Below are 57,671 nucleotides of genomic sequence, written 5' to 3'. Positions count from 1 at the left end.
GCAGTACGTCAAGCCCAAGCTGGTCGTCGACGAGCTGGCCGAGCTGCGGTGGCGCAACCGGCTGGACTTCGACAGCCAGGATCTGCCGTACGACGCGAAGGCGCAGGAGTGCTACCTCGGCGTGCTCACCGACGAGAGCTGCTACCCGGACTCGGGCTATCCCGCGTTCGCCAACCTCTACCTCTACAACTGGGCGAACCTGGACCGGACCAGGGACGACCAGGGCCGGGTCGACTATGAGCTACCGGTGTTCAACTACGCCGTCGGCGCCGGGGTCGGCGTGCCGGCGCTGGGCTTCGCCGACGACAACTACGTCGACGGCACCCAGACGGGCGTCTTCTGCTTCATCTCGCCCGAGGTCGTCCAGTCCGGGTACGGCCTGACCACCACCCAGATCCACGAGGTCGGTCACCACCTGGGCATGAGCCATCCGCACGACGGCTACGACAGCGAGACCGGCGTCGACTACGGGCCTGAGGGTGAGTTCCTCTTCGCCAACGCCGGCGACGAGAGCAACTCGATGATGAGCTACATCGACGTCAACTGGGACTTCAGCCAGTTCGACCGGGACAACAGCGACCGGTTCCTGACCGCGGCGTACTACGAGGCCGCGAACCGGCTGGCCGCCGACGTGGTCGGCTCGTCCGGTGCGTCGCGGGCCCGCAGCGGGCTCCGGGCGGCCGACGTGCTGCTCGGGCTGGCCGTGAAGGCCTTCGCGAAGCACGACTACCGCGCCGCGTACGCGTTCGCCGAGGGTGCGTACCGGCAGGTCGTGGCCGCGGCGTCGCGGGCCGGCGTGGATGCCGCCGGCCCGGCCAGGACGATGGCGGCCGAGGCCGACGCCGCCCGCCGGACCGGCGCGGCGGTGCACGACCCGCACGAGTTCATCGACACTCTGGCGCCGGACAGCCCGCGCAGCCAGCCGTAACCGCGCGCGGCAAATTGCTCACCTGACCCATGTCGTGGCCGATCGGGTCACGACATGAGCAGGATCGGCATCTGGATCTTCGTGGCGGTGGCCTTCGTGGCCGCCGCCACGGAGGCGTATGTCTACGCCCTGCCGGTCGGCGAGGTCATGCACGTCGCCACGTACACCGTGCTGTGCGGGCTGGCCTGGTGGTCGGCCCTACGGCTGCGCCGGGGCCGGTTGCCGTGGTTGCTGATCGCCGCCTGCCAGACCCTGTGGTTCGCCGGTGACGCCTACGAGCTGCTCGAGCTGCACCTGGTCGGCGCGACGTCTGCGGTCGGACCGGCCGACGTGTTCTGGCTGGGTGGGTACCCGCTGCTCGCGGTAGCCCTGGCCCTGCTGGCGCGCCGCAGGGCGGCCGGAGGGCTGCGCGGCTCGGTCGTCGACGCGCTCATCCTCACCGTCGCCGCGGCGGCGGTGAGCTGGCAGTTCATCATGAAACCGCTGACCGACGGCTACACCCTGGCCGAGTCGACCGTGCCCTTGCTCTACCCGCTCGCCGACGTGGTGCTGCTGACCGCCGCGCTGGTGATCGCCCTGTCTCCCGGCACCCGGACCGCGCCTACCCGGCTGCTGCTGGCCGGAGTGGTCTGTTACCTCGTCATGGACCTCTGCTGGAACGTGCTGCCCTACCTGCTGAGCCCCGAGGTGTTCGAGCCGCTCGGCGTGCTGGTCCTGGCCGGCAATGCCCTGATCGTCGCGGCCGGCCTGCACCCGGACCGGGCCGAGTTGACCACCCCCGGCCCGGCCGGCGGCACCCTGCATCCCGCCCGGATCTTCTTCCTGGGTCTGGCCCTGCTCACGGCGCCGGTGCTGGCCATCTTCACGCCGCAGGACATGGTCGGCGCGGTCGCCTCGGCGGCCTGCGCACTGCTGGTCGTGGTGCGGTTCGTCAACGTGTCCCGCGCACAGGAACGGGCGCAGGCGCAGCTCGCCTTCCAGGCGTCCTGTGATCCGCTGACCGGGCTGGCGAACCGGACCGCGCTCGGTGCCCAGCTGGCCCGGACCGAACCCGCGCCGGACGCGCCGGTCGCCGTGCTCTACGTGGACCTGGACGGGTTCAAGCAGATCAACGACGAGTACGGCCACGAGGCCGGCGACGCCGTCCTGCGCGCCGTCTCGGGCCGGCTCTCCTCGGCCGTCCGCGAGGGCGACCTGGTGGCCCGGCTCGGCGGCGACGAATTCGTGCTGCTCTGCCCCGGGGTGCCCGCCGACGAGGCGGTCCGGCTTGCCGAGCGGATCATCACCGACGTGGCCTGGCCGGTCGCCTACGAGGGCCACGACCTCGTCGTGGGCGCGAGCATCGGCATCGCGGGTAGCACCGACGACGCCGCGGAGGGCCTGCTGCGCTCGGCGGACGCGGCGATGTACGAGGCGAAGCGGCTGGGCCGCGGCCGCTGGGTGCTCTCAGCCTAGGCCCCGACCCGGTCGAGCTAGGTTGCATCCTGAAAGAACAGAACAGGAATGCGAAAATAGTCGACAGGCTCTTGTGGAGTTCGTCACAGGCGACCTAAGGTCACCTCACTCCGCGCTCCCAAGGAAAAGAGCTGCTCGATGTCTGTGAATGCGAGATGGCCGGCCCTGGCCACCGCCTGCGCTGTCGGGATCGGCCTGGCGGCCGGTGCGGGCGTCCCCGCGGGCGCCGCGCCGGCGGCACCCGTGGTGACCCGCGCCGGGCTCGACCCGGCCCTGGTCGCCGGGCGGGGCGCCACAGTGGACTTCGCCGAGCAGGAGGCGGAGAACGCCCGGCACAACGGCGCCGTCATCGGCCCGGACCGGGCCGCCTACTCGCTGGCGGGCGAGGCCTCCGGGCGTACGGCGGTCAGGCTGAGCCCCGGCCAGTACGTCGAGTTCACGCTCCCGGGGCCTGCCAACGCCGTCAACGTGCGCTACAGCATCCCGGACGCGCCCACCGGCGGCGGCATCACCGCGCCCCTCGCCGTCGCCGTCGGCGGCTCGACGCGGACCATGACGCTGACGTCGCAGTACGCGTACCTCTACAACCAGTACCCGTTCACCAACGACCCGAACGCGGGGCTGCTGCACCCGGACTGGTGGATCACCGAGTGCGCCTGCGTGCCGTCGGCGACCACGCCGGCGCCGGAGATCGCCAAGCCGTTCCGGCCGATGCACTTCTACGACGAGCAGCGCCTGCTGCTCGGCAGGACCTATCGGGCCGGCGAGAAGATCCGGCTGACCGCCTCGTCCGGCGCCGCCTGGACGGTCATCGACCTGCTCGACACCCAGCTGGTCGGCCTGCCGCACGTCAACCTCCGCGCGTCGAACGTGCGGCTCTTCGGCGCCGACCCGACCGGGCGCCGCGACTCCGCGGCCGCGTTCGACAAGGCGATCGCGTTCGCCCGCAAGGCCCGGCTCAAGGTGTACGTCCCGCCGGGCACCTACCAGGTGAACAGGCACATCGTCGTCGACGACGTGACGATCGAGGGCGCCGGAAGCTGGTACACGATCATCAAGGGCCGCCAGGTCGCGCTCGACGAGCCGGCGCCGGACGGCTCGGTGCACACCGGCGTCGGCTTCTACGGCCGGGACGCGGCCGACGGCGGCAGCCGCAACGTGCACCTGAGCGGCTTCGCGATCGAGGGCGACGTCCGGGAGCGCATCGACACCGACCAGGTGAACGGCGTCGGCGGCGCGCTCAGCGACTCCACCCTGGACGGCCTATACATCCGGCACACCAAGGTCGGCATGTGGTTCGACGGCCCGATGAGCAACCTGACCGTCACGAACAACGTGATCGTCGACCAGATCGCCGACGCCCTGAACTTCCACACCGGCGTCACGAACTCCGTGGTGCGCAACAACTTCATCCGCAACACCGGCGACGACGGCCTGGCCATGTGGTCGGAGAAGACGGCCAACGCGGGCAACACGTTCGACCACAACACCGTGCAGACGCCGACCCTGGCCAACGGCATCGCGATCTACGGCGGCACGGACAACACCGTGTCGGGCAACCTGGTTGCCGACCCGATCCGTGAGGGCAGCGGCATCCACGTGGGCTCGCGCTTCGGCGCCGAGCCGTTCGCCGGCGGCCTGACAATCAAGAACAACACAGTGGTACGCGCGGGAACGTTCGAACTGAACTGGAAGATCGGCCTCGGCGCGATCTGGTTCTACGCGCTCGACCGCAGCATCTCCGCGAACATCCGGGTGACCGGCGACCACTACCTGGACAACACCTACAACGCGATCATGCTGGTCAGCGACTGGGGCGTCAAAGACCTCTACTCGATCGACGGCGTGCGGTTCAGCGACATCCGCGTCGACGGCACCGGAACCTCGGTGGTGTCCGCCCGGGTGGCCGGCTCCGCCTCGTTCGAGAACGTGGACGCCCGCAACGTCGGCGCGGTGGGCGTGAACAACTGCGGCTCGTTCAACTTCAGGCCGACCGGTTCGGAGTTCGCCCTGACGGACCTCGGCGGCAACGACGGCGGTGGCACGACCGGGCCGTGGCTGGCGTCCTGGGAACTCCCGAACACGATCACCTGCGACGACCGCCCGCCGGTCGTCGCGCCCCCGGCGCCGACCACCTGGTAACCGCCGGAGGCCGGGGCGGGCGGTCAAGGGGGCCGCCCGCCCCGCTCCTGCGGCAGACTGGCCGGATGAAGCGAGACGCGCTCGGGATCGCCGTCGCCGGCTTCGGTTGGATGGGACGCGTGCACACCCATTCCTACCTGCGGGTGCTGCACCACTTCCCGCAGCTCGGCGTACGGCCGGAGCTGGTCGCCGTCGCCGACGAGGTGCCGGGCCGTGCCGCCGAGGCCGCCGACCGGTACGGCTTCGGCACCGCGACCCTCGACTGGCGTGACCTCGCCGCGGACCCGCGGGTCCGGGCGGTGAGCATCGCGGCGCCGAACTTCCTGCACCGCGAGATCGGTGCCGGCCTGGCCCGGGCCGGCAAGCACATCTGGATCGAGAAGCCGGTCGGCCTCGACGCCGCCGACGCCCGCGCGGTCGCCGACGCGGTACGCGCGGGCGGCGTGCAGTGCACGGTCGGTTTCAACTACCGCAACGCCCCGGCGGTGGCCGCCGCCCGCGACCTGATCGCGAGCGGTGGGATCGGCACCGTCACGCACGCCCGGTTCCGGCTCTTCAGCGACTACGCCGCCCATCCGGAGGGGGCGCTGACCTGGCGCTTCGAGCGGGCCCGCGGCGGCAGCGGCGTGCTCGCGGACCTGGCCTCGCACGGGGTGGACCTGGTACGCCACCTGCTCGGCGAGATCGAGGCGGTGGTCGCGGACACGGCCATTTTCGTGCCGCGGCGGGCCCGGCCGAGCGGCGCCACCGCCGGGCACACCCGCGCGACCGGCGGCGAACCCGGGCCGGTGGAGAACGAGGACTACGCCTCGGGCCTGCTGCGGCTCGCGTCCGGTGCCCGGGTGGTGCTCGAGGCCAGCCGGGTCGCGGTGGGTGACCAGAACAACTATGGCTTCGAGGTGCACGGCACCCGGGGAGCGGTGTCCTGGGACTTCCGGCGGATGGGCGAGCTGGTGGCCAGCACGGGCGACGCCTACCAGGACCAGCCGGGCCGGACCGTCTACGTGGGACCCGAGGACGGCGGGTACGCCGCGTTCCAGCCGGGCGCGGGCATCGCCATGGGCTACGACGACCTCAAGGTGATCGAGGCTTACCACTTCCTGCGCTCGATCGCCGAGGGCAGGCCGTACGGTGCCACCGTCGACGACGCGGTGCGCAGCGCGGTGGTGCTGGAGGCGATGGCCCGCTCGGCGGAGACCGGCGCCTGGGTACGCCTGGACTGACCCCCGGTCAGGCGGTCACCGGGGCGGGGCGACCGGAACGGGCGGGCCGGGCCTGCTGCGGCAGGGCGGAGCGGGCCGCCTCCGCCAGCGCCTCGGCGGCCAGGACCTCGTGCCGCAGGGTGCGGACCGCGGCGGTGGCGACGCCGGCGGCCTGCCAGGCGGCGTCCTCCGCGTTCAGGCAGTCCTGGTAGGCCGCGAACCGGTGCGCGACGGCGGCGCGGGCGAGGGCGAGCTCCTGCATGACGGGGTGCAGCGTCGGATCCCAGCCGTTGCGATGGGTCAGCGCGTCGAGCAGCTGCGCGTCCGACAGGTCGCCCCTGCGGTACGCGGCCTGCGCTGACCGGCGCAGCGCCCGGGCCCGCTCGGCGTGCTCGTCCCGGTCCGCCTCGCCGGCCGGTATCGGGTAGGCGGCCGCGCCGCGGGCCCGGCTCAGCGCGGCGTCCGCGTCCTGGTAGGCCTGCCAGGCCTGCTGCGTGCGGGCCTGCGCCTCCTGGCACTCCTCGCGCCGGCGCTCGGCCGTGTTCGCCGCGCCCCGCGCCGCCACGGCGATCTCCTCGGCGTACCGGATCGATTCGGTGGCCGCCGCGGCCCGGCGCTGCGCCTCGGCGCGCTTGCTCGCCGACTCGGCGGCGAGCCAGGCGGCGATCTGGCGCGGGCGGAAGACGCCGTTCGGCAGGGCCAGCCCGGCGAGGGCGAGCAGGGCGAGCAGGATCAGGGTCGCCCAGATGGCGGCGGCCGCCTGGCCGCCGTCTCCGGCGAGGAGCGCGAGAGCGAATTCCATGACTTCTTCCTTGTCCACCGGTCGTGCCACTCAGTGATGTCGGACGCGACGACACGACCCGCCGGGCACCGGGCCGAGTGGGCCGGGCGTGGCGGGACGGTCAGGCGGAGAGTGGCGGTGCGCGCGGCCCGGTGGCCGCGGTGCCGGACTGGTCGGCGAGGGTACGGACGCCCGGCGCGGCGGCGGCCGGGGTGACGTCGGCCGGCGCGGGCGGCGCCGGGGGAGCGGAGGGTTCGGCCGCGACCGGCTCGGTGGCCCTGGTGACCGCGACGGATGCCGCGGAGGCGGCGGCGACGGGTGCCGGGCGCGGGTCGACGGCCGGACCTGCCGCTGTCGGCGCGCCGAGCAGCGCCGCGAGCAGAAGGGACGCGACGACCGGCACGATGGACAACCTATCGGGCCGGGCGGGGACAACGCATCTCCACGGCTCGATACGTGATCCAGCCAACGATCGCTAGAGCTGCTCCATCCGGCGGATCTCGCTGCCCTGCTCCACCGCCATCTCGTTGGCCACCTCGTAGAGGGTCTGGTCGCTGCCGCCAGCCAGGACGTCGCCGGCCATCTGGATCGCGCCCTTGTGGTGTGCGGTCATCATCGCGATGAACCGGCGGTCGAACTCGGCGCCGCGGGCGCCGGCCAGCGCCGCGAGATCGGCGGGCGACTGCATGCCGGGCATCGTGCTGTGGTCGTGCGACGCGCCGGCCTCGGCCAGCTTGCGGTCCGACAGCCAGCGCCTCAGCCAGACGATCTCCGGACCCTGCGCGGCGCTGATCCGCGCGGCCAGGTTGCGCAGCCCGGTGTCGCCGGCGCGGTCCGGGGCCAGCGCCGCCATCTCGAGCGCCTGCTCGTGGTGCACGATCATCATCTGCACGAACGTGACGTCGATGGTGTTGTAGGTCGAGCCGCCCAGCGTGCCCACCTGATCCGCGTCGGTCACCCGCGCGGACTCGCCGGGCTTGCCGGGCAGGATCACCCGGGCCGGCGGCGTGCTCGCGCTCGCGCTCGGCCGCGGCGCCGCCGCCGGAGGGTCGTCGCCCGAGCGGGCGACGACCACCGCCACGCCGGTCGCCAGGACCACCGCTGCGGCCGCGATCAGCGTAAATGTCCTATGCCGACTCATCGAATCCCTTCGTGCCATGCAAATGCCCCCCGCGCCCCGCCCCGGGCAACTACTGTAACGACCATGATGAATGCGCACCGTGAGTGACACCATCCTGCCCTCGGTGCGCGCCACCAGTCGGAAGGAGCTTCATGAAGCACTCTGCCCCACGAGGGCGGCAGCTCAAGCGCCTGGCCTGTCTCAGCGTTGCGACAGTTCTGCTCGGACTGTTGACGGCGCCCTCGAGCGGTATGGCGCAGGCACCTGCCGACCCCGGCACCCCGCCAGGCGTCGACGAGATAGCTAGCACGCCCAACCTCAAACAGGTCGCTTATCTGCCGAAGACGGGCCCGTTCGCCAGCTCCTTCAACACGGACTGGGCCTTCAAGGGCAAGTACGCATACGGCGGCAACTACAACGGCTTCACGGTCTACGACATCCGTAACCCGAAGGCGCCGACCGTCGCGGCCCAGGTGGTCTGCCCCGGCTCGCAGAACGACGTCTCGATCTACGGCAACCTGCTGTTCCTGGGCACCGACTCGCAGCGGACGAACGACTCCTGCGACAACGCCGGCTCGACGGCCGCCGTACCCGGCGACCGCTGGGAGGGCATCAAGATCTTCGACATCAGCGACCCGCTGACGCCGGCGTACGTCAAGTCGGTGAAGACCATCTGCGGCTCGCACACCCAGACGCTGGTGCCGGGCAAGCGCCGCGACAGGTCGGTCTACCTGTACGTGTCGTCGTACAACCTGGCGGCGGCGGACCAGCCGAACTGCGCACTGCCGCACGACAAGATCTCGATCGTCCGGGTGCCGCTGCGCACCCCCGCGGATGCGGCCGTGGTGGCGACGCCCGTGCTGTTCCCGGACGGCGGCTACGGCGGTGGCACGGGACAGTCCCCGACGACGGGCTGCCACGACATCACCGCGTACCCGGAGAAGGACATCGCCGCCGGCGCCTGCATGGGTGACGGTGTGCTCTTCGACATCTCCGACCGGACCGCCCCGAAGGTGATCACCACGGTGCGCGACACCGTGAACTTCGCCTTCTGGCACTCGGCGACGTTCAACAACAAGGCCACCAAGGTCGTCTTCACGGACGAGCTCGGCGGCGGCGCCGGTGCCACCTGCAACACGACGGTCGGCCCGAACCGCGGCGCCGACGCGATCTACGACATCGTCGGCCGGGGCGCCAAGCGCAAGCTGGAGTTCCGCAGCTACTTCAAGATCCCGCGGGCCAACACGGACACCGAGAACTGCGTGGCGCACAACGGCTCGCTGATCCCGGTGCCGGGCCGCGACATCATGGTGCAGGCGTGGTACCAGGGCGGCGTCTCGGTCTGGGACTTCACCAACTCGCGCAAGCCCAAGGAGATCGCGTACTGGGAGCGTGGCCCCATCTCGGCCACCACCCTGGTGCTGGGCGGATCGTGGTCGGCGTACTGGTACAACGGCTACATCTACTCCAACGACATCGTCAAGGGCCTGGATGTGCTTCAGCTGAACGACCGGCGTACCAATTCGGCACGCTGGGCGCGCACTGATCTGTTCAACGCGCAGACCCAGGACAACTACCGGCACTGGTGACACCCGCGCGAGTGTGGGTCCGGTCTCTTCGTGAGACCGGACCCTCCGCGTCTGGCAGTGTGATCGGACGTGGAAAACCTCTGGTTACAGAAGATCTCCGAGAACCCCGGCCACTCGCGCTGGTACATCGAGCGGTTCCGGACCATGGCCAAGGAGGGTGTCGACCTGGCCGGCGAGGCCCGCCTGATCGACGCGATGGTCCCCCGCGGTTCCCGGATCCTCGACGCGGGCTGCGGTGCCGGCCGGGTGGGCGGCGCCCTGGCGGTACGCGGCCACGACGTCACCGGCGTCGACCTCGACCCCGAGCTGATCGCGGCCGCCGAGGAGGACCACCCGGGACCCGCCTGGCGCACCGGCGACCTGGCCGAGCTTGACCTGCCGGACCGCTTCGACGTGATCGTCTGCGCCGGCAACGTGATGACCTTCGCCGCCCCGGGCACCCGCACCGAGATCCTCCGCCGCATGCGCGGCCACCTCGCCGACGGCGGCCGGGCGGTCATCGGCTTCGGCGCCGGCCGCGGCTACCCGTTCGACGAGTTCCTGGCCGACGCGGCGGCCGCCGGCCTCGCGCCGGACGTGCTGCTCTCCACCTGGGATCTGCGCCCGTTCTCCAGCTCGTCGGACTTCATCGTCGCCCTGCTCCGCCCCGCCTGACCCGTCGATTACCCTGCCGCTCATGGTGCGGCGGCCGACGGCGGGATGGCGGGAACATGTGGCGGCGGAGCTGTTTCCCGAGGAGATGCTGGACCGGACCGACGAGGTCCTGACGGCGTTCGAGGCGGATGTGGCGGCCCTGGTCGAGCAGCGCTGGGAGCCGGCGACCGACACGGAGATCTTCGAGGTCATCGAGCGCACGGTGAGGGCGCTCAACGCGGTCAACGACCGGCATGACGGTGCGGCCTATGAGACCGACGAGCGGGAGCGGCTCTGCGCCTACATCGAGGGCACGCTCGACGAGGCCGGCATCGACGTGGACGCGTTCGCCGGCCGCCACCGGATGACCCGGCACGAGATCACCGACGAGTGGCGTGACTGGTGACTCTCGGCGGAGACGAGAGGGGCGGAATCGACATGTTCGACCAGCTCAGTGGTGCTGCGCGGCTGTTCCCGATCATCGGTGATCCCATCAGGTACGTCGAGTCTCCGGTGCGGCTCACCCGTACCTTCGGGGAGCGCGGCTACCCCGGCATCTGCGTGCCGTTGCAGGTGCCGGCCGGTGACCTCGGCACCGTCATGGCGGGCCTCACGGCCTCGCGCAACGTGGACGGCATCCTCGTCACCATGCCGCACAAGTTCGCCGCCTTCGCACACTGCGCCACGAGCTCCGAGCGCGCCAGGATGCTCGGGGTCGTGAGCGTCATCCGCCGCAATCAGGACGGGACCTGGCACGGCGACATGCTCGATGGGCTCGCCTTCTTGAAGGCGCAGAAGGACCGGGGAGCACGGCCGGCCGGGGCGCGGGCACTCCTCGTCGGGGCCGGGGGCGCGGGCAGCGCGATCGCCATCGCCCTGCTGGAGGCGGGTGTCAGCGAACTCGTCATCCATGACGCCGACGAGTCGCGGGTCGCCACCCTGCTGCACCTGCTCAAGGATCTCGGCCAGGGCCGGGTGAGCGCCGGGCCGCCGGATCCCACCGGCTGCGATCTGGTGTGCAACGCGACCCCGATGGGCATGGAGGACGGCGACCCGCTTCCCGTCGATCCGGCGCTGTTCGTCTCATCCATGTTCGTGGGCGATGTGATCGCCGGGCACGGCGTCACCCCGTTCCTCGCCGCCGCGCAGGCCGCCGGCTGCCGGACGGCCAACGGCGGGCACATGGTCGAGGCCGCGCAGGACGTCATGGCCGATTTCATGCTGCCGAATTCAGGTGGGCTGCCCGTCAGCGGTCGGTGAGCGCCGGGCGGTCGGGCGGCAGGGGTGGCACACCCCCACACCTGCCGCCGTGCCGCCGACCCGCACGTACCACCAGGTGTTGGGCGCATGTCGACTCTCACCCCGTAGTCCGAACTTGCCCAATCCAATTCCACATAGGAGAGATGGCGCGCACCAAATAGCCGACGAGCGGCGTGACCGATGACCCCGCATTACGGCTGACGCTTGACATGATCACCATTCGGCCGCCTGGCGGGCCGTGCGCCCGTAATGTGCCAGTTGTGCTCTCCAGGTTCTTGGTAGCCGTCGGTCGCTACGGGCGCCGCATCGTGGCGGTCGGCCTGGTCGTGGCCGTCGTCCTGGTGATGGCCTTCCTCTGGAGGCCGTCGCTGGCTGATCCTGCGTTCGGCCCGTTGATGGTGCTCTCCTTGTGCTCATACGGGCTGATGTTCGTTGCGTTTGTGCGCCCCGTGCCCCGGGCTTTCGAGGTACGGCCGCAGGTGCCGGCCTTCAGGCCACGGCTCAATCCGGCGCTTGTGCTGGCCACGCTCGGGGTGCTGTTCTACGCCGTGGTGCTGACCGGGGAACTGATCCAGGAGTCCGAGACGGCCGGATTCCTCGGCTGGTTGGCCCCGATGGGGATGGCGATCGCGGCCGTCGGCCTGGCCGCCACCATGTTGCGGGGCCTGGGCCTCGAGCTGCGGCCCGAAGGTCTACGGCATCGGGAACTGGCGGGCACGCTGACCGTGCCGTGGGACGCCGAGCCGGTGGTGCCGGTGGCCATGGAGAAGCGAACCGTCATGTACGTCCGCTACGGCCGTCCGGAGCTCGTACACCGACACGGGCTCATCACCAGCCGTCGACGGCTGTACACCGACAACATCGATCAACCTCTGGCGGCCCGGGTCATCTGGTACTACGTCAACTATCCCGAGTACCGCTCGGCCATCGGCACCCACGCGGAGTACGACCGACTGCTGTCCGAGATCTCCAACAAGGATCTCTAGGCCGGCGGTCAGCGGTCGTTCGTGCTGAAGTGCATGTAGTCCTTGAGGGTGTTCCATCGGCCGCCCCAGTGGAAGCCCTGGTCGGTGAAGGCCCGGACCGCGCCGGCCGCGTGCATCATGCCGCGGCGGTGCAGGTCGCGCTGCTCGAAGCCGGCGCCGGCCGAGGTGCCGCGGACCATCGGGTTCTGCACCGGGTTGACGTCGATGGCCAGGCCGTACGCGTGCTGCGACCAGGCGGTGCTCCCGCTGACCCGGCGGCAGCTGTACGCGGCGGTGACCGTGCCCATGTCCGAGAGGTAGGGCGCGTTCAGCGACATCGGGCTCATGCCCTGCACCCGGAACCGCATCCGGTAGAGCGCCTGGAACGCCCGCTGGGTCCGGGTGGCGATGCTCCGGTGCACGACGATGCTGCCCTGGTGCGAGGCGCCGTAGAAGTCGATGTAGGTCACCCAGACCTTGCGCAGATCCGCGGGATCGACCGGGCACTTGTCCGCGGCGTCCCAGTTGACGGCGGCGGGCGTCACCGTCTCGACCCACGAGCGCCAGCCGGTGAGGCGGCCGGCGGGCGGCTTGGCCAGGTGCAGCACGCCGTCGACGCTGGGCTGGTTGGGCTTGACGATGCCGTTCCAGGCGCGCAGGTCGCGGCGGCGGATCCCGTGTGCCCGGGCGATGCTCTTGATCGTCTCGCCGGGCCGCACCACGTGAAAGGGCGGCGCCACGACGGCGGGCGGCGGCCCGGCGGGCGCCGGCGTTTCCGCGACGGCGGCGGTCGGTGTGACAAAGAGCTGGGTGAGGAGCAGGGCGCTGAGGAATGTGGCGAGCCGTTTCACACGCCCTATTACGCTATGGATCAACACTCAAGGTAGGCAAAATCCGAAAAGTCCTCACGCGGCGGCCGCTCCACCCGGAGACTCCGGCCGCCGGCGCGCTACCGTTCCTGAAGCAGGTCGCCGAGGAAGGGGTGTGTCGCGATGAGCGCTGAGAAGGCCGTACTCGCCGGGGGCTGTTTCTGGGGGATGCAGGACCTGATCCGTCGGCGGCCCGGGGTGATCTCCACCAGGGTGGGCTACACGGGCGGCGACGTGCCCAACGCCACCTACCGCAACCACGGCACCCACGCCGAGGCGATCGAGATCACCTTCGACCCGGCCGTGACCTCGTACCGGGATCTGCTCGAGTTCTTCTTCCAGATCCACGACCCGTCGACAGTCAACCGGCAGGGCAACGACATCGGGATGAGCTACCGCTCGGCGATCTTCTACACCGGCGACGAGCAGAAGCGCGTCGCCGAGGACACCATCGCCGACGTGGACGCCTCGGGGCTGTGGCCGGGCAAGGTCGTCACCGAGGTGACCGCTGCGGGCCCGTTCTGGGAGGCCGAGCCGGAGCACCAGGATTACCTGGAGCGCATCCCGGACGGCTACACCTGCCACTTCGCGCGCCCGGGCTGGAAGCTCCCCCGCCGAGCGAGTTGACCGGGGGCGCCACCGATACTCTGCACGCGGATTGGTTGGGGCCGCAGAGTGGAGACCGTTGAAGGTGAGTGTCAACAAGCGCCAGATCTTGCTGGTGGGCGGCGTTGCCGTGCTGATCCTCATTGGACTGGCGGTCGGCCGGGCCGCCCGCGACGAGGGGCCGGGCACACTGGACGCTCCCGCGACCCAGGCATGCGACGACTTCGCCGCCGGCGTCGACGACGCCGAGACCAAGACCGAGCGGCTCGCCCTGGCGGACAAGGTGAACAAGTCGTCGGCGCAGAGCGACAACGAGGCCATCTCGGAAAAGGCGGCGGCGATGGGCCGCAGCGCCAACGGCAGCACCAAAGAGTGGCAGGCCGGCGCCGACGACTTCGCCCAGGCCTGCCGGGACGCCGGCTGGACCTGACGCCTGACCCTGTTCGAAAGCCGCTACCAGGCGCAGCCCGGTAGCGGCTTTTCGATGCTCACAATCTATCTCCATCGATTGACATAGTTTGGAATCCAGAATTAGTCTCCGCAGGTAGTTCACCTTCGGAGGGAGCATCATGCGCGGATTCCGGTGGCGGGTCGGCCTGGTCATGGGCGGCGCGGTCGCGCTCCTGGGTGGGCTGTTCGTCGGCGCGGCCACCGGCGCCGCCGCGGCGGCGGGCTGTCGCGTCGCGTACGCCGTGCAGAGTCAGTGGTCGGGCGGCTTCACCGCCAACGTCACGGTGACCAACCTCGGCGATCCGATAAACGGCTGGCGGCTCGGCTGGACGTTCCCGTCCGGGCAGACGGTCACCCAGGCCTGGAGCGCGACGGTCACCGCGTCCGGCAGCCAGGTGACCGCCGTCAACGTCGGCTACAACGCCGCCATCGCCACGAACGCGTCCGTCTCCTTCGGATTCAACGGCGCCTGGACCGGCAGCAACGCCGCGCCGACGTCGTTCACGCTCAACGGCACGGCCTGCACCGGCAACGTGCCTTCACCGACGCCCACCACCAGCCCGCCCTCCACGCCGCCACCGGCCGGCAACGCGATGGCGGCGGTCGCGGCGATGCAGCCCGGCTGGAACCTGGGCAACTCGCTCGACGCCACCGGCGCGGACGAGACCTCGTGGGGCAACCCCCGGGTCACCGAGGCGCTGCTCGAGGGCATCAAGGCGCAGGGCTTCAAGAGCATCCGCATCCCGGTCACCTGGGGCCAGCACCAGGGCGCGGCCCCGAACTACGCGATCGAGGCGGCCTACCTCAACCGGGTCAAGGAGGTCGTCGACTGGGCTCTCGCCGACGGCTTCTACGTGATGATCAACGTCCACCACGACTCCTGGCAGTGGATGGCGGCCATGCCGGGCGACCGCGCGACGGTGCTGGCCCGGTACAACGCGATCTGGACGCAGGTGGCCGGCGCCTTCCGCGGCTCGTCGGCGAAGCTCGTCTTCGAGAGCGTCAACGAGCCGCAGTTCACCGGCAGCTCGGGCGACGCGCAGAACGCGACGCTGCTCGGCGAGCTCAACACGTCGTTCCGCACCATCGTGCGCAACTCCGGCGGCGGCAACGCCACCCGGCTGCTGGTCCTGCCGACCCTGCACACCTCGGCCGACCAGGCCCGGCTCGACGAGCTGGCGGCGACGTTCACCGCGATGAACGACCCCAGCCTCATCGCGACCGTCCACTACTACGGCTACTGGCCGTTCAGCGTGAACATCGCCGGCGGAACGCACTTCGACGCGACGGCGCAGAAGGACATGACCGACACGTTCGACCGCGTCTACAACACATTCGTCGCCCGCGGCATCCCCGTCATCATCGGCGAATACGGCCTGCTGGGCTTCGACCGGCACACCGGAACCATCGAGCAGGGCGAGAAGCTGAAGTTCTTCGAGCTGTTCGGCTACCAGGCCCGTACGAAGCGGGTCACCACGATGCTCTGGGACAACGGGCAGCACTTCGGCCGTACCTCGTTGCAGTGGTCGGACCCGGAGCTGACCGCCCAGATCAAGTCGAGCTGGACGACGCGCTCCGGAACCGCCTCGACGGACCAGGTCTTCAACGCCAAGGCGTCGGCCATCACCAGCAAGACCATCACGCTGAACCCGAACGGCGCGACGTTCAGCGCGCTGCGCCAGGGCAGCACCGACCTGGTCCGCGGCACCGACTACACCCTGGCGGGCGACCAGCTCACGCTCACCGCGGCGGCGCTCACCCGGCTGACCGGATCGAGAGCGTACGGGGTGAACGCCGTCCTCTCCGCCCGCTTCTCCACCGGCGTGCCGTGGCGCCTCAACATCATCACCTACGACGTGCCTGTGCTTCAGAACGCGACCGGCACGACGAGCTCCTTCGCCATCGGGACCGCGTTCCGCGGCGACCAACTGGCCACGATGGAGGCCAACTATGCGGACGGCAGCAACGCCGGCCCGCAGAACTGGACGCCGTACAAGGAGTTCGACCGCACGTTCGCGCCCGACTACACCGCAGGCACGATCAAGCTGACCTCCGACTTCTTCGCCGAGGTGAACGACAACGCCCGGGTGACGCTCAAGTTCCACTTCTGGAGCGGCGCGGTGCTGACCTACTACGTGACCAGGTCCGGCAGCAATGTCACCGGCTCACTCACGTAGGAGTTGACACGGATCTATGTATCGACTGGTGTTGGCGACAACATCCTTCGATGTCGCAGGAGGTTCGATGTCAACCAGACGACGCTGGGCGGCCACCGCCGCCGCAGCCGTTCTCACCGCCGGACTGCTCACCCATCCGGTAGCAGGCGTCGCGGCGCCGCCCGACTCGGTCGACCTGGCCGACACGGCGTCCGCCCTCGTCCGCTTCCGGCTGCCCGACGAGGCGATGTTCCGGGAACTGGTCGCCGAGGGCGCGGACGTCGCCGCGCGCCCGCGGAGCACGCCGGGCCAGGTCATGGCCGACCTCGTGGTCACCGGGCGGGAACTTGACGCGCTGACGGCGCGCGGCGCGGTGGCCGTACAGGTGATTCCGACCGAATCGGGCCGCGCGCGGCGGGCGGCCGCGGCGGCCGAGGACACGCTCCAGTTCCTGCAGGCGTATTGGTGGACCAGCGAGGGCCGGACGTTCCTGCAGACCCAGGTGGCCACGTCGGCGTCCGACGATCCCGATGTCGAGATCACCGTGACCTGGACGACCGCCGACGGCACGACGGGCAGCTACCCGCTGGAAAGGTTCGAGGACTCGGGCGAGTACCAGTACCACGTGGCGCTGCCGCAGCGGCTGCCCGCGCAGCCGACCCGGGTGAGCGCGACGTCCAGCCTCGGCGGCAGCTCGCGGGTGATCACCCCGGCCGCCTGGCCGAACGCCACCCCGCCGCCGCAGCCGGCCGGTTACCAGAAGGACTTCATCGACGCGTACCTGACGCCGACCGACATCAGCGCACGCATCAAGCGCCTGGCCAGGCAGTACCCGCGGCTGGTCGACGTGCTGAGCCTGCCGAACAAGACGCAGGGCTACCGGCGTACGGCGGCGGCTTACCTCGGCGATCCGGCCACCGCCGCCGTCGTGGTCGAGTCGGTGAAGTTCGGCGACCAGGGGCTCAACGGCGTACAGGTGCGCACCGTCGATCCGGGGCGGCCGAACCGCCCGCTCGGCGCGGCGTACCGGGACCGGGTCCTGACCGTGACCCTCGCGACCGATGCCGGCGGCAAGGTGATCAGCACGACCGACGACGTGGCGGCCTTCGTCTCGGCCCGCTACCCGCAGCGGTTCCGGGCCTTCGTCGAGGACGGATCGGCGGGCCTGCCCATGCCGGTCGCCGGCCCGGCGCGCCTGGACGACGGCCTCGAGGGCGCCGAGGTGCCGCGGCGGCCGTGGACGGTGCAGGCGCTGCGCATCGGCGCGGTCCGGGACGGCTCCAAGATCGGGATCATGACCTATTCGCAGGAGCACGCCCGCGAATGGGCGACGCCGCTGGTCACGATGGAGTTCGCGGAGCGGCTGCTGGCCAACTACGCGAGGGACGCCGAGACGCGCGCGCTGCTGAACGCGGTCGAGGTCTTCGTCATCCCGACGGTGAACCCGGACGGCGCCAACTACTCGTTCAACGACTTCAACTTCCAAAGAAAGAACCTGGTCAATCACTGTACGGGCGCAGCACGCGATCCCGCCCGGCGTGATTCGTGGGGTGTCGACGTCAACCGCAACTACGCGGTCGGCTCCTACTTCGACGGGTACGTCGGCGCGAGCGCCAACTGCCTGTCGGGCACCTACGCGGGCACCGCCGAGCTGTCGGAGGCGGAGAGCCGCAACGTGGTGGCGCTCGCCGAGGCACACCCGAACATCCGGTTCTCGCTGAACGTGCACAGCTACGGCGGCTACTTCATGTGGTCGCCGGGCGCGTACAAGGCGGCGGGCCGGGTCACGCTGCCCCGGCCTTCGATCGACGAGTCGAAGTACTTCCAGGACAGCGCCCGCCGCATCGTCGGCGCGATCGCGGCCGGGCGGGGAACCGTGACGTGGCCCGCGTACACCGGGCCGGTGGCCGACGTGCTGTACTCCGCCGCCGGGAACTCGGCCGACCACCTGTACTACGACCTGGGGATCGTGGCCTGGAACTTCGAGGTGGGCAACGACCGCTGGAACGAGGCGACGCAGGAGTGGGACGGCATGGGCTTCCAGCCGCCGTTCGACGAGGCGCACGCGGAGTCACAGGAGTACGCGGACGGACTGATGGAACTGGTACGCATCGCCCGTGACCGGGGCGCGGCCCTGCCCTGACGCCCGCGACACCGGTGGCCGGGCGCCCGGCCCGGCCACCGGCGCGTGGCTCAGGGGCGCGCCTCGTAGACGATGTTGAACGGGGTCTCCGCCACCCGCTGGAAGCGGGTGAAGCCCGCGTCCGTGGCGAGCCGCCGGATCGCCGGCTCGCCGGCCTGCGCGCCGAGCGCGTACCCGCCCGGCTGGGACAGCGCGTTCGGTACGCACAGGAACGTGGAGAACGAGTAGTACACCCGCCCGACCGGGTTGAGGTTGTCGGCGACCGAGTCGCCGGCGAACGGCTCGACGATCATCCACGTGTCGTCCGGCGTGAGCGACTCGCGGACGTGGCGGGCGGCGCCCAGCGGGTCGCCCATGTCGTGCAGCGCGTCGAACGTGGTCACCAGGTCGTACGGCCCGCCGCCGAACGTCTGCGCGCTCGCCGCCTCGAACGACGTCCGGTCGGCGACCCCGGCGTCCTCGGCCCGGCGCCGCGCCGCGCCGCGGCCTGTGCCGCGGCGCGGGCCACGGCGGGCTCGGGCGGGAGCCGGCTCTCCGCGTCCGCCAGCAGGAGCTCGGCCTCGCGCACGTCCGTCTCGACGTCGTCGCCGAGCCGGTATCCGGCACGCCCGCCCACCAGCACTCCGGGCCCGAGCGCGGCCCGGACCCGGCTGACCAGCGTGGCGACGTTCTCCGCCGGCCGCCGCGGCGGCCGGCCGGGCCACAGCACGGCCACGATCCGGTCGACCGTGACGACCCGGCCGCGGGCGGTCGCGAGCAGCGCCAGCAGCTGGCGTGCCTTGCGGCTGCCGATCTCGGCGGCGGACCGCGCCCGGCCGTCGTGGGTGACCAGGAGTGGCCCCACGAGCTGAATCCGGAGTCGGCCCATGCCGCCTTAGTACGCCCGGCCCCTGCCCTGGTCAACCCGCATGCCCGCTATACGACTGGTGTCAGCCGCGTGCGGAGATCTGTTGCACGGCCCAGCCGTTGCCGTCGGGGTCCTCGAAGAACACGAACCCGACGTTGTCCAGGGCGGCGCCGCCCCGGGCCAACTTGTCGGCGTCGCCGTCGAGCACTGTCACGTCGCCGACCTTGACGCCGCGCTCGACGAGCTCGGCGTGCGCCGCGACGATGTCCGCCACCACCAGTTGCAGGCCGCGCAGCGAACCGGGCGCCATGTCGGGGACGACGCCCTCGCCGATGACGACCGAGCAGCCCGAACCCGGCGGGGTGAGCTGGACGAGGCGCCGGCCCTCGCCGAGGTGTACGTCGTGGTCCACGTTGAAGCCGAGCTGGTCGGCGTAGAAGGCCTTGGCGCGGTCGATGTCGGTGACGGGGACGATGACGACCTCGAGGGTCCAGTTCACGGTTGTTCTCCTTCTCGGCGAGGGGCTCGTATCCCTTGGTCGGAGCCGGCGGACGCTCCTCGACACGCGTCACCGAACTAATTCGGTGGTGGGTGCGCCGGGCATTGCGCAGACTGGTTCCAGCGCCGACACCTCGAAAGGAGCCGAACGTCATGCCGCAGCAGAACAATTCCGTGACCGCACAGCCGACGGTCGGCCATGTGCGGTGGAGCGGGTAGCGCGGCGGTAGCCGCGTCTGCGCCGCCCACCTCGAGCCGAGGTCCGGGCGGTTTTTCATCGGCGACTACCCGCCAGCGAAGCAGAACGGGATCTGCGCCTGTCTTGTAAACAGGAGGAAGCCGGTTCGAGGCCGGCCGCTGGCTCTGTTCGATCCGGCGTCGCCCAATTGGCAGGGCAGCGGACTGTTAATCCGTACGGTGGTGGTTCGAGTCCACCCGCCGGAGCTGTACCCGCCCGCGTAGCTCAGCTGGAAGAGCACCGGTCCTACAAACCGGCTGTCCCAGGTTCAAGTCCTGGCGCGGGTACGATCCCGGGCAATGCGCCCGGGGGCATGGTGATCATGGTGTACCGGTGGTGCACACCAGGTTGTGGCCCTGGAGGACGCGGGTTCGACTCCCCGTGATCACCCCAAGCGATGGCGCATCGCATCCGTGGGAAATCCGACGGCGCAGGAGTGTCGGATCCGTCGGACGCCGTTCGTAGCGTAGGTGGAGGCGGGCACCGGGCCCGGCCGAGCATAGGGAGCGACCATGGCGGAATACCTCATCTACTTCAACCAGCAGTGGGTAGGCGAGCACACCGAGGAGTGGTTCCGTGGACGCGGGCCACTCGCCAAGGCGGTCATCGACGAGATGAAGGCCGCCGGCGTATTCGTCTTCGCCGGAGGGCTGGAGGAAGGGGACGGCCCGGTCTTCAGCGCCGACGACACGAGCGGCACGATGGTGTTCACCGACGGGCCTTACGTCGAAAGTAAGGAGTTCCTGGGCGGGCTGGCCGTCGTGGAGGTGCCCGACGAGGAGGCGGCCAGGGTGTGGGCCGGCAAGATCGCGGCGGCATGCGGCTGGCCCCAGGAGGTTCGCCGGTTCAAGCCGATGTCCACCGATTGAGCAACGTCATCGGAACCCCACACGTCGTTGATCATGGACGGCGCCCGCTATTTGATGGCGACGATTACGATGGCCACTGGGCCGAGGAGGACTATCGCCGCCATTTGGAATCCGTAGCCCCAGCGGAGAGCTATCTCTTTCTTGTGGTTGCTTGATCTCAGGCTCTCGATGGCCCGAAAGTGGTCTGCGCCCACCCGGTGCATCGACTCACCGGATGAGTCTCGCCATCGCTCATCGAGCATCGACCTCAGGCCTGCGGTACTGGTGGCTTTGTAACCATGATTCAGTTGAGCGACCACCCCGGTCACCGCTGCCGCGATGAACGCAATGAGCGCCAGCGCCAAGAGCGAGACGATCCAATTGGGGATGGCTGAGCGAGTCGACCCTTGGCCGATCGAGCCAAGCCCGACCAGGATGGCATGGACGGCTCCGGACGTGGTGACAAGATTTCCTCCACGACTGTCATATTTGGCCTTCCGGTCCGTCTCGGATTTCAACTCTTCTTCGAAGAATTCCGCATAGGTGGGGTTGTCCGGAACTGCGTCGCCAGAAACGTTAGGTTCACTCATGATTTGACGGTGGCATCAATCTTGCAAGGTTTTGCCACCTCGTCCGACTGGCTCCCTGGAATCCTTCCGGACGGGAAGCGCGGTCCGTTGACAGGCGAAGGCGAAAAGGCGGTGAAGAAGTCAAAGGCCGCCGCGGGGGTGGCTCCTCTGGGGTAAAATATTCGGCTCCATCGCCGGGGAGATTCGCCGCCCCGCCGTTTCGAGCGGGCGGTCGCCACGATCCTGCACACCAGCGGCCTCGCACACACCGCGGCGCCACCACTGCGCCGCCGACCCGGCCATCAATTGAGCAGCATCTATCTCATTCGCCTCGTGGATGTTAGCTTCAGGCCGACAGGCGACGCGGCGGGGGTGTGGGGGTGTCGGCTCAATCCACCATAGTGGACGAATCGCGGGCGGATCCGGCCGCGGAACGTCAGCGGCTGCGGCGACTGCGCGCGTTCACCCGGCACGAATGGGTGGTGGCCTGCTTCTCGGCGCTGCTGCTCGCGGTGGCGATGATCTGGCTGCTTCCGCCGTACGCGCAATGGGTGATGTCGGCCGGCAGCATCCCGGTGAGGGTGGCCAATCCGGCCCGGACCATCATCGGCGACGGCGGCGACCCGAGCGGTCAGGCCTGGCTGATCGCCTGGAACGGCCACGCGGTCCGGCACGGCCTCGGCGGCCTCTGGAACACCAACGCGTTCTACCCCGAGACCTACGGGCTGGCCTTCACCGACAGCCTCCTCGGCTACGCGCCGGCCGGGCTGTTCGGCAGCGGGCCGGACGACGCCATCCTGCGCTACAACATCCTGTTCGTGCTGGCCTTCGCCCTCGCCTACCTGGGCGGCTACGCCCTGGTCCGGCAGCTCGGCGCCAACCGGATCGGCGCCGCGGTGGCCGGTGCGGTGTTCGCCTTCGCGCCCTGGCGGTACGGGCACGACGGGCACCTGAACATCCTGTCCACCGGCGGGATCGCGCTCGCCGTCGCGATGCTCGCCCGCGGTCACGGCTGGTCGCTGACCCAGGGCTACCGGCCGCGGCGGGTCCGGCCCGGCTGGGCGCTCGCGGGCTGGCTGGTCGCCGCCTGGCAGATCACCCTCGGCTTCGGGATCGGCCTGCCGTTCGCGTACCTGCTCGCGGCCGCCTGCCTGGCGGCGGTCGCGGGCTGGCTGCTGACCGGCCGGCCCGCGCTGGACCGGCGGCTGATCCTGGCCGACGTCGCCGGCGGCCTCGCCTTCGCCGCCGTCACCGGCTATCTGGCCCAGATCTATCTGCGCGTCCGCGAACTCCATCCGGAGACCCCGCGGTCCTGGGAGTACGTCGCGCTGTTCTCGCCCACCTGGCGCGGGCTGCTGGCCGGCCCGCGCCCGTCGCTGCCCTGGGGCGCCTGGCACGAGCCGGCCCGGGCCGCGATGGGCAACGCCCCGAACGAGAAGGTCCTGCTCTGCGGCTTCGCGCTGTACGCGCTGGCCGCCGCCGGCCTGTTCGCCTCGATCTGGACCGTGCGGCAGCGGGTGCTGCTCGGCGCCGGCATCGTGGTCGGTGTCCTGCTCGCGCTGGGCACCAACGGCCCGCTGTACCGGTACCTCTTCCTCTACCTGCCCGGCTTCGACGGCACCCGTACCCCCGGCCGGCTGATCCTGTGGCCGACCCTGCTGCTCGGCGTCCTGGCCGCGGGCCTGATCACCCACCTGAGCCGCCGGGCCGCCGCGGTCACCGGGCGCGAGCACGCCCGTCTCGCCGCCCGGGTCGTCACCGTGCCCCTGCTGATCGTGGTCCTCTTCGAGGGCATGCCGGAGCTGGATCACGTGGCCCTGCCCGCCGCACCCGCGGCGCTGGCCGCGGCGCCGGCCCCGCTGATCGTGCTGCCGTCCGACGAGGGAATCGATCTCAACATCGCGCTGTGGTCCACCGCCGGTTTTCCCACAATGGTCAACGGCGCCGCGAGCATCAGCACCCCCGACCACCAGGCGATCCGCGACCTGATGCAGACGTTCCCCAGCGCGCCCAGCCTGGACCGCCTGCGCGGGCTCGGCATCCGCAGCGTCGTGGTGATCCGCGACCGGGTGCTCGGCACCCCGTTCGAGGCGGTCCTGCGCGCCCCGCCGACCCCCGGCGTCACCCGCCGCGACATCGGCCCGGACATCCTCTACACGTTGGACTGACCGCCGTCGCTCACGGTGTGCCCCGGTCGAGGTCGGCGCAGGCCCGTTCGTGCGGCAACAGCGGCCGGAGCGTCACCCAGAGGATCTCGCGGCCGGATGCCCACAGCGCGGTTCCGGTCGCCTCCGGGGGCACGCTGGTCAGCGGCGTGCACATGCCGACGTAGGTGCGCACGCCCGGCAGGAGCTCCGTTCCTCCCGGCCACGGCCGCGCCGCCCGGTCCTCCCGGCTGCCGAATCCACCGGTGACGAGCGCGGCATACTCCGCCGGCCGGTACGGGGTGGTCGCCTCGGCGGCGACCAGGGCGTTCAGCGCCCGGCGGAATCCGACGATCCGGCCACGTGGTCCCGCCTCCCCGGCCCAGGGACTCGTCACGGTCGTGGTGTAGGTCCGCCCGCCCGATCGCAGCGTCACCACCAGCAGCGAGCCGTCGGTGGCCTCGATCGGCGAGGAGTAGTGCCGGTTGCGGGCCAGCCCAGCCTGGTGTGCCAGCCGGTAGACGTACCGGTATTCGTCCGGCGTGAGGGTGTGCTCGGTGGCCCGTTGAAGCGCACCGTCCTGGCCTGCCGGGACGATCACCCGGCCGCCGCCCAGGATGGTGACCTCGGGAATCTCGGCCTGTTCGGAGGGGCCCACCAGGCTGCGCCACTCCTTCACCTGCAACACGGCTGCGCCGGGATCCGTCGGCGGGTCGGGCACCCGGGCGTACGGCGCGTGGATCGAACCGGTGAGCACGACGAGGACGGCCAGGGCCTCGCCGGCGAGAGTCAGGGTGCGCACCCCCGTCCGACGCCCGGGCCGCGGCCGCGGTTCCGGCGCCGAAGGGCATCCGCCGTCGCCACCACGCAGGTACGGTATGAGTGATCACCGCATACTTCCTAAAGTACGCAAAGCGCACCTGGCCGTGCGGAACGGTCGAGAGTCCGCCTGCGTGGGGGTCCGGTCATGTTCCACATCTCAGCGCTTCGGCGCCGCGTGCGAGCCGTGCGGGCGGACATCGCCTACCGCGTGCGGACGACATCGGGAACGCTGCTGGCCGTGTCCGTGCTGGCCGTGACCGTGGCGGGCGTCGTCGCCGTGACGATGCCGGCGAAGACGCTGGCCATCGGCATGATGGTGATCGGACCGTGCCTTGCCGTCGGCAGCGCCAAGCCCCGCGCCGTCGCCGCCGTCGGCGCCTACGCGCTGGTGCTGACCACGTGGATCGCCACGGCCAAGGGCCTGTGGACCGCGACTGTCGAGTCGAGGCTCCTGCTACTGATCCTCTGCATCTCAGGGCTGTGCGTCGCCCTGGCGTACAACCGGCAGGTCGCGGAGGAGCAGGCGGCCAAGAGCCGGGCGAGGCTGCTGGAGATCGTCCGGGGGTCCCGGGCCGCGATCATCACCTCCTCGTTGCGCGGCTACATCACCGGATGGAATCCGGCCGCGGAGCAGATGTACGGATACACGGCGCAGGAGGCGATCGGGAAGAGCATCATGATGCTCGGCGCCTCGCGGGATGAGATCACGCTGATCGCCGGGTTGGCGCGCAGACATCGGCTCGACGAGTTGGAGACCGGGCGGGTTCACAAGGACGGACACAAGCTGACCGTGTCGGTAAGCGTCGCGGGCCTGCTCGACCGCAACGGTGACCTCTTCGAGGTCTGCTCGACCCACCGGGATCTCACGGCGAAGCGATCCATGGAGGCCCGAGAGCGCCTGCTGAGCGACCGGTCGGCACAGGCCGAACGCCTGGAGAGCCTGGGCCGGCTCGCCGGCGGCGTGGCGCACGACTTCAACAACCTGCTCTCGATCATCCTCAACTACACCGACTTCGCCATCGAGCAGGGCGCCGGGGTCGGCACCGCGCAGGACGACCTCGCCCGGGTCCGCGGCGCCGCCGACCGCGCCCGGACTCTCTGCCGCCAGCTGCTGATCTTCGCCCGGTCCGAGCCGGGCAACGCCGAGGCGATAGACCTGAACCTGATCCTCGCCGACTCCCGCGACCTGCTCGCCCCGATGCTCGGCGAGCACATCGAGCTGGCCGTGCGCCGCGCACAACTGCCCCTCCTGGTGCACGCCGACCGGACCCGGCTGGACCAGGTCCTCATGAACCTCATCATCAACGCGCGGGACGCCATGCCGCAGGGCGGCACCATCTCGGTGGAGGCCGGCACCACCGAGATCGGCGAGGAGCCGATCGGCGTTCACCCCGAGGTACGACCCGGGTCCTACGTCGAGCTCGTGGTCAGCGACACCGGCACGGGCATGGCGCCGGAGGTGGCCGCCCACATCTTCGAGCCGTTCTTCACCACGAAGGCCAAGGACCGCGGCACGGGTCTCGGCCTGGCCACCGTCTACGGCATCGTGTCCGAGGCCGGCGGTGGCATCGGCGTCGAATCCGAGGTCGGCGTGGGCACCACGTTCCGGCTGCTGCTGCCGGTGGCGGCCGAGCACGCGGAGCAGGACCGCGGCGCGGCACCGGTGCGCCCGCCCGTCGCGCACGGCCAGCACGTGCTCGTCGTCGAGGACGAGGAGGGCGTACGGGACCTCGTGGTGCGCATCCTCAAGGAGCACGGCTACGCCGTCACCGCGGCCGGCGACGGGCCGAGCGCGCTGGAGCAGTTCGAGCACAAGCGCTTCGATCTCCTGCTCACCGACGTCATCATGCCCAACATGCCCGGCCCGACGGTGGCCCGGCTCGCCCAGCAGAGCCAGCCGGGGCTGCCCGTGCTCTTCATGTCCGGGTACACCGAGCGCCTGCTGGGTGCCCAGCAGTTCATCGATCAGGAGATCGAGCTGATCGAGAAGCCCTTCAGCGCCGACGAACTGCTCGACCGGATCCATCGCCTGCTGACCGCCCCCGCCCCCGAAACCGCCCGCGGGCAGCGCTGACGACGCGGTGACCGCGTTACAGCAGGGGTTCGATGTGGCGGCTGGGTAGTGGTCCGGGGCGGGCCATGTAGTAGCCCTGGCCGAGTTCGATGCCGAGGGAGCGGAGTTTTTCGTGTTCGGCGTGGGTTTCGATGCCTTCGGCGATGAGCATGGCGCCGGTTTCGCGGGCGAAGGTGGCCAGGGCGCGGGCGAGGGCGGTGCGGATGGGGTCGGTGTCGATGTCTCGGACGAGGGTGATGTCGAGTTTGATGATGTCGGGGCGGAGTTGCAGTACGTGGCTGAGGCTGGCGTAGCCGGCGCCGGCGTCGTCGACGGCGATGAGGATGCCGGCGGTGCGGAGTGTGTCGGTGATCTGGTTGAGGGCGTGGTAGTCGGTGACTTGGGTGTGTTCGGTGAGTTCGATGGTGATGCCGCGGTGTGCGTGTTCGAGGAGCAGGGTGGTGACGGCGGGGGTGGTGATGGCTTCGACGGAGAGGTTGATGCTGAGCCAGGCGCCGGGTGGCATGTCGTCGAGGCGTTGGAAGGCGGTTTGGGCGGCGAGGAGTTCGAGGTCGACGCCGAGGCCGGCGGCGTTGGCGGCGGCGAAGGCGTGTACGGGGCTGGTGAAGTGTTGGTGGTCGAAGCGGGCGAGGGCTTCGTAGCCGCGGACCAGGCCGTCGTGGAGTTGGACGACGGGTTGGAAGGCGAGTTGGATGGCACGGTGGTCGAGCACGCTACGGAGGACCTGTTCGGTGGCGGAGGTCAGCGGCTCGGTGTTCATGTGATTACTGTGCGCCGCGAACCTCAAGACCAGGTGCAGCGGCAGTCAAGACGTCCGAAGGGCCGACCTGCCACAACGCGCTGACCGGCATGGCCCGCAGCCGGTCGCCGAACGGCAGCGTGGAGCCGCCGGTGTAGAGGACCACGCCGCAGACGAAGTCGTCGCCGAGGCGCTCGGCGAGCCGGCGCAGCCCGCGGAAGTCGTCGGGCCCGACCGTCGAGGCCGCCTTGACCTCGATGCCGACGACCTGGCCGGACCTGTTCTCGAGCACCGCGTCGACCTCGAACTTGCTGTGGTCCCGGTAGTGCGAGAGCTCGGCCTGCTGCTCGGACCAGGTGAGCTGCCGCGACAGCTCGGACAGGACGAACGACTCCAGCAGCGGCCCGAACGGCGCGCCGGGCCGCAGCAGCGCCCGGCCGTCGACGGCGATCTCGCCGGCGGCGATGCCCGAGTCGACGAAGACGAGCTTCGGCGCGGCCGTCGCCCGGGTGCCGAGATTGCGCGACCACCCCGGTATCCGCTTGACGAGGAAGATCTCCTCCAGGGCCTGGAGGTAGCGCGCGATCGTCGGCCGGCTCAGTCCCAGCGCGGTCTCGAGCGAGTTGGCGGCGATGATGGTCGCGGACCGGGCGGCCAGCAGCCGCACCAGCTTGCGGAGCTCGCCCTTGCGCTGGATGTCGGACAGCTGCCGCACGTCGCGGTCGATGAGCGCCTGGACGTACGCGTCGAGGAACCTCTGGCGGCGCCGGACGTCGCCGCGGGACGTCGCCTCCGGAAGGCCGCCGCGCACGATCCGGGCGGCGTAGTCGGCGCGGGTCACGGCCGACTCGTGCCGCAGCTCCGGTCCGAGCGCGAAAACGGCGTCGATGAAGCCGTCCGGCTCGCCGTCCAGCTCGCCCTGGGAGAACGGCCAGAGCTCGACCGTCTCCATCCTGCCCGGCAGCGCGTCGGGCGCGGCGACCAGGCCGAACAGCCGCGAGGAGCCGGTGAGCAGGAACCGGCCGGGGCGCGGGTCCTCGTCGACGGCGGCCTTGATGGCCAGGAGCAGCTCCGGTGCGCGCTGAATCTCATCGATCGCCAGCAGCTCCGCGGAGTCGACGAAGCCGATCGGGTCGGCGATCGCCGCCGCCCTGTCCTGCGCCCGGTCGAGGTCACGGCGCTCGGCGGGCCGATCGCCGGCGACGACGCGGACGAGGGTGCTCTTGCCGGCCTGGCGCGCACCGCTGATCAGCACGACGCGGGTGTCGGCCAGCGCGGCGTTCACCTGCGCCGCGACCCGGCGAGGGATCAGATGGGGCGAGGGCACGCCTCATGATAGCCGGGCCGCTTTCGATTCGCGGCAGCCTGATATTCGATTCGCGGCAGGTTGGCGTTCGATCTGCGGGGCAGTCGGCGCTGGTCGCGGCCTATGCGGCCCGCTCGTCGAGGGCCTGGCGGGCCGCGTCGAGCACGGCCGGATCCTCGCAGCCCCGCGCGTACCCGGCGATCCGCCGGCGGATGTCGCGGCCGAGCAGCCACCGGCCGATCCGATCGGCGACCGGGCGCAGAAACGCGGGCCGGCACCGGAAGTTGTACCGCCAGGTGGCGACGGTGTGGCCGGGCCGCCCCGGCGCGGCCGCGAAACGCCAGCCGCCGCCGAACATCTCGAAGAACCACGGCCCGCGCACCATCTTCATGCCGACGTTGGTGGGCGGCTGGAACGACACGTACTCGCTGACCATCGAGATGCCGTGCCGCGACCGGGTGAAGGTCCGCACGCCCTTGCCGGGCCGGGTGGCACCGTCGACGAAGTGCTGCTCGCGCACGAACGGGTCCCACCGGTACCGCACCGGCGCGGTGGTCTGCGACACGGCGAACGCGACATCCGGCGGCACGGGAACGACGATGGTCGCTTCAACGACAGGCATGCCGCCATTATCAGCCCGCCACGCACGCCGCGCCTCAATCAGAAAGCCGATTCCGGCTCATGTTCAGATCAAGTCGTCAAATTCACCATTTTTGGCACCGGCGAGGAAGCTGCGCCACTCGCTTGCTGTATAGAGCTGGACGCCACCGTCGGGGTTCTTCGAGTCACGGACGGCCACGCCGTCGTCGGTGGCTGCAACCTGAACGCAATTGCCTCCATTGCAGGCCGTTGCGCTGCGCCAGGTCAGCCCGGTGGCGGTGGAGTGCTGCACTTGATCTCCAGGATCGTTGGGAGGAAAACCAGGGCATAGTACACCCTACTCCAAATGATCACCGCTCACCGGAGTTTGATCATCTCTCGCATGAGAGTCAGCGTGTCCGCATGCGACAGTGCCAGGCCGCGAAGCTGGGCGAACGCGTCAACGAACAGCTCGACCTCGCTGAGCGTGTCGTGGTAATTGTCCCCGGTAATGCCCTCGACGTATACGACGGCGGGAACGATCGACCCCCCGTCCGGTGCGGCCGGTTCGGCGAAATCAAGTATGGTGAAGCCATTATTCATGCCGAGGTGAGCCCCTTTTGAAAAGGGTATTACCTGGATTTCTACGACCGACATTCCGGCCATCTCGACAAGGTGCTCGATCTGCATGCGCATCACGCCCGGACCACCCACGGCCCGATGTAGGGCCGCCTCGTCCAGAACGACGTTGTAGGTAGGACGCGGTGTCGTCGCCAGAATCTGCTGCCGTCTCATCCTCACATCGACAACGGCCGGATGCCGCGCCGCCGTGCCATCGAGATCAAATACGTTTCGGATGGCTTCGGCGTAATCGCGTGTTTGCAGCAACCCGGGGATGGTCAGCGTCTCGTATTCGCTTATGACCTTGGCTGCTCCCTCCATCCCGATCAGGGTCACGAGGGAGGGGTCGAGGTTGGCATCCTGCCACCAGCCGCGCTTCCGGCTCTCGCGGGCCAACCCCATTAGTTCCTTCTGCAGTACTTCGTCAGTGATTCCGTACATATTGCATAGATCGCGCACATCGCGGAGTGTGGCGTTTCGTTGGGCGTTCTCAATTCGACTGATCTTCGACGGTGAGCAGAGCAGCCGTTCGGCCACCTCGTTAACGCTCAGTCCGGCGGCATTGCGAAACCTGCGTAGCGTCGAGCCGAGTTGTCGCCGGCGAATCAACGGTCCGGGATCTTCGGGCATCGAGGACTCCTTGCCCCGTCTGCGGCCACATAGCAACCTGCCATCAGGCAATTGCCTTTGGCAAGGTTAACTCGGCAATTGCCACTTGGCAATTGACAAGATCTCAGTCACCATCGGATTACGGCGAGTCATCAACGATCGTTCAGGCGACGGTTTGGATCACGGCAATGGGCAACCCGCTCGCCTCGGACGACGGAGGGGAGGCCTCTGAGCGCGACGCGGAATTGCGCCGCATGCCCCCCGACCGGCATGGCGTGCCCGCAACGAAATGCTGGGCCGATGCAGCAACATCGGCCCAGCTGGGCAGCCTTCCTCGCGTTCTGACCACTGGGACGGCAACCATGTACCAAGTTACCAGGATTTCAGTCGGCGGTGCCTGCGCTGTTATGCGCGCACCGCGGGGCTCCAAACCCATACGCCGAGCGGGCTAGTGGGTAAGGGCCATGGCCTATCGGGGACCCGGCGCGGACTATGAAGGCATCCGTAGGCCGCCGTGGCGGGTCCACTACGCGAACGACAAGATCACCGTCACCAGCTGGTACGTGCTGGTGGCAGGGCGGCAGATCGCCATCGCGCACCTGCGCGATCCGGTTCGGTGCCTGACATACCGATATCCACTGCTCAGGGTCGCGGCCATCACGGGTGGCGTGGAGGTCGCGATCGGCCTGCCGTTCGCCCTGGCCTTCGGATCCTCCGTAGTCCTTTTCGTCGCGCTCTTCTCAGGGGCCGGCATGGCGGCCGGCGCGTGGGTGGACGCCAGGAGGAACCCCTGCTTCATGACGATCGAGGCCACCGTCCAGAACCGGCCGGTCACCCTGTTCGTCACCCGTGACCGGCGTGAGCACGGTCAGGTGTGCCGCGCGCTGGTCCGTGCGATCGAGGGGGATTCGTAGCGCGGTCAGGTGTTGAGGGGGCGGCGGGCGACGAGGAAGACGTGGGTGACCGGCCAGTCGATCGGGGTTCCGTCCGTGCCGGTCAGGGTCGCGACCGGGGCGATCCGGTTCTCGACGATCCAGTCGTTGCGGCTGGTGTGGCTGGCCGGGTCGATCTCGAAGCCCACGTCGGTCAGCAGCTGCTTCCAGTCGGCGAACTCGAGCCCGCAGAACTGCTCGCGCGTCTCCGACAGCCAGTTGTCGGTGTAGTCCTTGCGCGTCAGGAAGTCCATCGCGTCGGCGAGGCCCAGCGTGATCGTGTCGCCCTCCGCCCGGTAGTCGAACCCGAACCGGTAGTCGACCGTGAACTGATCGAACCGGGCCCTGGTCGACAGGCCGCCGACGTAATCGGCCACCGCCCGCGGCGCCAACCCCGCAAGATCTTCCCGTACGCCGGGAGGGTTGCCGCCGTCGTCGGTGCGCAGCCGGAGCCGCACCTGGCGGTCGCGGTCGTCCGGGCCGCAGACGTCGCTGTTGATCCAGACTCCGCCGGGTGCCGTCTGGTCGTAGATGGCCTGGACGAATCGCCGCATCGAGGCGGCGCGCTCGCCGTAGGACCAGATCTCGTGGGTGAGCGCGAAGGTCAGCGTCGTGTCGATCGACCGGTCGGGGAAGACCGCGCCGCCGAGGACGTTGCGGCGGTAGAAGTACACGTTTGCGTTGGTGAACGCGCCCTGTGCCTTCTTGTGCACGCACTCCTCGTAGAGGTGCCGGGCGACCTCGACGCCGATCAGGTCGCTCTCGCGCAGGACCGGCTCCCGGTCGGCCAGCTCCAGCACCGCGCCCGCGCCACAGCCGATGTCGACGATCCGGCCCGGCCGGACGTGCTCGTGGACGAGCCTCCACTTGCGCTGCGCGCTGTCCGCGAACGCCTCGGCGTACGTACGGTAATCGCGGGTCGGGGTGAGGCCGCCCTCGTCGCCGACCACCGGGTCGTTGACCACCGACCGCACCGTCTCCACCAGGCGGTACCGCTCGTAGACGTCGACGGTGGCCGGATGGGCCAGGTCGAGCCAGGCCGGGTCGCCCGAGGCCAGCCGCAGCAGCACGTCCCAGGGGCGTTCCGGCGCCGGGTCCCGGCCGGCCTCAACCGGGTCGATCCCGAACCCGAGCCGCTCGTACAGGTCCGCGACCGCCGGCGTGGAACAGGCCACCACGGTGTTGCCCGGATGCAGGTCGAGGCCGGTCGCCACCGTGATGTTCTTCAGGGTCACCTCGGCGAACCGCTCGGTCGGCGCGGTGTCGAAGACCGGCACGACGACCGAGCGCAGCCCGGTCAGGACGCTGAACCGCTCGATCGCGGCCTCCCGCCGGTGGTACGGCACGGGGTTGCGCTTGGTGTTCTCGTGGTTGGCCGAGGTGACCGCCCAGACCACCGTCGCCTTCCCACCCTCGCAGAGCCGTCCGAGGTGCTCGGCCTGGAACCGGGTGAGAAGGTGATGGCGACCGGGGAAGAGGACGTATTGGCTGGTCATCGCTTCCAGGTGTAGGTGGTCAGGGAACGGACGTTGCCGACCTTGTCGTTGGCGCGGAGCTGGACCTTGATGGTCTTACCGTACGACTTGGTGTTGACCTTGAAGGAGTAGCTCGAGGTCCAGTCCCACTGCTTCAGCTTGCCGTTGATCCACAGTTCGACCCGGGAGACGCCGGCGGGGTCGCTCGCCTTCGCCTTGATGGTGACGGTGCCCTTCACCTTGGCGTTCTTCGGCCCCGAGGTCCAGGTCAGCGTCGGTCCGGCGTTGTCGGCGATCACGTTGCGGTTCAGGATGCCGACGTTCCCGGCCCGGTCGAAGACCTTCCACTGCAACTTCACCGTACGGTTCAGGGTGCCGCTGTTGTAGTTGACCGCGAACGGCGCGCTGTAGTCGCTCGCGTACCACTTGCCGTCGACGTAGAGCCCGGCGTGGGTCACGCCGGAGCCGCCCGGGTAGCCGCCGCCCGCGTCGGTGATGTTGCTCGCCGCCACCGAGACGGTGCCGCGGAAGCGCTTCAGGTAGGCCGGCGTGGTGGCGCCGACCACCGGAGCGGTGGTGTCCACCTTGAGCACCGCGCGGTCGGCCCGGACCTCGCCGAACGCCAGCCACGCGTCGGTGGCGGCCGGGGCGGTGGCGGTGCCGGTCAGGGCGTTCTCGATGGTCCACAGGTTGGCCGCCGCGGTACGCGACTTCACCAGCCCGGCCACGCCGGAGACCAGCGCGGTCGAGAAGGACGTGCCGCAGACCTGGTCCCGGGTGCCGGCGGTGGTGAGCGCGGCCGCGCAGTACGGCGCGGCCAGGTCCACCCAGCTCGCCCCGGAGTTGGCGCCGGCCAGGCCGGCCGGGTCGTCGGCCTTGGTGTATCGCGCGCCGGCCGAGTTGGTGCCGGACACGGCCAGGACGCCGTTGTTCGCGGCCGGGTAGTACTTCACGGTCCCGTACGCGTCGTTGCCGGCGCTGGCCAGCACGACGGCGCCCTTGCCGCGGGCGTAGTTCACGGCGGTCTGCAACAGCTCGCCGGCGTCCGGGGTACCCGGCTGGACCGGGGCGCCGAACGACAGGTTGATGATGCGGGCGCCCTTGTCGGCGGCGTACGTGATGCCCTGGGCCACCTCGCTCTCGTACGCGGTGCCCCGCTTGTCGAGCGCCTTGACCGGCAGGATCTTGCAGGCCGGGCAGGCCGACTTGATCAGCGACGCCACGGCCGTGCCGTGGCCGTCGGTGCTGTCGTCGCGCGCGTCGGCCGGGTCCGGTGCGTTCTCCACCACGTTCGCGCCCGGCAGGACCGCGCCGGCCAGGTCGCCGACCGGCGAGACGCCGGTGTCCACGACGGCGACGGTCTGGCTGCTCCAGGCGGTGCTCGACCGGAGCGCCTCCGGCACGCCGAGCTGCGCCAGCGCGTCCCAGGGTGCGGCGGTCACCGCCGGCGGGTCGGCCGGCTCGGGCTCGGAGGCGGTCGTGGTGGACCCGCCGTCGGGGTTCTTCGGGTCCTCGCCGACGGTCGGCTCGTCCGGCGGGGTCGTGGTCGTCGGCGGGCTGGAGACCTCCAGCGGCGGCGGCTCGTCCGGCGGCGTGCTCGACGGCTCCGAGGCGGCCTCGACCGGCTCGGACGGCGCCGGGCTCGCCGACTCGGTGACCTCCGCCTCCGGTTCGGCGAGCGCCGAGACCCGGCGGTCCAGCTGTACGAACGCGACGCCGTCCTGGCCACGCAGCCGTGCCGCGACCTTCGCCGCGTCATCCTCCGAAACCAGCAGGGTACGGGCGCCGAGCTGTTCGAGCCGGCCCTTCGTCTTCAGCCGGTATCCCTTGTCGGCGAGCTCCTCGGTCGTGTCCTGCCGCTCGGCGGCCTCGAGGCCGACGATCAGCCGGACGTCCGGGTCGGTGTCGGCGAACGCCGGAACGGTGACGCCGGCCGCCGCAACGGCCATCGCGCCGATCAGGCTGAACATCAGCCGCCGGTTGCGCCGCGACGGGCCGGGCCGGGCGGCGGACTGGTAGACGGTCATCGGGGCGCCTCCACCTGGATCTCGGCGAGGCCGACGTTGCGGGTCGCGGCGCTGACCGTCGTCACCGTGAAGGTCATCGAGGTCACGGTGCGCTTGCTGAAGCTCACGGTGAGCGGCGTGCCGTAGTTGGGCAGCGGCGGCACGTTGACCGAGCTGCCGTCGCTGAACGTCAGCTTGCCGCCGGTGATCTGGTCGCTGCCGTTGGACCGGTCGTAGAGGACCACCTTGGCGATGCTCTGCGGCTTGAGCCAGCTCAGCTTCAGCCAGCTACCGGCCTTACCGCCCGCGGTCGCCCACTCACGGTTGGTGGGGAAGCCCTGGCCGGCCGTGTAGCCGTCGACGGCCTTGGCCGCCTGCTGGTTGGTCGCCACGTTCTGCGACGAGACGGTCACAGTGGCCTGCGGCGCGACGGACGTCGCGAACGTCTGCATCTCGGCGAGGCCGGTGTTCCGGGTCCCCGCGGAGACCCCGGTGACGGTGAACTTGAGGCTCCACACCGTACGGGCGGGGAAGGTGACGACCTTGCCCTCGCCGGTGTTCGGCAGCGCGCCGACGGTGACGGCGCTGCCGTCGCTGAACGTCAGCTTGCCGCTGGTGACCTGGTCGGTGGGGTTCGGGCGGTCGTAGAGCACCACCCTGTCGATGGTCTGCACGTTGGCGAACCGGCCGTAGATCCAGCTGCCCGCCTTCCCGCCGGAGGTGGTCCACTCGTTGCCGGGCGCGACCGGTCCGCCGCTGGTCAGGCCGTCGACGGCCTTGGTGACGTTGCCGCCCGATGAGGCGGAGACGGTCGCGAGCGGCATCACGTTCTGGCCGCCGCCCTGCTCGCCGGCGTTGCGGTACTGCCGGAACGACCGGATGTCGTACGCGCCGTTGCGGCAGGCGCCGGTGGTCTGGCACACCTTCGAGTCGTGCACCGCGTACGCCATGAAGACGTCCATCTTGCGGTCGTCGACGGTGTAGAACACGTTGGCGGGCAGGGTGTCCACGCCGTACGCCATGTAGGCGCCGATGCTGTGCGGCGTCCGGTATTTCCGGTGCGCGTCAAATGCGAGGTATGCGGCGGCGCGGTGGTCGCTGTGGTCCGCGCCGATGTTCTTGTCGGAGTAGTCCAGCGTGTGGATGGTGTCCGGCTGGAACGTCTCCATGACGTCGAGCAGCATCGCGGCCAGGCCGGCCTTCGTGTACGTGTTCTGCCCGTCCACCGAGTGGATCTCCGGAAGCGCGCCCTGGTAGAGCTCCATCAGGCTCTCGCTGTTGTTGGACGGGAAGCCGCCGCCACCACCGTCCGGGGAGCGGACGAACGCCAGCGCCACGTCCGGGCGGCCGGCCAGGCTCTCATACCGTACGGCGTAGTCACCGAACGTGACCGTCTTGGCGTCCCACCTGTCCCTGGCGTCGGCCATCAGGGCGTACGCCGCGCGGGGCCCGTTCTCCCGCTCCTGCCAGTAGGCCGCACCGGCACCGGCGTCGCCGGCCGTCATGAAGACCGTCAAGGTGCAGCGGTCCGCGTCGATGTCGCGCTGGACCTCCGGGTTCATGAAGAGGAGGTCGTCGTCCGCATGCGCGACGACATTGAGAACCCGGCCACGGGAACACCCTGAGGTGTCCAGCACTCCGCCGCTGGCCTGGAGGGTAACCAGGGTCGCGCCCAGTAGTGCTACGACTCCAGTGAGTACACCGGCCAGTCGCCTTTGTCCTTTTGTTGAGTATTTGCCCCGCACGCGCTCCCCCGTTTGTTGACTTTGAACGCGCGCGAACTGTACATGATCACGGAAATACCAGGTCAGATCACAATGGACAGAACGACCCCGGCGCGACCATGATTCGGGCCACAGTCACGATTTTCCGCCCGCATGACCTGCGGCGTCGCGCCTCCCCGCGAGTGTCCGACATGACCGAATAGCGTCTTTGCGCCCTTGGTTGAGTCCAAACTTGCGAGCCGGACCTTGGCCGATCGCTGCCATGGCAGAGTCCGGCCAGCGCGATTCCTTCCACCGGCCATCGACGGGCCGGTAGGACATCCGGCATGCCATTGCCACATCCCGCCCGGCGTACGCGCCGGCATCTCGCGCTGGCGACCGCCGCGCTCACCCTGGTGTCGTCGGCGCTGGCCGCGCCGGCGCCGGCCGGCGCCGCCACCCCGGCCCCGGCCGAACCGCACCGGCCGGGCATCTCACACACCATCACGCTGATCACCGGCGACCGGGTACGCGTCACCGACATCGGCGGCGGGCGCTACGCCACCGACGTCCAGCGCCCGGACGGGGCCCGTGGCGGCGTACACGCACAGACGATCGGCTCCGACCTGTACGTGTTCCCCGACGAGGTACTGCCCTACCTGGCCGCCGACCGGATCGACCGACGGCTGTTCGACGTGACGACGCTGATCCGGGACGGCTACGACGACCGGAACACCGACGGCATCCCCCTGATCATCAGCCACGCCGACGGGACGCCGGCGTCTCAGCCGGCGCCGGCCGGCACCACGAAGATCCGCAGCCTGTCCAGCGTGCGCGGCGACGCCGTACGGGCGGCCAAGCGGCAGGCCCGCCGGACGTGGACCGACGTCACCTCGGCCGGCGCCCGCACGCGGCAGGCCGACGCCCGGCCGGCGCCACTGGCCGACGGCATCGCCAAGATCTGGCTGGACGGCAAGGTGCACACCGACCTGGCGGAGAGCACCGCGCAGGTCGGCGCGCCGACCGCGTGGGCGGCCGGCCTCGAGGGCGCGGGCGTGAAGGTCGCGGTGCTGGACACCGGCGCGGACCTCGACCACCCGGACCTGGCCGGACGGGTCAGCGCCGCGGTCAGCTTCGTGCCCGGCGAGGAGGCGACCGACGGTCACGGGCACGGCACGCACACCGCGTCGACGGTGGGCGGCAGCGGCGCGGCCTCGGCGGGCGCCGAGCGGGGCGTCGCGCCGAAGGCGGACCTCCTGATCGGGAAGGTCCTGTCCGACGAGGGCGCCGGCAGCGACTCGTGGGTCATCGCCGGGATGGAGTGGGCCGCCGCGCAGGGCGCCCGGGTGGTGAGCATGAGCCTGGGCGATGACGCGCCCAGCGACGGCACCGACCCGCTGAGCTCGGCGGTGAACCGGCTCACCGCGCAGACCGGCGCGCTGTTCGTCATCGCGGCCGGCAACAACGGTTCGGAGGCGTCGATCGGCGCGCCCGGCGCCGCGGACGCCGCCCTCACGGTCGGTGCCGTCGACTCCGCCGACGAGCGGGCGTACTTCTCGAGCATGGGCCCCCGCTTCGGCGACTACGCGCTGAAGCCCGACATCTCGGCGCCGGGCGTGGAGATCCTCGCGGCGAAGAGCGGCGGCACCGCACAGGGCGGCTGGTACCAGTCGATGAGCGGCACCTCGATGGCGACCCCGCACGTCGCCGGCGCGGCCGCGATCCTCGCCGGGCAGCACCCGCAATGGCGCGCCGCCGACCTGAAGAACGCGCTGATGAGCAGCTCGGCGACGGTGCCGGGCGGCAACGCGTACCAGATCGGCGCCGGCCGGCTGGACCTGCGAGCGGGCATCGGCACGCCGGTGACCGCGACCGGCTCGGTCTACTTCGGATTCGTCGGCTGGCCGCACCCGGCCGCGGAAGCGGTCGAACGGACGGTCACCTACACGAACACCGGCGACGAGGCGATTCGGCTCGACCTCGCGGTGAGCGGCACGGTAGCGGGGGGCCCGTACGACCTCGACCCGGCCGCGGACCAGGGCACAACGGCGCCGGGGATGTTCACCCTCTCGACGGACACCGTGGTGGTACCGCCGCACGGCGCCGCCTCGGTCACCGCGACCGCCCACCCGGGCCTGGCCGCCGACGGCCGCCGGTACCTCGGCGAGATCAAGGCCGCGCGGGCCGGCACCGTGCTCGCCCGTACCCAATTGGGTCTGTATCTCGAGGATGAGCGGCACGGCCTGACGCTCACGGTCAAGGACCGGGCGGGGGCCGCCGCCGGCGGCTACCTGTCGCTCCAGCGCTTCGGCGACCTCGACCCGGAGGTCGTCGCACTCGATCCGAACGGACCGACGAAGCTGCGGCTGCGGCCCGGCACCTACAGCGCGCTCACCTACCTGGAGGTCGAGGGCGCCAACGGCACCGACTCGGCCGGCATGGCACTGCTCGGCGACCCCGAGATCGTTCTGGACCGGGACCGGGAGGTCGTCCTGGACGCACGCCAGGCCCGGGAGGCGACCGCGACGGTGCCGAGGGTGACCGAGGACCGGATGCTGTACCTGAACTGGTACCGCTCCGACGGCGACACCAGCACGATCATCGATCAGTACCTGCTGCCACCGTGGATCGACACCATGTACGCGCTGCCCACCAAGCCGGTCACCCGGGGCGAGTTCGAGTTCGAGACCCGCTGGCGCAAGAGCTTCCCGGTACTCACCCTCGCCGACCAGGGCCGGGACGTCGACCTCCTCGGCCAGCCGGGCTCCAGCCTGTACGACGGCCGCACCGTGCTCGACGCCGAATACCTGCCGACCGGCAGCCCCGCCGAGTACGCCGGCCGCGACGTACGCGGAAAGGCGGTGATCGTGACGCGATCGGCGGCGCTGACCGGCGGGCAGCGTGCCCTCGCGGCGGTCGAGGCCGGTGCCGCGCTGCTCGTCGTCGTGAACGACGGGCCGGGCAAGCTGTTCGAGTGGGCCGGCGCCGACGACGGGACGCCGGTGCCGATCCCGGTTGTCGGGGTCACCGCCCGAACCGGGCGGCCCTTGATCGAGCGCGCGACCGGCGGCCGCCTGCGCCTGACTACGGTCGGCACGCCGAACTCGCCGTACGTCTACGACCTGGTGGATCCGCACCCGGGACGGGTACCGAAGTCGCTCGCCTACCGGCCGAAGGCCGGCGACCTGGCGGTGGTCGACATGCGGTACCACGGCGACACCAAGCGCCGCGGCGGCGAGTTCCGCTGGGACTACCGGCCGTACCGCACCTACTCGTTGGGCTACGAGCTGCCCATGGACCTCCCGGCCGTCCGCACCGACTACGTGTCGGCCCAGCCGGGCACCGCCTGGGCCGAGGACGCCGTCGGCGGGGCGAACCTGGAGCTGGTCTCGGTCAGCGAGACGCACGCCTATCGGCCCGGCAGCCGCCAGGAGGTGAACTTCTTCGGGCCGGTGGTGCGGCCCCGCAACAACGAGCCGTTCTGGTCCTCCACCCGCGACCGGGGCTACCTGGCCTTCAACGTGCAGCCGTGGGCGGACGGTGGCCGCGGGCACGCCGGCTACCAGCAGTGGGGTGACACCCTGCGGCTGACCGTCTCGGCGAACGGCACCCTGCTCAAGGAGTCCGAATGGGCCGCGGTGTCGCTGGAGATGGATCCGCCCGGCGCCACCACCTTCACGCTGGACATGCGGGCCCAACGGGACCCGGCGGTGTACCGGTTGTCGCCCAGCACCCACACGGTGTGGCAGGTCGTGTCCCGCCCCACCGTCAACCCGGACAAACTGGAGACGATGCCGCTGCTCCAACTGGACTACGACGTCGACACCGACCTGTCCGGCAACGCCCGCGGCGGCGCACAGCGGCTACGCCTGACGGCCGAACACCTGGCGGACGCGGTCGGTACCGGAAAAATCACGACCGCCACGCTGCACGTCTCCTTCGACGACGGCGGCACCTGGCGCCCGGTACGCCTGAAGCGCTCCGGCGCCGACTGGCTCGCCGAGTTCACCGCACCGGCGAACGGGCACGTGTCACTGCGGGCGACCGCACGAGACACCGCGGGCAACGCGATCAGCCAGGAGATCACCCGCGCATACGGACTGCGTAGCCGGCCGTGAGAAACGGCCCCGGGCGCCCGTCGCCCGGGGCCGTCATCCCGCGTTATCCTCGCTAGCCTCACTGCCGATGAGGTGACGCGCCATGCTGGAACCGCTCGGCCTCGATGCCGCCGAGGAGGAGATCTACCGGCAGCTCGTGGCGTCCCGCTCCGCGCGCGCCGTCGACCTCGCCGAGCACCTCGGCCGGCCGACGGCCGAGATCCGCGCCGTACTCGGCCAACTGATCGCACGCGGCCTCGCCACCGCCGTCGCCACCTCAACGGAGGACGAGCCCAACTACGTCCCGGCACCGCCCGCGGTGTCCCTCGGCGCACTGATGCAGCGACGCCAGGCCGACCTGCGCGCCGCGGAGATCGCCGTCGCCGCCCTCGCCGAGGAGTACCGGACGGCCGGCCTGCCCGCCGACGTGGTCGAGATCCTCACTGACGCGGACGTCGTCCGCCGCCGGTTCCTGCAGATCCAGGACGCCGCGCAACACGAGGTCCTGTCGATGGTCGTACCGAACCTGACCGTCGTCCCGCACCGCGAGAACACCGCCGAACGGGCCGCGATGCGCCGCGGCGTCCGATATCGGGCCCTGCTCGACCGCCGGGCACTGTCCGAGCCCGACATGACCCCCGACGTACGCGCCAGCCTCGCGGCCGGCCAGCAGATCCGGGTCGTCGACGAGGTCCCGGTCAAAATGATGATCGTCGACGGCGAGACGGCGTTCCTGCCCCTCCACGGCAACCGGCCGGAGTCGCCGTCGTCCCTGCTCGTGCACCGCAGCGGCCTGCTCGCCGTGCTGATCGCCTTCTTCGAGGCCGAGTGGGACCGCGGCTTTCCGCTGCGGTCGGGTTCCGGCCCGGACGAGCTGATCGAGTCCCACCCGAGCGACCTCGACGAGCTCGACCGCCAGGTCCTCCAACTGCTGCTCTCCGGGCTCACCGACCAGGCCATCGCCGGACAGCTCAACCTGTCCCTGCGCACGGTGCACCGCCGCATACACCAACTGATGCGCAAGGCAAGGGTCGACAGCCGCGTCCAACTCGGCTGGATCGCCGCCCACAAAAGATGGGCATAAAGCGGCCGCCCGGGCCTGTCGAGCCCCGGGCCGCCGCTGTCGACCTTGCTTAGCTGACTGCCTTCCAGGGGCTGAACGGCTTGCCCGGTACCTGGTTGCGGGTCCACCACTGGCGACGTACTTCTTGCCCAGGTAGGCCACCGTGTCGCCGGCCTTTAGATCTTCGTGGCGTTCCACGCCGGGGTCGACGGCAGGTTCAGTCCGACGATGACCGGGTCGTGGTCGGAGGCCGCGAACTGGTCGCTGCCGTCGAAGAGCAGCGTGGCGTTGTAGTAGTAGCGGCAGCAGTACTACCGCGAAGACCTGGCGACCAGGGACGAGCTGGCAGCCGCCGCCGACAGCTTGCCAGAACAGGCCAGGAACGAGTTCCGGCGAGGTGATCTGCCGACCTCTGCGGGCCCGGACGCTAGGGCGTCTACATCGTCAGGTCAAGCGGAAGGTCCGAGATGTCTTTGAGTCGGCGACCCCCGATCATCGTTTCAAGGGATTCGAGGTTGTCGTCGTTGCCGTGCTTTTTCATTGCCGCGAGGAGCTCAGGCAGGGCTATGTGGTAGACACAGTCCACGTCGCCCGTGCCAAGAGCCAGGGACGACAGCCGAGAGGGTGTCGGTTCCGCCGTAACGACCACGATGTGAGGCAGACGACCCTTCCGGTTGCGGATGAGATTCAGCGCCTCCGAGCGGGCATTCTGCGCCCTGTCAGATCGGAGGGTCCACTTGCACGACACCACGGCGTGAAGGATCGGCGGCCCCTGCATGTCCGCGCGGATCGCCGTCAATTGTGCGAACTGATCATCAACTAGCCAAGACTGCTGGTTGATGTACCCATCGGGCTCAGGCTGCCGGGTGACGACGATGTCAGGCGAGATCGCGTACGCATTGCCTAGCACAGAGACGAGCGTTGGATCCCGCTCGATTGCTTCTGCCAAGTCCGCAAGGTGCTGGTACGGCTCGAAGGCCGCGATAGCCGAACGCCGGGTGTTGCCGATTTTGCGTACGTCCCACTGCCCGGGGCGCAGCATCCAGAAGGCGGGGAACGTCGCCCGAAGATAGTTCGCCGTAGCCTCCTCGAATGAGCCGCCGAGTGTCTGGCCTGCTGCCCGCTCGGCCTCGGTGTCTACCAGCAGGGCCGTGGCGATCTCGGAACCGACCGCGACCGACAGCCGATTGGCCCCGTCCGCGATCGAGGCAACTCCTCGTGCGTTAACCGTGAGGGTGCCCTCCGCCACGAGGCCAGCGTGAAACTCGGACCTCATCTGCTGGATGAGTGACTCGTTGGCGTCCATTACGTCGGACCTCGATTTCGTCGTCTGCCTGCAGGAGTTCGGTGTGGATGGCCTTGCCGACTGCCTCTGCGACCGCTTGGCAAGGATCTCACTACCGATAACCAACACTTCGACGGAGGACGAGGTTCTGGCCTCGAACCTACGTCCGAACGCCCCACCGCATGCTTACAGTGAGCCGATAGCAGAGGGTCGGCCGAGCAACTTGGCTGCGATCCGAAGGCCGCCGTACCACCGGTGAGCTGGCGTTCTGCCGCCCTCTAGTCACCATCGCCGACAGGCCTTGGGTATCGAGGAGTTCCTCCAGGGGGCGAAGTCCGGCCCCGGTCTCAACCAGCACCAACATCGCTGTTGAAAGCCTGGCGCCGTTGGACCACCCTGGTCGTCGCTGCTCACGCGTTCCCTGCCGCCGCTATCGCCACCAGATTGGCAATCCCAGACAGCCTGGGCGCCGCCACTGGCATGGAACTGGTCCACGCCCTGGTTATCGAGCCGGCCCTGCGGGCGCCGACGTCGTTGCCTGTCCGTTTCCGACACCGGAAACGGATCCTCTGCTGGAGTATTAGCCTGTCATGTTCGGGCAGTTCGGCCTGAGCTGGCCCCGCTTTGATGTAGCAGTTGATCGTCGCCGGCGAGACTGTGGAGGTCGAGCCGAAGTGCACGGGAGGCGAGAGTCCGACGGGTCTCGGACTTCTTTCACGTGCAAGAACTGTCGGCCCGAGAACGGTGTCTCAGCAGACCAGATCGCCATCATGGCAGATCGGCGTTGCGGGTGATGGCTCGCTCGACCTCTTCTACAGCAGTGTCTACTGGCACGTGCTCCCATACGCGTACGACGGTCCAGCCAGCTGCTTGCAGTGCAGCGGTGGCAGCAAGATCTCGTTCTACGGTCCGCTGCAGTTTCGGGCCCCAGTACCAGTCGTTTACCTTGGGTTTGCGCCCGTGTTCAGGGCATAGGTGCCAGAAGCAGCCGTCGACGAAAACAGCGATGCGCTTACGGGTGAACGCGATGTCCGGCCGGACCCGGGCTCCATCTAGGTCCACGCGCAGGTCCTTGCGAAAACGGTAGCCGAGCTTGTGCAGCGCGGCCCTTAGGCGTACCTCGGGCTTGGTGTCTGTACGCCTGTTCGCCTGCATGTTGCGAGACCGGCCCTCGTTCAAGGGCCGGGGATGGCGGCCTGCCGCCCAGGCGTTTTCGCGTGCGCCGTGAAACATGAGGACACCGTGCCCAAGCAAGTGGTCAGAACCCCACCAGCCTAGGTGAGGCCCAAAGGGCCGCACCAAGGCCGACGGTCATCGTGGTCGTATTGGGCAGCGTCCGCTGACCAGGGCGTTGCGGGTCTTTTAGCTTACCTTGGCCCGGATCTTCGCCTCGGCGAACGCGAGGTGACGGTCGTGATCGTCCTGTCCGCGGAAGGCTTTCCAGTCACCAAGCCGGTAGGTCGGGCGCCCGCCCCGGGACTGCACCTCAACGGTGAAGTCCCGGGCGATGGCCTCGATGCGCTGAATGATCTTGTCAATTGTGAGACTGCTGCCAAGTAGCTGCTGGATACGCTCAGCCGTGAGTGGCTCATTCCGGTCCCGCAGAAGCCGGTACACCTCGTCATGCACTCTGCGTGGCGCGGGGATCGCCGACGACTTTTGCTTCTTCAACAACGCGTCAGCGATAGACGAACCGACTGCGCGTGCTACTGGCGGCGGGAACGCGTTTCCGATCTGCCGGTACTGGCTGGTCTTCCTGCCAGTGAAATCCCACCGGTACTCGTCGCCCAGCCATCCCTGAATGCGAGCGACCATCTCGACAGTGAGCTTGGGGCCGCGGGGATGATCCTCGATCTTCCAGTCCTCGCCGGGGGCGCTATTTGCTAGGCCGTGTCCGTCAGTCCACAGCTCGGCCCAGGCGCGCTTCGCGCGGGTCGGGCCCAGGTCGGCACCGCCGTGTTTCTTGCTACCGCCGACGATGGTCGGAGCGATGCGGTCGGCCGCTTTAATCCACTTTTCTAGGTAGTCTTCGCGCCAGTGGTTGGCTGCCATCAGATTGCTGAGGACACCGCTGACAGTCCGGGTCACGGCCGATTTCTCAGGCCAGGCGAAATACTCGACGTATTCCGGGCGCAGTGCAACCAGAATCATGCGCGGACGCAGCTGTGGCACCCCGAAGTCCCGGGCCTCGAGAAGTTCCCAGAAGGCCGTATACCCCAGGTCTGCGAAGCGATCGACGACCGCCTGGCGGTAGCCGGCGAACCGGGCGTCGTTAAGGCCGCGCACATTCTCCAGCAACACCGCTTCTGGCTGCATCCGGCTAGCTGCTTCGACCGCCCAGGCGAACAGGTCGCGCTCGTCGGCTGAGCCAAGCTGCTTGCCAGCCACCGAAAACGGAGGGCACGGCACGCCGCCAGCGAGAAGGGCCGCCTTGCCGGCATAGTCCTCCGGCTTCCACACATCCTCGTCGGCCACATCGCCAACTCGGACGAGTGAGCTGGCGTCGTCGGCAGGCTGGAGGCGCTGCAAGTTGGCGGCCAAGGTAGCCGCGGCAGTGGGATCCAGCTCCACGGCAAGCTTGTGCTCGAAGCCCGCAAGGTGCAGGCCGAGAGACTGCCCTCCCGCGCCAGCGCAAATCTCAACGACACTCAGGTCAGTCACTGCTCTCCCAGTCAGTCTCGGTGCCCCATCCGCGGCAAGCAGCCCTCTTAGGCATCTTGCAGCATTTGCCTGCTGGCGTGGCGGTAGGGCCAGCACCTTATGAAACGTGTCGCAAGTAACGCATCGTCAAAAGTCCAATGCGCTCTGTAATAACTTTCATGGCGGGGCGTGAGGCACGCAGTGTGGGCGCCCTTGCCCCGCTGTGATGGCTTGAAGGTGGTGCACGACCCGTTCCGGCACCCAGACTGCCAGGATTGCTATGCGCACCATCGCGGCACTGCTCCCCTCTGGCCCGACCCGTGACTGCTGGTCCAGGACGATTTGCGAACGTCTCTCAGGCGTCAAGTCATGGCCTAGCTAGAGACCGGAGTCCAAGACAGTAGCCCGTGCCATCGTCTGCCAGGACTTCAGCAATCGCGTCCTCGGCGCTCTCCCATGCACGTCGCCCGCACGGACCACTATCAAGGCGGCTTGGGTCAAGGGTCGTGAACTGGTGCTGATGCGGCTCCCGGCCACGTGATGCCTCCCGTCAGCAGTGGCGGCGCGTGGGATCGCAGGACTGGCAGTAGCGACGCAATCCCCGGACACAGGGCCGACGGTGGCACATCGAAGCGGCATGATTCCCATCTCCCGGACATGCCGCCGTCGACTGGCGCTTCGGACGCCACCCACTCGCGGTGCACCGTAGCTATAGCGGCGATTTTGTCGTCTGAGTCAAGCCGTACTACCACCAGTTGCCAGTGTGGGTCTCGGCGCATTGCCTCAAATTCATTTCTGGATAGGTAGATCTTGAGCCGACTGCGCCGAAGCGTTGTCTTTACTTCGACATGCAGTATGTAGTCGCCGGCATGGACAGCAATGTCGTACCCGTATCCGTCGGCTGCTGCGGCGACGTGGTTGACGTCGGCATCCACGCAATCGCGCAACAGCTTCACGAGGGCCACCTCCCCGGCCATGCCCACCCGGACTCGCTCCGCCGTGTCGACCTTTCCCCATGCGGTGATGACATGCGCGAACGCCGCGGCCGGCGTAAGGCCGAGGGCCTCGGCGGCGTGCACAGCATCCTCCGGCAGCTCGTCGGGGGAACGCACCAGGTCGTCGGCATCTCGGAGCCAATGAACGCCCCCGTGTGTGATGGTGGCGGTGAAGACGCGCTGAGCCGCCGGGAGCGAGCTATGCACATCATCGAGTAGGTTCGCCTCCCTTAGCCAGGCGTATGCGGCCTCGTACTGCGTGGGAGTGATGTCGCTGAACTCGCGGTGATTCGTGAAGAGCGCACGGCAGCGTGCCGCGCTGGACGGAGGCAGGTGTTCCAGCCACCGCACAGCTGCTTGTAACACCGGCTCAGGCGGTATAGGCACGCAGGTGTCCCATCAATGCCTGCAGATCCCGGTCGTCGAGGCCGGCGCCGGTGGAAGGTTCCTCCTCGAGGTCGGCCAGACGCTGGACGGCCGGGTCATCAAGGATGCGTCCCATGAATTTCAGCTTGTCGCTCAATCGCTGTTCTACGACCTCGTCGATCGTGCCCTCGGTGGCGAGGACGGTGATGCGAGTTTCCGTGTCGGGCGCTAGTCCAAGCCGGTGGATGCGGTCCAGGCTTTGTAGGAACCGGCCCGCGGCGAAGTCACGGTCGACATAGACGGCGTCGTGGCACTCGTGATGCAGGCTGATGCCCTCGCCGAGCGTCGCTGGGTTCGACAACAGAACGGCGCAGGAGGGGTCAGCCCGGAAGCGCATGATCTCCGCATCGCGATCTTCGGTGCCGCCGTGCACGACGGCCGGTTCAAACTCGCGCAGAACCTCTCGCAAGGTATTTAGACTCCGGACGAATGTTGACCAGACCAGTGTCTTGCGGCCCTGGCTCGCGTTGGCGGCCACGATGGCCAGCGTCTCCTGGTACTTCGGCGACATCTCATAGCTGGGAAGATCCCGCATCAACTCCGACAGGGGAGTGCCATCGGGAACGCTGAGTGGCGGCACTTGGTACATGAGCGGCTCGTAACGCGTCGTGCCCACTGACAGAAGGGCAGGGCTCGTGGCGGCCATGAGCATGTAAACCACGATCTTGCCCATGGCTGGAAGATCGTCGGCGGCGTCCGCTATCCGGGCCGAAAACCGCCCGAGTAGTGCCTCGTAAATCTCCTCGTGAAGCGGCGGCATCTTGAGCGGGCGAATGCTCGTTGTGACGGGAGGCAGGCCCAGCTCCGCCTTGGTGGTCCGGGAGAACAGCGGCTTGAGAACGCGGCTCGCCTGCGCCAAGTCGCCTCCGGCAACTGCTTGGATGACTTTTTGCCGACCGTAGCCTGGCCAGACGAAGCTGAGAAGATTCTGCAGGTCCTTAACGCCGTTAGGGGCTGGGGTGCCAGTAAGGATCAGCCGGTGGCGTGCCCGCGGTGCCAAGGCGAGACAGGCGGCACCATACGTGCCTTCGGCGCCCAGCTTCATTCGGTGCGCCTCGTCAAGGAGCAGCATTGATGGCCGGTCCGCGAGCCACGCGCCGAGCTCATTGACAGCACCGTCTATGCGCTCGTAGTTGACGATCAGGGCATCGACAGCTGGGTCAATCGGCCGAGTGAAGACGTCCATCCGGAGTGGCTCTGCCAGGCACAGCTGATTCTCGTCGCGCCAGGCGTCATAGCAGGACTTAGGGCCAACGATGAGGAGCCGTTGTGCCTTACCGGCATACCGCAGCGCTTCGAAGACAGCGAGCGCGACTCGGGTCTTGCCTGCGCCTGGCACCGAGAAGTTGGCGCCGTGGCGCATCGAGAGGAGCTTGGCGATGTCCCGCCGCTGAAAGTCGGTCAGGTTTCCGGTCCAGTTCGGCCCTAGCACACCAGGAATGTCGCCAAGCTGTACCTCGCCAGGCAGGGCATCGCCGGGCTCGAGCCGACGGGCGACAGTCTGAGCGTCAGCCGCCGAGTCTGACGCAAGTGCCGCTAGTTGTGGATCCCACGCGACGCTCATTGTGGCGGGCCACGTGGCAAGCGCTACGAGATTAGTGAGTAGGTCGTCGATGTTGACGTCCATCGTCGATGGCGATCGTTGGACGCTTGAGCCAAACCGCAGTGCCAGTCGGCGCAGGTCGTCTTCATATCCGCGGCCAGCGCGCAGCCGGGCTGTCGTGACCGCGTCGCCGAATTCGATCTTCAGAGTGGGTGTAGGACTGTCGGCCATGTCAGCGCTCCTGGGCTGCGTCCAGCAGCCACGCCACGCCATCGCCGGGTGAGCTGAACGTGCGGCCGGCCTGCTTGGCGAGCCGTGCGAGGCTGGCACGCAGAGCCAGCAACGCGTCGTCGAAGGCATCCTCGTCGAGCGCCCGCTTGGCCTTTGCCTCGGCGAATTCTGCTGCACACTGATTGACGTAGTCTGCCGCGTCGGTAAGCCGCTCACTGACCGCGACCTGCCTCTTCTGAAGTTGTGCGTTCTGCCCGGCCAGCTTGACTGCCGCGTCGAACGTCTTGCGGGCCGTCTTCATGAGGCTGTCGGCCTCGGCCACAGTGGATGGCACCAGCTTGTCACCGGCACGTGCCTTGGCGCTCGCCCGCAGTAGCGAGTCAGTCAGGGCCCGCGTGCTCTTCACTACCGCGGTGGCGTCCTGAATCGCTACGCCGGGAAGCCCTGGAATGCTCACCGGGGTGCCTTCCTGTACCGCTGGGCGCAAGTCTTCGGGCAGCCGTTCGTTGAGATACCGCGTGTGGAAGTCAGCCTCGGCGAGCCGCACAGAGGTCTTTGGGTAGTTGAGGACCACCATGGCGAGCCGGGTCTCCTTCAGCTGCTCCGCAGCGTCGGGGTTGCTCCTCGCTAGTTTGGTGTAATCGCGGTAGAGCTCACGCAGCTTTTCCTGGTGGTCCTCGAAGTCGACCTCACGCAGAGCCACCCCGTCGTCAGCCGTGCTGCGGTCGATGGCGTCCTTGATGAGCTGGTAGACCCAGCGATCCTGGTGGAGGGTCGTCGTCTTGATGTTGAAGTCGCGGGCGACGTCCTCTTCGCGGCGCCCGCTAGACAGTTCATCCTCGATTGCAATTAGCCGGTTGATGTAGGAATACTCACGCCGCTTGTCGCGGCGCAACTGCAGAGACAGTTCCACGGCGTTGATGTCGCGCCGTGACGTGTCCGCCGGGAGAACGCCGACGCGGATGTCCTTAACGCCGAGGTCCCGCAGCGCTGCGCATCGGGTATTTCCGTCTACCAAAATGCCGAGTCGGCTAACGATGCCAGGTTCTTTCTGCCCGAAGTCCTCGAGCTCCTCCATCAGCGCCGTGTAGTCCGGGTCGACCTGGTCAGGGTTCGACGGCTTCCGCGTCAGCAAATGATGCAGGTACTGCTGCGCCGCCTCGCTCCACGGCTTTTCCTCGAGCGTCCGGTTTCGCTGGGGGTCGAGTGTCCGCTGCGCCCGGATCCGGTGAGTGTCCGGGTTGAAGTACAGCATGTCGACGGGCATGGAGATCACATGAAGGTGCCGCTGCTCACCGCGCCAATCCACCGTGACCTTGGCGCCATGCTCCGCCATCACCTGCTTGAGCCGCTCCTCCACGAGCGAGCGAATGTTGTCACCCTCCGGCGGAGTGCCGAAATCTACCGACATGCTGGAGCCTCCCAGGACCTGTGCCAGTTGCTTCGTGCATGATGGCAGCACCCACTGACATTTCGCGGGCAACCTGCGATCGGCCAGGTGCCTGTGCGACGGGAGGGGCAAGAGTGGATCTTCCGGCCTGGGATGACCCCGACTTCAAAGGCGGCACGATGGTGCGCGCTGCATTGTGGCTCGTGCAGGTGGTCGGCGAAGGCAACACCTTTACTAAGGAACAGCTGCGTCTCGCGTTCCCTGGGGTTAGCCAGGCCGACCGCAGGCTCCGTGACCTGCGGGACTATCGGTGGTCAATCCTTACCAGCACGGAGGATGCCTCGCTGCTGGCGGAGGAACAGCGGTTCCTGCATGTCGGGGTGCCCGTCTGGGACCCTGCCGCCCGCCGCGCGGCGGCACCGCAGAACACGATGTCTGCCAAGGAAAAGCAGGCCGCGCTGAGCCGCGACGACTACATGTGCACGATATGCGGTATTTCTGGCGGGGAGCCCTACCCCGATGACTCCACCCAGACGGGCGTCCTATCGGTGAGCCGACGCCCGACGCTGCTTCCTGATGGCAGGGAGCGCGTCATGCTGGTCACCGAGTGCAAACGATGCCGGGCGGGTTCGAATGGTTCGCCGGCGCGAGCCGACGAGGTGCTGACCGCCATCAACTCCCTCGACGATGACGACCGCCGGCAGCTACAGCGCTGGATCGCCAGAGGCCGGCGGGTCCTCACTCCGCTCGATCGTGCGTGGAACACCTACCGGAGGTTGCCGCCAGATGCACGCGATGAGATCCGCGGCCGCTTGGGTAGATGAGGGCCGCAGTCCTGACAATCCGCCTCGGAGGTAGTAGAACCAGTGTGGGTAGTGAGGCTCTTTCACGTACCGCTCATCTGGGTGATGCCTGACGGCCCGGGGCCTGTTGAGCCCCGGGCCGCCGCCGTCGACCTTGTTAGCTGACTGCCTTCCACGGGCTGAACGGCTTGCCGGGTACCTGGTTGCGGGTCCACCACTGGGCGACGTACTTCTTGCCCTGGTAGACGACCGTGTCGCCGGCGGTGAAGATGCGTGACGGGGTCCAGATGGCGGTGCCGTCCGCGGCAGTAGCGATCTGTTCCCAGGCGCCGTACGGGTTGCCCGGTGCCTGCCAGATCGTCCACCACAGTGCGCGGTAGATCGCGCCCTGGTAGGCGACCGTGTCGCCGGCCTGGTAGATCTTCGTGGCGTTCCACGCCGGGGTCGACGGCAGGTTCAGGCCGACGATGACCGGGTCGTGGTCGGAGGCCGCGAACGGGTCGCTGCCATCGAAGAGCAGCGTGGCGTTGTAGTTGTAGCGGCTGTAGTTGTACGCGACCGCTTCCTGGGCGTTGATCTGCCAGACGTCCGCCCCGGTGACCATCGCCAGGGCGGTCGGGCTGGCCAGCACGTGGTCGAGCGAGCCCTGCAGGTCGTTGAACCCGTATGTGTGCTCGTTCGGGTCGTACCTGCTGCCCAGGTCGGTGTAGCCGGCCTCGTACAGGACGTGGATCGGGTCCTCGTGGGTGTACGAGTTGAAGTCGCCGACCAGGAAGATCCTGGTCGTGCCGAGGCTCGCCGCGACCTCGTTCGCGAACGTGACAACGGCCTGCGCCTCACGTACCCGGGTCGCGTTGAACGCGCCCTGGTTGTTGGCGGGCGACGAGGTGTCCTCGGCGTCGCCGTCGTAGAGCGGAGTGCCGCTGCCCTTGGACTTCCAGTGGTTGGAGACGACCAGGAACGCGTCGAGGTCGCTGGCGCCGGCCTTCTTGAAGCCGTGCGCGTCCGGCTCCCGAGCGATCGAGAAAGGCTCGCCCTCGTCCGACTCGGTTGACAGCACCGCCGGCTCCCCGACCAGCGAGACCTCGGCCGGCTTGTAGATGAAGGCCGTCCGGATCACGTCCTGCTGGGCGAGCGGCGGCAGCTTGTCGGCGGACGGCGACGGGGCGTACGCCCACACGGCCGAGCCCGCCGCGGCGTTGAGCGCGTCGACCAGCCCGGCGAGCGCGCTGTCCCGATCCTCGCCGAACCACGCCGAGTTCTCGACCTCCTCGAGGGAGACGATGCTCGCGCCGAGCCGGTTGATGCCGGTGACGATCTTCGCCTGCTGGCGGGCGAAGCTGACGGCATCGGCGGCACCGCGCGGGCCGGGCGAGTTGCCGGGGCCGGAGCACCGGTTCACCGTGATGTGGTTGCCGGCCCGGTCGTTGTAGTACGTGCAGGTGCCGAGGCCCCGCGTCACGTACTCCTCGCCGGTCATCGGGAAGTAGTTCTGCACGTTGAACGTGCCGATCCTGGTGCCCTGCAGGGCGGCCGGCCGCTGCTTGCCGGCCCGGATGTCGCTGAACGTCGCGACCGCCGCGCCGTCGTCGGTGACCTGCCGCGGCGGCTGCATGTTCCACAGCGAGAAGCGGTAGTCCAGGATCACCGGCTGGTGGAAGGTCACCTTCGAGCCGACGCTGGCGGCGTTGCCGGGCGTGAGCCACGGCAGCGGCTTACCCGTATTCGCGGCGCTGCTGTAGTTCAGGCTCGAGCCGTCATCGAGAGTGATCATGCGGGCCGCGTTGTCGGCGACCACGGCCTGCGCCGCGGCGCTGCCGGCCCGCCCGGCGTCGGTCGGCTGGCGCAGCGGCTTGTCGCCGGCGGCCAGCGTGAACGAGCCGTAGAAGTTCGTGTCGTAGTTGTCCGACACGGTGAACGTGCCCTGCGGCGCGATCAGCTCACCCTCGTACGCCTCCTTCTCGGCGTCGGTGTCGAGAGCGGTCCACGGCAGGGTCTCCGCGACGACCGCGGGCAGCGGGTCGGCGAGCTTCGTGACCGTCGGCCCGCTGATCTCGGTCAGGCCCTGGAACTCCACCACCGAGCCGGTGACCCGCACGCTGTCACCGACGGCAACCTGCCCGGCCGAGATCGAACCGAAGACGAAAACCGCGTCCGAGGCCCCCGGCGTCAGGTCCGGGCCACCGCTCTCCAGGAAGAAACCATTCAAACCCCCGACCGGGTACGCCGCGGTGACGACGCCGGTCGTGGTCACGCTCTTCCCCGCGTACGGGGAAGTGTTTGTGTTCGTGCCCTGGATCTCGGCGATCGATGCCGTGACCGGCGCGGCCGCCACCTGGAAGGTGAACGACGCCGAGCCGGTCGCACCGCCCGAGTCGGTGGCCGTCACCGTCACGCTCGAGGTGCCGGCGTCGGTCGGCGTACCGGAAAGGATGCCGGCGGGGGAGACCGCCAGGCCGGCGGGCAGGCCGGAACCGGACCACGTGTACGGCGCGGCGCCGCCGGTGGCCGCCAGGGTCAGCGGCGCGATGGCCTCGCCGGCGGTGGCGTTCTGGGTGCCCGGGTCGGTCACCGCGACCGCCGCGGTGCCGCCACCGGAATTCCGCGGCGTCGGCGTGGCCGCGGCGAAGTCGGCGCTGTTGTTGTCCGTGTCCGCGCCGGTCGCGGCGCGCTGGTAGCTCAGGACGAGCGAGTTACCGGTCGCGGCCGCGCCCTCCGGCGAGTTGCTGGTGCCCCAGCCGAGCTTGTCGACGACCGCGGCGTCGGTGGGCAGGACGCCGGTCGCACTGGCGGCGACGTAGAGCGTTCCACCTGCCGCGCCCGGGTTGACGGTGCTGGTCAGATCGGGGGTGGGCAGGGGCTCACCCGGGTTGGTGCTCGCGTTGTTGCTCGGCAGCTGGATCAGGAAGTAGCCGTGCGGGGCCACGGTCCCGGACAGGGCGAAGACCTGGGCGCCGCCCGGCACGACCGTGCTGGTGGCCGCCCGGTACTGCAGGGTGCTGCCGGTCAGCGGCAGGCCGCTCGACGTCGGGTTGTAAAGCTCGACGAACTTGTTCAGGTAGCTGGCACCGGAGGAGCCGCCGTTGACGTAGACCTCGCTGATGATCAGCCCGGTACCCGCCGGGTTGGCGAACGCGGGGGTGAGGGGTGCTGCGGCGACGGCCGCCACTATGGATAGTGGCAACGCTCCTATGGTGAGTCGCCTGATGAACGCACGAGACACGGACCGGACCTCCAGGATGGCTGGCTTTGACGGGTCTGGATTGTTGTCGGCCTCACTTGCGGTAAACCAAGCGGCAGGCGACCCATCGGCAAACTATTACCTGCCGCGGGCGGCCGATCAAAGGCGTCGATCGAATTGCAACTTCTTCGCGCCGGAATTGGGGCGCGATGCCCGATGCGCGCTGCCTGCGCGGTGCCGTTCGCGCCCGATCGCGCCGCGAGGCGACCGCCTGGCCGGCCGCGGTGACCCGCGTGTGCGATCATGCCCGCCTCGGCTCGGCTTTGGTGGGTCTGCCGGGTTCGGTTGCCGGACGGCGAGCAGGCCACGACGGCGTCGTGGATCCGCACGTCCGTCAAATCCCTGCGTTCGGAATCGGAGACGACAATGTCGCGCCGCAACTTCTTCACCGTGGAGCCTGCCGATGGCCCGGTGGTGGAACCGATCTCCAAGATGGGCGGCCAGCCGGTGTGGCTTGAGCAGCCGCAGTGGCCGATTTCTCGGAACCACGGCACGCCGATGTCGTTCATCGCGCAGATCAAGCTCCCGGCTGGGCTGATTTACGTCTTCATGACCGACGCCACGGAGTACGTGGACGACGCCTGGGAGGCGGACGGCGGTGAGAACGCCGTCATCATCCAGCCCGACGGGCGACTGCCGCTGCTCGGGGTGTACGGGTCGATAGTGGAGGTCTACGGCTCCGACGATCCGCGGCCGATCGACGTGTCGGCGCAGGCGACCGGGCCAACGGTCGCCGCCGATCACCTGCTCGTGGCGGTACCGGATGACCCGGACAGCTATCAGTTCACCAATGGTGAGCCGCTGTGGTTGCAGAACCCGGAGGTGCCGGGGGAGGGCTACGGGCTCCTGCTCCAGTGGGAATCCGAACGACTTCCCTTCCCGATCAATTTCGGTGACGCCGGCATCGGCTACGTGTTCCTGTCGCCGGATCTCCGGGAAGGCCGTTTCCTCTGGCAGAATTCGTAGCCTCCTGCCACGAGTCCTTCGCTGGGTCGTTCAGCCGGTCATCGTGCCGCAAACATGACGTTTGTCAGCGATCGCTCTGACTCCGCTCACCGTCAGCCGATGACAGCACTCACTGGGTTGAGTCCACACCGGCAACGAGGCTTATCGATGACAGCAGAAGTCAAGCGGATCGTGATCAGCAGGAGGAATGATGGCATCTCGGACTCGGCTATCGATGATCGTCGTAGCATTGCTTGCGGCGTTGGGACTCAGCTTCGCGGGTGCTGGTGTGGCCAATGCCGCCCCAAGTGCCCCGGCGGCCGCGCCGCCGGTAACTGCCCTCGCCACACCGATCACCGGCACGGCCGACAACGGCTCCTTCGCCGGCACCTTCACCCCGACGGGGTTCTCGCAGCGGAACGGGAACCTGCTGGCCACCGGTGTGCTCACCGGTACGGTCAGCGACTCGTCCGGCGCCACCATCGGTACGGTCACCCGTACCGTGAGCATGCCCGTGACCGTCGCGGCCGCGACGTGTCAGGTGTTGAACCTCGTGCTCGGGCCACTGCACCTTGACCTGCTCGGCCTGGTGGTCGACCTGAACCAGGTGCACCTGGTGATCACCGCGGTGCAGGCGCCCGGCAGCCTGCTCGGCAACCTGCTGTGCGCGATCACCCACCTGCTCGACGGCACCCCCACCGCGGGTGGACTGGCAGCGCTCCTCAACGCCATCCTGGCGCTGCTCGGCCAGCTCTGATCGGTACCTCCGACGCAGCCGCACCCCGCCCGGGGTGCGGCCACGTCGCCGTCATTGGAGCCAACCGGCGCCCTCCGCGAGACGGACCGCCTCCAAGCGGTTGCGGGCGCCGGTTTTGCGGAGGATCGCCGAGATGTAGTTGCGTACGGTGCCGGCGCTCAGGTGCAGTTCGGCGGCGACCTCCGTGGACGGCACCCCGGACGCGGCCACGCTGAGCACGTTGAGTTCACGCCTCGATAGTGGACTGCGTGGCGCCGTCACCATCGCCACGGCCAGGCTCGCGTCGATGACCCGTTCGCCACGGACGAGCCGGCGGATGCCGCGGATCAGCTCACAGGGGGCGGCCTGTGTGCCGACGACGCCGTCGATGCGCAGGTCAAGCGCGCGGTTGAGCAGTCCGGACTCTTCCGGGCCGGCCAGCAACAAGGTGGCGCAGTCGGGCTGCTCCGCGGTGAGCCGGGCGAACGTGGACAGGCCGGCGCCGGCCAGCAGCGCGATGTTGACCACGGCCACGTCCGGCGGCACCGCGCGGGCCATGTCCGGCGCCTGGTCGAGGGTGCCCAGGTCAGCGATCACCTCGAGGTCTTCCTCAGCGGACAACGTTGCGACGAGGGCGCCGCGGAGCAGATTCATGGGTTCGATGAGCAGAATGCGGATCACGATGGCCTCCCAGCCAGGGTCAAAGCTTCGGGACGGCCGAACTGGTGCCGGCCGGTTTCCGGAATCCCTGCGGGAGTTCGTTCAGCTGGGAGGGCCCGCGTAGCGGACGGTGCGTCCGCGGGCGATGAGATCGGTGGCCAGGCGACAGCCGGTGGCCACCACTTCGGCCCGCCACGACGACGAGACGGTGCCCATCACGGGCGCGTTTCCGCTGCCGGAGTCACGTGCTTGTCCGGTGGAAGTCGAGCGGTCGGGCGGCTGGCGTGACGGGGCCGGGAGCGGCGCTGTCCGCGGTTGAGCCCGTGCTGTCGGCGGCTTGGTCACGCCGGACAGCCCGGGTGTCGGTGCGGAGGCCGCCGGCATGAGCGGCTGGTGTGGCACTAGGGCGTTGAGCGACGCCGTGGTTCGGGCCGGTGCTGGCGCCCAGGCCTGCGGCGGCCCGGGCTGCTGCGGCAGTGCGGGGAGGTGGGCCTGCGGCAGGTTGGTCAGCTGCGGCCATGACGGCAGCTGCGGCAAAGCGGGGAGTTGGAGCTGCGGCGGATCGGGAGGCCGCGGCCAAGAGGCAAATGCGGCCTGCGCCAGATCGGCGAGCTTGGGCAGAGAAGAGATCTGGGTGGGGGTCGACACTTTCTGCCGTATGACCGCCATCCCTGCCGGGGTCACCGTGGCTCGGGCGGCGTCTCGGGCCGCATCGGACGTGGGCTGACGGAGCTCCGATGTCCGGACCGTCCCGCCGTCGCGGATGCTCGGCGCCGAGACCCTCTCCGATGCCTGGTTTTGAAGGGCATGAGCCGTCTTGGGTTTCTGGATCTTCGGCGGGCGGACCTTGGGTGTCTTGATCGCTGGCCGGTGGATCCTGTGCGGGAGAACCCTCAGGGCGGTCGACTTCGGAATGATCGACTTCGGCTTCGGGATGACTTTTCTGGCGCCCGCGGCCTTGCCCGAGGCGACCGGATCCGTAGCGCCAATTTGATCAATCGACCCCGCATCGGCCCGCGCCGCATGATCGAAAAGGCTCAGTGCTAGATACACCGCAACGGCCACGCCGAGCAGCACAAGCAGGCGAGCAATGCGCCGAGTGACCCCGGGCGCACCATCCGCTGCTTGCGTAACTCCGCTCCGCATCAGATCTGATTACCCATTCCCCGGCAAGCTGACACTCATCGGGCAGTCAGGGGAGCAGCTGGCCTCGCCGCGGTCCGGAGCGGTCCTGCTCCTGACGTTCCCGTCCAGCGCGCCGCGACGACCTTCCTGAGCCTCCGTGCACCTGGCGAGTCCGGCGCAAC

Annotated in this window: 48 protein-coding genes and 4 tRNA genes (1 of these 52 cut by a window edge); 26 read left to right on the top strand and 26 right to left on the bottom strand. The window is 69.2% G+C overall.

Annotated elements, in window-relative coordinates; all coding sequences use genetic code 11:
- The 4 genes from BJ971_RS36390 to BJ971_RS36375 form a co-directional block, all read left to right on the top strand.
- Window positions 1-928 carry the final stretch of a zinc metalloprotease gene (locus BJ971_RS36390; RefSeq protein WP_184997835.1) on the top strand. Its footprint begins 998 nt before the window's first position, so 928 of the gene's 1,926 nt are visible here — the last part of the coding sequence; the start codon falls outside the window, past its left edge; it ends in the stop codon at window positions 926-928.
- 54 nt (window positions 929-982) lie between these two features.
- Window positions 983-2,383, top strand: a complete 1,401-nt coding sequence (locus tag BJ971_RS36385; protein ID WP_184997834.1) for a GGDEF domain-containing protein — start codon at window positions 983-985, stop codon at window positions 2,381-2,383.
- Window positions 2,384-2,521: 138 nt separating this feature from the next.
- A complete protein-coding gene (locus BJ971_RS36380) occupies window positions 2,522-4,525 on the top strand; it encodes a glycosyl hydrolase family 28-related protein (protein ID WP_184997833.1) in 2,004 nt (667 codons plus the stop codon).
- A 65-nt stretch (window positions 4,526-4,590) separates the two neighbouring features.
- Window positions 4,591-5,748 carry a Gfo/Idh/MocA family protein gene (locus BJ971_RS36375; RefSeq protein WP_184997832.1) on the top strand — a complete coding sequence of 386 codons (1,158 nt, stop codon included), beginning with the start codon at window positions 4,591-4,593 and terminating at the stop codon, window positions 5,746-5,748.
- A 7-nt stretch (window positions 5,749-5,755) separates the two neighbouring features.
- On the opposite strand, the gene BJ971_RS36370 is transcribed toward BJ971_RS36375, so the two are convergent.
- The 3 genes from BJ971_RS36370 to BJ971_RS36360 form a co-directional block, all read right to left on the bottom strand.
- Window positions 5,756-6,529, bottom strand: coding sequence for a hypothetical protein (locus tag BJ971_RS36370; RefSeq protein ID WP_184997831.1), 774 nt, complete (start codon window positions 6,527-6,529; stop codon window positions 5,756-5,758).
- Window positions 6,530-6,629: 100 nt separating this feature from the next.
- Complete coding sequence (locus BJ971_RS36365) at window positions 6,630-6,911, bottom strand: hypothetical protein (RefSeq protein WP_184997830.1); 282 nt, start codon at window positions 6,909-6,911, stop codon at window positions 6,630-6,632.
- A 72-nt stretch (window positions 6,912-6,983) separates the two neighbouring features.
- Window positions 6,984-7,607, bottom strand: coding sequence for a DUF305 domain-containing protein (locus BJ971_RS36360; RefSeq protein WP_239087692.1), 624 nt, complete (start codon window positions 7,605-7,607; stop codon window positions 6,984-6,986).
- Between the two features lie 173 nt (window positions 7,608-7,780).
- Here BJ971_RS36360 and BJ971_RS36355 point away from each other — a divergent pair, with 173 nt between their 5' ends.
- The 5 genes from BJ971_RS36355 (at window position 7,781) to BJ971_RS36335 (ending at window position 12,096) form a co-directional block, all read left to right on the top strand.
- Window positions 7,781-9,217 (top strand): LVIVD repeat-containing protein, encoded by a 1,437-nt coding sequence (locus BJ971_RS36355; protein WP_184997829.1) that lies wholly within the window; start codon window positions 7,781-7,783, stop codon window positions 9,215-9,217.
- A 144-nt stretch (window positions 9,218-9,361) separates the two neighbouring features.
- Window positions 9,362-9,871, top strand: a complete 510-nt coding sequence (locus BJ971_RS36350; RefSeq protein ID WP_184999283.1) for a class I SAM-dependent methyltransferase — start codon at window positions 9,362-9,364, stop codon at window positions 9,869-9,871.
- A 22-nt stretch (window positions 9,872-9,893) separates the two neighbouring features.
- Window positions 9,894-10,256: a hypothetical protein gene (locus BJ971_RS36345; protein ID WP_184997828.1), complete on the top strand. Its 363-nt coding sequence runs from the start codon at window positions 9,894-9,896 to the stop codon at window positions 10,254-10,256.
- Window positions 10,257-10,288: 32 nt separating this feature from the next.
- Window positions 10,289-11,110: a shikimate dehydrogenase family protein gene (locus BJ971_RS36340; RefSeq protein ID WP_184997827.1), complete on the top strand. Its 822-nt coding sequence runs from the start codon at window positions 10,289-10,291 to the stop codon at window positions 11,108-11,110.
- Window positions 11,111-11,283: 173 nt separating this feature from the next.
- On the top strand, window positions 11,284-12,096 hold the full coding sequence (locus BJ971_RS36335) for a hypothetical protein (protein WP_184997826.1): 813 nt from the start codon (window positions 11,284-11,286) through the stop codon (window positions 12,094-12,096).
- Window positions 12,097-12,104: 8 nt separating this feature from the next.
- Here BJ971_RS36335 and BJ971_RS36330 read toward each other — a convergent pair whose 3' ends face one another.
- Complete coding sequence (locus tag BJ971_RS36330) at window positions 12,105-12,926, bottom strand: M15 family metallopeptidase (protein WP_239087693.1); 822 nt, start codon at window positions 12,924-12,926, stop codon at window positions 12,105-12,107.
- A 141-nt stretch (window positions 12,927-13,067) separates the two neighbouring features.
- On the opposite strand from BJ971_RS36330, the gene msrA reads away from it, so the two are divergent.
- From msrA to BJ971_RS36310, 4 genes are all read left to right on the top strand, one after another.
- Window positions 13,068-13,571, top strand: coding sequence for a peptide-methionine (S)-S-oxide reductase MsrA (gene msrA / locus BJ971_RS36325; protein WP_184997825.1), 504 nt, complete (start codon window positions 13,068-13,070; stop codon window positions 13,569-13,571).
- A 64-nt stretch (window positions 13,572-13,635) separates the two neighbouring features.
- On the top strand, window positions 13,636-13,980 hold the full coding sequence (locus BJ971_RS36320) for a hypothetical protein (RefSeq protein ID WP_184997824.1): 345 nt from the start codon (window positions 13,636-13,638) through the stop codon (window positions 13,978-13,980).
- 139 nt (window positions 13,981-14,119) lie between these two features.
- Window positions 14,120-16,177: a cellulase family glycosylhydrolase gene (locus BJ971_RS36315; RefSeq protein ID WP_184997823.1), complete on the top strand. Its 2,058-nt coding sequence runs from the start codon at window positions 14,120-14,122 to the stop codon at window positions 16,175-16,177.
- A gap of 67 nt (window positions 16,178-16,244) precedes the next feature.
- Window positions 16,245-18,299: a M14 family zinc carboxypeptidase gene (locus BJ971_RS36310; protein ID WP_184997822.1), complete on the top strand. Its 2,055-nt coding sequence runs from the start codon at window positions 16,245-16,247 to the stop codon at window positions 18,297-18,299.
- Window positions 18,300-18,349: 50 nt separating this feature from the next.
- Here BJ971_RS36310 and BJ971_RS36305 read toward each other — a convergent pair whose 3' ends face one another.
- The 3 genes from BJ971_RS36305 to BJ971_RS36295 form a co-directional block, all read right to left on the bottom strand.
- Window positions 18,350-18,682: a hypothetical protein gene (locus BJ971_RS36305; protein WP_203709535.1), complete on the bottom strand. Its 333-nt coding sequence runs from the start codon at window positions 18,680-18,682 to the stop codon at window positions 18,350-18,352.
- Entirely contained in the window at window positions 18,679-19,167 is a 489-nt protein-coding gene (locus BJ971_RS36300) for an AfsR/SARP family transcriptional regulator (RefSeq protein ID WP_184997821.1), read from the bottom strand. The genes BJ971_RS36305 and BJ971_RS36300 overlap by 4 nt, the downstream gene beginning before the upstream one ends.
- 61 nt (window positions 19,168-19,228) lie before the next feature.
- The gene (locus BJ971_RS36295; protein WP_184997820.1) at window positions 19,229-19,645 is read right to left on the bottom strand and encodes a VOC family protein; all 417 of its coding nucleotides are present in this window, start codon (window positions 19,643-19,645) and stop codon (window positions 19,229-19,231) included.
- 289 nt (window positions 19,646-19,934) lie between these two features.
- Here BJ971_RS36295 and BJ971_RS36290 point away from each other — a divergent pair.
- The 5 genes from BJ971_RS36290 (at window position 19,935) to BJ971_RS36270 (ending at window position 20,751) form a co-directional block, all read left to right on the top strand.
- A tRNA-Thr gene (locus tag BJ971_RS36290) sits at window positions 19,935-20,007 on the top strand.
- Between the two features lie 8 nt (window positions 20,008-20,015).
- A tRNA-Asn gene (locus BJ971_RS36285) sits at window positions 20,016-20,088 on the top strand.
- Between the two features lie 8 nt (window positions 20,089-20,096).
- Window positions 20,097-20,169 (top strand) — tRNA-Val (locus BJ971_RS36280).
- A gap of 29 nt (window positions 20,170-20,198) precedes the next feature.
- Window positions 20,199-20,275: transfer RNA gene (locus tag BJ971_RS36275), tRNA-His, on the top strand.
- Between the two features lie 119 nt (window positions 20,276-20,394).
- Window positions 20,395-20,751 (top strand): YciI family protein, encoded by a 357-nt coding sequence (locus tag BJ971_RS36270; protein WP_184997819.1) that lies wholly within the window; start codon window positions 20,395-20,397, stop codon window positions 20,749-20,751.
- Between the two features lie 47 nt (window positions 20,752-20,798).
- On the opposite strand, the gene BJ971_RS36265 is transcribed toward BJ971_RS36270, so the two are convergent.
- A complete protein-coding gene (locus BJ971_RS36265; RefSeq protein WP_184997818.1) occupies window positions 20,799-21,320 on the bottom strand; it encodes a hypothetical protein in 522 nt (173 codons plus the stop codon).
- 380 nt (window positions 21,321-21,700) lie between these two features.
- Between BJ971_RS36265 and BJ971_RS36260 the strand changes: the two genes are divergently transcribed.
- The gene (locus BJ971_RS36260; protein WP_184997817.1) at window positions 21,701-23,467 is read left to right on the top strand and encodes a hypothetical protein; all 1,767 of its coding nucleotides are present in this window, start codon (window positions 21,701-21,703) and stop codon (window positions 23,465-23,467) included.
- A gap of 10 nt (window positions 23,468-23,477) precedes the next feature.
- Here BJ971_RS36260 and BJ971_RS36255 read toward each other — a convergent pair whose 3' ends face one another.
- Complete coding sequence (locus tag BJ971_RS36255) at window positions 23,478-24,245, bottom strand: hypothetical protein (RefSeq protein ID WP_184997816.1); 768 nt, start codon at window positions 24,243-24,245, stop codon at window positions 23,478-23,480.
- A gap of 228 nt (window positions 24,246-24,473) precedes the next feature.
- On the opposite strand from BJ971_RS36255, the gene BJ971_RS36250 reads away from it, so the two are divergent.
- Window positions 24,474-26,339, top strand: a complete 1,866-nt coding sequence (locus tag BJ971_RS36250) for an ATP-binding protein (RefSeq protein ID WP_184997815.1) — start codon at window positions 24,474-24,476, stop codon at window positions 26,337-26,339.
- A gap of 16 nt (window positions 26,340-26,355) precedes the next feature.
- Here the strand turns inward: BJ971_RS36250 and BJ971_RS36245 are convergent, their stop codons facing one another.
- The 5 genes from BJ971_RS36245 to BJ971_RS36225 all read right to left on the bottom strand — a co-directional run bounded on the left by BJ971_RS36245 (window position 26,356) and on the right by BJ971_RS36225 (window position 30,214).
- Complete coding sequence (locus BJ971_RS36245) at window positions 26,356-27,099, bottom strand: EAL domain-containing protein (protein ID WP_184997814.1); 744 nt, start codon at window positions 27,097-27,099, stop codon at window positions 26,356-26,358.
- Window positions 27,100-27,103: 4 nt separating this feature from the next.
- Window positions 27,104-28,405: an ATP-binding protein gene (locus tag BJ971_RS36240; RefSeq protein ID WP_184997813.1), complete on the bottom strand. Its 1,302-nt coding sequence runs from the start codon at window positions 28,403-28,405 to the stop codon at window positions 27,104-27,106.
- A gap of 100 nt (window positions 28,406-28,505) precedes the next feature.
- Window positions 28,506-29,006 (bottom strand): SRPBCC family protein, encoded by a 501-nt coding sequence (locus BJ971_RS36235; protein ID WP_184997812.1) that lies wholly within the window; start codon window positions 29,004-29,006, stop codon window positions 28,506-28,508.
- Between the two features lie 63 nt (window positions 29,007-29,069).
- A complete protein-coding gene (locus BJ971_RS36230; RefSeq protein ID WP_184997811.1) occupies window positions 29,070-29,276 on the bottom strand; it encodes a DUF397 domain-containing protein in 207 nt (68 codons plus the stop codon).
- A gap of 65 nt (window positions 29,277-29,341) precedes the next feature.
- Window positions 29,342-30,214, bottom strand: coding sequence for a helix-turn-helix domain-containing protein (locus BJ971_RS36225; RefSeq protein ID WP_184997810.1), 873 nt, complete (start codon window positions 30,212-30,214; stop codon window positions 29,342-29,344).
- Window positions 30,215-30,657: 443 nt separating this feature from the next.
- On the opposite strand from BJ971_RS36225, the gene BJ971_RS36220 reads away from it, so the two are divergent.
- Window positions 30,658-31,107, top strand: coding sequence for a DUF6232 family protein (locus tag BJ971_RS36220; RefSeq protein ID WP_184997809.1), 450 nt, complete (start codon window positions 30,658-30,660; stop codon window positions 31,105-31,107).
- A gap of 5 nt (window positions 31,108-31,112) precedes the next feature.
- On the opposite strand, the gene BJ971_RS36215 is transcribed toward BJ971_RS36220, so the two are convergent.
- The 3 genes from BJ971_RS36215 to BJ971_RS36205 are packed head-to-tail and all read right to left on the bottom strand — an operon-like array spanning window position 31,113 to window position 36,243.
- Entirely contained in the window at window positions 31,113-32,621 is a 1,509-nt protein-coding gene (locus BJ971_RS36215) for a class I SAM-dependent methyltransferase (RefSeq protein WP_184997808.1), read from the bottom strand.
- On the bottom strand, window positions 32,618-34,627 hold the full coding sequence (locus BJ971_RS36210; RefSeq protein WP_184997807.1) for a S8 family serine peptidase: 2,010 nt from the start codon (window positions 34,625-34,627) through the stop codon (window positions 32,618-32,620). Before BJ971_RS36210 ends, BJ971_RS36215 begins: the two co-directional genes overlap by 4 nt.
- Entirely contained in the window at window positions 34,624-36,243 is a 1,620-nt protein-coding gene (locus BJ971_RS36205) for a DUF7402 domain-containing protein (RefSeq protein ID WP_275411386.1), read from the bottom strand. The genes BJ971_RS36210 and BJ971_RS36205 overlap by 4 nt, the downstream gene beginning before the upstream one ends.
- 413 nt (window positions 36,244-36,656) lie before the next feature.
- Between BJ971_RS36205 and BJ971_RS36200 the strand changes: the two genes are divergently transcribed.
- Both BJ971_RS36200 and BJ971_RS36195 read left to right on the top strand, forming a co-directional pair.
- Entirely contained in the window at window positions 36,657-40,427 is a 3,771-nt protein-coding gene (locus tag BJ971_RS36200; protein ID WP_184997805.1) for a S8 family peptidase, read from the top strand.
- An 82-nt stretch (window positions 40,428-40,509) separates the two neighbouring features.
- Window positions 40,510-41,490, top strand: coding sequence for a TrmB family transcriptional regulator (locus BJ971_RS36195; protein ID WP_184997804.1), 981 nt, complete (start codon window positions 40,510-40,512; stop codon window positions 41,488-41,490).
- A gap of 415 nt (window positions 41,491-41,905) precedes the next feature.
- Here BJ971_RS36195 and BJ971_RS36190 read toward each other — a convergent pair whose 3' ends face one another.
- The 6 genes from BJ971_RS36190 to BJ971_RS36165 all read right to left on the bottom strand — a co-directional run bounded on the left by BJ971_RS36190 (window position 41,906) and on the right by BJ971_RS36165 (window position 50,000).
- Window positions 41,906-42,775, bottom strand: a complete 870-nt coding sequence (locus BJ971_RS36190) for an NgoMIV family type II restriction endonuclease (RefSeq protein WP_184997803.1) — start codon at window positions 42,773-42,775, stop codon at window positions 41,906-41,908.
- Between the two features lie 747 nt (window positions 42,776-43,522).
- The gene (locus tag BJ971_RS36185) at window positions 43,523-43,987 is read right to left on the bottom strand and encodes a very short patch repair endonuclease (protein WP_184997802.1); all 465 of its coding nucleotides are present in this window, start codon (window positions 43,985-43,987) and stop codon (window positions 43,523-43,525) included.
- A gap of 129 nt (window positions 43,988-44,116) precedes the next feature.
- Window positions 44,117-45,415 (bottom strand): DNA cytosine methyltransferase, encoded by a 1,299-nt coding sequence (locus BJ971_RS36180; protein WP_184997801.1) that lies wholly within the window; start codon window positions 45,413-45,415, stop codon window positions 44,117-44,119.
- A gap of 476 nt (window positions 45,416-45,891) precedes the next feature.
- Window positions 45,892-46,740 (bottom strand): protein NO VEIN domain-containing protein, encoded by an 849-nt coding sequence (locus tag BJ971_RS36175; protein WP_184997800.1) that lies wholly within the window; start codon window positions 46,738-46,740, stop codon window positions 45,892-45,894.
- 19 nt (window positions 46,741-46,759) lie between these two features.
- Window positions 46,760-48,589 (bottom strand): DEAD/DEAH box helicase, encoded by a 1,830-nt coding sequence (locus tag BJ971_RS36170; protein WP_184997799.1) that lies wholly within the window; start codon window positions 48,587-48,589, stop codon window positions 46,760-46,762.
- 1 nt (window position 48,590) lies between these two features.
- Entirely contained in the window at window positions 48,591-50,000 is a 1,410-nt protein-coding gene (locus tag BJ971_RS36165) for a ParB N-terminal domain-containing protein (protein ID WP_184997798.1), read from the bottom strand.
- Window positions 50,001-50,113: 113 nt separating this feature from the next.
- Here BJ971_RS36165 and BJ971_RS36160 point away from each other — a divergent pair, with 113 nt between their 5' ends.
- Window positions 50,114-50,803, top strand: a complete 690-nt coding sequence (locus BJ971_RS36160) for a KpnI family restriction enzyme N-terminal domain-containing protein (protein WP_184997797.1) — start codon at window positions 50,114-50,116, stop codon at window positions 50,801-50,803.
- A gap of 136 nt (window positions 50,804-50,939) precedes the next feature.
- Here the strand turns inward: BJ971_RS36160 and BJ971_RS36155 are convergent, their stop codons facing one another.
- Window positions 50,940-53,966, bottom strand: a complete 3,027-nt coding sequence (locus BJ971_RS36155; protein ID WP_239087635.1) for an ExeM/NucH family extracellular endonuclease — start codon at window positions 53,964-53,966, stop codon at window positions 50,940-50,942.
- A 423-nt stretch (window positions 53,967-54,389) separates the two neighbouring features.
- On the opposite strand from BJ971_RS36155, the gene BJ971_RS36150 reads away from it, so the two are divergent.
- Both BJ971_RS36150 and BJ971_RS36145 read left to right on the top strand, forming a co-directional pair.
- Window positions 54,390-54,989, top strand: a complete 600-nt coding sequence (locus tag BJ971_RS36150; protein ID WP_184997796.1) for a DUF1963 domain-containing protein — start codon at window positions 54,390-54,392, stop codon at window positions 54,987-54,989.
- Window positions 54,990-55,257: 268 nt separating this feature from the next.
- Complete coding sequence (locus BJ971_RS36145) at window positions 55,258-55,725, top strand: hypothetical protein (RefSeq protein WP_239087634.1); 468 nt, start codon at window positions 55,258-55,260, stop codon at window positions 55,723-55,725.
- A gap of 51 nt (window positions 55,726-55,776) precedes the next feature.
- On the opposite strand, the gene BJ971_RS36140 is transcribed toward BJ971_RS36145, so the two are convergent.
- Complete coding sequence (locus BJ971_RS36140) at window positions 55,777-56,385, bottom strand: response regulator transcription factor (protein WP_184997794.1); 609 nt, start codon at window positions 56,383-56,385, stop codon at window positions 55,777-55,779.
- 81 nt (window positions 56,386-56,466) lie between these two features.
- Complete coding sequence (locus tag BJ971_RS36135) at window positions 56,467-57,429, bottom strand: hypothetical protein (RefSeq protein ID WP_184997793.1); 963 nt, start codon at window positions 57,427-57,429, stop codon at window positions 56,467-56,469.
- Window positions 57,430-57,671: the final 242 nt, after the last annotated feature.

It is taken from the genome of Amorphoplanes digitatis, from assembly GCF_014205335.1.
GTDB classification, from domain to species: domain Bacteria; phylum Actinomycetota; class Actinomycetes; order Mycobacteriales; family Micromonosporaceae; genus Actinoplanes; species Actinoplanes digitatus.
This window is presented reverse-complemented; position numbering and strand designations above follow the sequence as displayed.

Excerpts from the sequence above, each read along its gene's own strand:
- BJ971_RS36220 (WP_184997809.1), top strand. The coding sequence starts at position 30,658 with ATGGCCTATCGGGGACCCGGCGCGGACTATGAAGGCATCCGTAGGCCG.
- BJ971_RS36350 (WP_184999283.1), top strand. The coding sequence starts at position 9,362 with ATGGCCAAGGAGGGTGTCGACCTGGCCGGCGAGGCCCGCCTGATCGAC.
- BJ971_RS36370 (WP_184997831.1), bottom strand. The coding sequence starts at position 6,529 with ATGGAATTCGCTCTCGCGCTCCTCGCCGGAGACGGCGGCCAGGCGGCC.
- BJ971_RS36200 (WP_184997805.1), top strand. The coding sequence starts at position 36,657 with ATGCCATTGCCACATCCCGCCCGGCGTACGCGCCGGCATCTCGCGCTG.
- BJ971_RS36340 (WP_184997827.1), top strand. The coding sequence starts at position 10,289 with ATGTTCGACCAGCTCAGTGGTGCTGCGCGGCTGTTCCCGATCATCGGT.
- BJ971_RS36210 (WP_184997807.1), bottom strand. The coding sequence starts at position 34,627 with ATGACCGTCTACCAGTCCGCCGCCCGGCCCGGCCCGTCGCGGCGCAAC.
- BJ971_RS36310 (WP_184997822.1), top strand. The coding sequence starts at position 16,245 with ATGTCAACCAGACGACGCTGGGCGGCCACCGCCGCCGCAGCCGTTCTC.
- BJ971_RS36270 (WP_184997819.1), top strand. The coding sequence starts at position 20,395 with ATGGCGGAATACCTCATCTACTTCAACCAGCAGTGGGTAGGCGAGCAC.
- BJ971_RS36215 (WP_184997808.1), bottom strand. The coding sequence starts at position 32,621 with ATGACCAGCCAATACGTCCTCTTCCCCGGTCGCCATCACCTTCTCACC.
- BJ971_RS36355 (WP_184997829.1), top strand. The coding sequence starts at position 7,781 with ATGAAGCACTCTGCCCCACGAGGGCGGCAGCTCAAGCGCCTGGCCTGT.
- BJ971_RS36195 (WP_184997804.1), top strand. The coding sequence starts at position 40,510 with ATGCTGGAACCGCTCGGCCTCGATGCCGCCGAGGAGGAGATCTACCGG.
- BJ971_RS36150 (WP_184997796.1), top strand. The coding sequence starts at position 54,390 with ATGTCGCGCCGCAACTTCTTCACCGTGGAGCCTGCCGATGGCCCGGTG.
- BJ971_RS36225 (WP_184997810.1), bottom strand. The coding sequence starts at position 30,214 with ATGCCCGAAGATCCCGGACCGTTGATTCGCCGGCGACAACTCGGCTCG.
- BJ971_RS36385 (WP_184997834.1), top strand. The coding sequence starts at position 983 with ATGAGCAGGATCGGCATCTGGATCTTCGTGGCGGTGGCCTTCGTGGCC.
- BJ971_RS36170 (WP_184997799.1), bottom strand. The coding sequence starts at position 48,589 with ATGGCCGACAGTCCTACACCCACTCTGAAGATCGAATTCGGCGACGCG.
- BJ971_RS36375 (WP_184997832.1), top strand. The coding sequence starts at position 4,591 with ATGAAGCGAGACGCGCTCGGGATCGCCGTCGCCGGCTTCGGTTGGATG.
- BJ971_RS36345 (WP_184997828.1), top strand. The coding sequence starts at position 9,894 with ATGGTGCGGCGGCCGACGGCGGGATGGCGGGAACATGTGGCGGCGGAG.
- BJ971_RS36245 (WP_184997814.1), bottom strand. The coding sequence starts at position 27,099 with ATGAACACCGAGCCGCTGACCTCCGCCACCGAACAGGTCCTCCGTAGC.
- msrA (WP_184997825.1), top strand. The coding sequence starts at position 13,068 with ATGAGCGCTGAGAAGGCCGTACTCGCCGGGGGCTGTTTCTGGGGGATG.
- BJ971_RS36165 (WP_184997798.1), bottom strand. The coding sequence starts at position 50,000 with ATGTCGGTAGATTTCGGCACTCCGCCGGAGGGTGACAACATTCGCTCG.
- BJ971_RS36185 (WP_184997802.1), bottom strand. The coding sequence starts at position 43,987 with ATGTTTCACGGCGCACGCGAAAACGCCTGGGCGGCAGGCCGCCATCCC.
- BJ971_RS36235 (WP_184997812.1), bottom strand. The coding sequence starts at position 29,006 with ATGCCTGTCGTTGAAGCGACCATCGTCGTTCCCGTGCCGCCGGATGTC.
- BJ971_RS36380 (WP_184997833.1), top strand. The coding sequence starts at position 2,522 with ATGTCTGTGAATGCGAGATGGCCGGCCCTGGCCACCGCCTGCGCTGTC.
- BJ971_RS36190 (WP_184997803.1), bottom strand. The coding sequence starts at position 42,775 with ATGGACGCCAACGAGTCACTCATCCAGCAGATGAGGTCCGAGTTTCAC.
- BJ971_RS36265 (WP_184997818.1), bottom strand. The coding sequence starts at position 21,320 with ATGAGTGAACCTAACGTTTCTGGCGACGCAGTTCCGGACAACCCCACC.
- BJ971_RS36315 (WP_184997823.1), top strand. The coding sequence starts at position 14,120 with ATGCGCGGATTCCGGTGGCGGGTCGGCCTGGTCATGGGCGGCGCGGTC.
- BJ971_RS36300 (WP_184997821.1), bottom strand. The coding sequence starts at position 19,167 with ATGGGCCGACTCCGGATTCAGCTCGTGGGGCCACTCCTGGTCACCCAC.